General features: G+C 54.6%; 45 protein-coding genes and 1 other RNA gene (2 of these 46 running past the window's edge). 28 read left to right on the forward strand and 18 right to left on the reverse strand.

From position 1 onward, the window contains the following. On the reverse strand, positions 1-623 hold the beginning of the coding sequence (locus RDV48_09770) for an autotransporter (GenBank protein ID MDQ7823068.1). It extends 1,816 nt beyond the left edge of the window; only the first 623 of its 2,439 coding nucleotides appear in the window; it begins with the start codon at positions 621-623; its stop codon lies beyond the left edge, outside the window. A 239-nt stretch (positions 624-862) separates the two neighbouring features. On the opposite strand from RDV48_09770, the gene RDV48_09775 reads away from it, so the two are divergent. Next, entirely contained in the window at positions 863-2,101 is a 1,239-nt protein-coding gene (locus tag RDV48_09775) for a site-2 protease family protein (GenBank protein MDQ7823069.1), read from the forward strand. A gap of 15 nt (positions 2,102-2,116) precedes the next feature. On the opposite strand, the gene RDV48_09780 is transcribed toward RDV48_09775, so the two are convergent. The 4 genes from RDV48_09780 to RDV48_09795 all read right to left on the reverse strand — a co-directional run bounded on the left by RDV48_09780 (position 2,117) and on the right by RDV48_09795 (position 8,871). Then, complete coding sequence (locus RDV48_09780) at positions 2,117-3,151, reverse strand: hypothetical protein (protein MDQ7823070.1); 1,035 nt, start codon at positions 3,149-3,151, stop codon at positions 2,117-2,119. Positions 3,152-3,366: 215 nt separating this feature from the next. Beyond that, complete coding sequence (gene dnaK / locus RDV48_09785; protein MDQ7823071.1) at positions 3,367-5,256, reverse strand: molecular chaperone DnaK; 1,890 nt, start codon at positions 5,254-5,256, stop codon at positions 3,367-3,369. Between the two features lie 169 nt (positions 5,257-5,425). Then, a complete protein-coding gene (locus RDV48_09790; GenBank protein ID MDQ7823072.1) occupies positions 5,426-7,063 on the reverse strand; it encodes a radical SAM protein in 1,638 nt (545 codons plus the stop codon). Then, entirely contained in the window at positions 7,060-8,871 is a 1,812-nt protein-coding gene (locus RDV48_09795) for an NHL repeat-containing protein (GenBank protein MDQ7823073.1), read from the reverse strand. Before RDV48_09795 ends, RDV48_09790 begins: the two co-directional genes overlap by 4 nt. A gap of 307 nt (positions 8,872-9,178) precedes the next feature. Between RDV48_09795 and RDV48_09800 the strand changes: the two genes are divergently transcribed. The 6 genes from RDV48_09800 to RDV48_09825 all read left to right on the forward strand — a co-directional run bounded on the left by RDV48_09800 (position 9,179) and on the right by RDV48_09825 (position 16,131). Beyond that, the gene (locus RDV48_09800; GenBank protein ID MDQ7823074.1) at positions 9,179-11,176 is read left to right on the forward strand and encodes a hypothetical protein; all 1,998 of its coding nucleotides are present in this window, start codon (positions 9,179-9,181) and stop codon (positions 11,174-11,176) included. 316 nt (positions 11,177-11,492) lie between these two features. Continuing rightward, positions 11,493-12,866, forward strand: a complete 1,374-nt coding sequence (locus RDV48_09805; GenBank protein ID MDQ7823075.1) for a TldD/PmbA family protein — start codon at positions 11,493-11,495, stop codon at positions 12,864-12,866. A 1-nt stretch (position 12,867) separates the two neighbouring features. Beyond that, complete coding sequence (locus RDV48_09810; GenBank protein ID MDQ7823076.1) at positions 12,868-14,169, forward strand: TldD/PmbA family protein; 1,302 nt, start codon at positions 12,868-12,870, stop codon at positions 14,167-14,169. A 37-nt stretch (positions 14,170-14,206) separates the two neighbouring features. Next, the gene (locus RDV48_09815; protein MDQ7823077.1) at positions 14,207-14,668 is read left to right on the forward strand and encodes a thioredoxin domain-containing protein; all 462 of its coding nucleotides are present in this window, start codon (positions 14,207-14,209) and stop codon (positions 14,666-14,668) included. 30 nt (positions 14,669-14,698) lie between these two features. Then, complete coding sequence (locus tag RDV48_09820; protein ID MDQ7823078.1) at positions 14,699-15,190, forward strand: YkgJ family cysteine cluster protein; 492 nt, start codon at positions 14,699-14,701, stop codon at positions 15,188-15,190. Further along, entirely contained in the window at positions 15,187-16,131 is a 945-nt protein-coding gene (locus RDV48_09825; protein MDQ7823079.1) for a hypothetical protein, read from the forward strand. The genes RDV48_09820 and RDV48_09825 overlap by 4 nt, the downstream gene beginning before the upstream one ends. Here RDV48_09825 and RDV48_09830 read toward each other — a convergent pair. After that, positions 16,112-16,267: a hypothetical protein gene (locus tag RDV48_09830; protein MDQ7823080.1), complete on the reverse strand. Its 156-nt coding sequence runs from the start codon at positions 16,265-16,267 to the stop codon at positions 16,112-16,114. The genes RDV48_09825 and RDV48_09830 overlap by 20 nt on opposite strands. A 164-nt stretch (positions 16,268-16,431) precedes the next feature. Here RDV48_09830 and RDV48_09835 point away from each other — a divergent pair, with 164 nt between their 5' ends. Further along, a complete protein-coding gene (locus tag RDV48_09835) occupies positions 16,432-18,138 on the forward strand; it encodes a protein kinase (protein ID MDQ7823081.1) in 1,707 nt (568 codons plus the stop codon). A gap of 10 nt (positions 18,139-18,148) precedes the next feature. On the opposite strand, the gene xpt is transcribed toward RDV48_09835, so the two are convergent. From xpt to rtcA, 4 genes are read right to left on the reverse strand one after another with little or no spacing between them, the layout of a single operon-like run. Continuing rightward, the gene (gene xpt / locus RDV48_09840) at positions 18,149-18,718 is read right to left on the reverse strand and encodes a xanthine phosphoribosyltransferase (protein ID MDQ7823082.1); all 570 of its coding nucleotides are present in this window, start codon (positions 18,716-18,718) and stop codon (positions 18,149-18,151) included. Between the two features lie 16 nt (positions 18,719-18,734). Next, positions 18,735-20,165, reverse strand: coding sequence for a C1 family peptidase (locus tag RDV48_09845; protein ID MDQ7823083.1), 1,431 nt, complete (start codon positions 20,163-20,165; stop codon positions 18,735-18,737). Between the two features lie 41 nt (positions 20,166-20,206). Then, a complete protein-coding gene (locus RDV48_09850; protein ID MDQ7823084.1) occupies positions 20,207-21,457 on the reverse strand; it encodes an NAD(P)/FAD-dependent oxidoreductase in 1,251 nt (416 codons plus the stop codon). 38 nt (positions 21,458-21,495) lie between these two features. Beyond that, positions 21,496-22,548, reverse strand: coding sequence for an RNA 3'-terminal phosphate cyclase (rtcA, locus tag RDV48_09855; GenBank protein ID MDQ7823085.1), 1,053 nt, complete (start codon positions 22,546-22,548; stop codon positions 21,496-21,498). A gap of 87 nt (positions 22,549-22,635) precedes the next feature. Here rtcA and RDV48_09860 point away from each other — a divergent pair, with 87 nt between their 5' ends. The 7 genes from RDV48_09860 to RDV48_09890 all read left to right on the forward strand — a co-directional run bounded on the left by RDV48_09860 (position 22,636) and on the right by RDV48_09890 (position 32,013). Then, positions 22,636-24,648, forward strand: coding sequence for a U32 family peptidase (locus RDV48_09860; GenBank protein ID MDQ7823086.1), 2,013 nt, complete (start codon positions 22,636-22,638; stop codon positions 24,646-24,648). Positions 24,649-25,131: 483 nt separating this feature from the next. Beyond that, positions 25,132-25,620, forward strand: a complete 489-nt coding sequence (locus tag RDV48_09865) for a cyclic nucleotide-binding domain-containing protein (GenBank protein ID MDQ7823087.1) — start codon at positions 25,132-25,134, stop codon at positions 25,618-25,620. A 28-nt stretch (positions 25,621-25,648) separates the two neighbouring features. Next, on the forward strand, positions 25,649-27,838 hold the full coding sequence (locus RDV48_09870) for a HEAT repeat domain-containing protein (GenBank protein ID MDQ7823088.1): 2,190 nt from the start codon (positions 25,649-25,651) through the stop codon (positions 27,836-27,838). Positions 27,839-27,956: 118 nt separating this feature from the next. Further along, positions 27,957-29,465, forward strand: a complete 1,509-nt coding sequence (locus tag RDV48_09875) for a hypothetical protein (protein ID MDQ7823089.1) — start codon at positions 27,957-27,959, stop codon at positions 29,463-29,465. Between the two features lie 12 nt (positions 29,466-29,477). After that, a complete protein-coding gene (locus RDV48_09880) occupies positions 29,478-30,713 on the forward strand; it encodes a type II secretion system F family protein (GenBank protein MDQ7823090.1) in 1,236 nt (411 codons plus the stop codon). A 56-nt stretch (positions 30,714-30,769) separates the two neighbouring features. Further along, complete coding sequence (locus RDV48_09885; protein ID MDQ7823091.1) at positions 30,770-31,300, forward strand: hypothetical protein; 531 nt, start codon at positions 30,770-30,772, stop codon at positions 31,298-31,300. Further along, on the forward strand, positions 31,297-32,013 hold the full coding sequence (locus RDV48_09890) for a hypothetical protein (GenBank protein ID MDQ7823092.1): 717 nt from the start codon (positions 31,297-31,299) through the stop codon (positions 32,011-32,013). Before RDV48_09885 ends, RDV48_09890 begins: the two co-directional genes overlap by 4 nt. Here RDV48_09890 and RDV48_09895 read toward each other — a convergent pair. The 3 genes from RDV48_09895 to RDV48_09905 all read right to left on the reverse strand — a co-directional run bounded on the left by RDV48_09895 (position 32,010) and on the right by RDV48_09905 (position 35,559). Continuing rightward, entirely contained in the window at positions 32,010-33,287 is a 1,278-nt protein-coding gene (locus RDV48_09895) for a glycosyltransferase family 4 protein (protein MDQ7823093.1), read from the reverse strand. The two genes, RDV48_09890 and RDV48_09895, sit on opposite strands and share 4 nt — an antisense overlap. A 10-nt stretch (positions 33,288-33,297) precedes the next feature. Next, positions 33,298-34,389, reverse strand: a complete 1,092-nt coding sequence (locus RDV48_09900) for a tetratricopeptide repeat protein (protein ID MDQ7823094.1) — start codon at positions 34,387-34,389, stop codon at positions 33,298-33,300. 156 nt (positions 34,390-34,545) lie between these two features. Next, positions 34,546-35,559 (reverse strand): TerC family protein, encoded by a 1,014-nt coding sequence (locus RDV48_09905; protein MDQ7823095.1) that lies wholly within the window; start codon positions 35,557-35,559, stop codon positions 34,546-34,548. Positions 35,560-35,635: 76 nt separating this feature from the next. On the opposite strand from RDV48_09905, the gene RDV48_09910 reads away from it, so the two are divergent. Genes RDV48_09910 through RDV48_09920 form a run of 3 tightly spaced genes read left to right on the forward strand, consistent with a single transcriptional unit; the run spans position 35,636 to position 39,383 of the window. Beyond that, positions 35,636-35,836 (forward strand): hypothetical protein, encoded by a 201-nt coding sequence (locus RDV48_09910; GenBank protein ID MDQ7823096.1) that lies wholly within the window; start codon positions 35,636-35,638, stop codon positions 35,834-35,836. A gap of 29 nt (positions 35,837-35,865) precedes the next feature. Then, on the forward strand, positions 35,866-37,815 hold the full coding sequence (locus tag RDV48_09915) for a pyruvate carboxylase subunit B (GenBank protein MDQ7823097.1): 1,950 nt from the start codon (positions 35,866-35,868) through the stop codon (positions 37,813-37,815). Positions 37,816-37,844: 29 nt separating this feature from the next. After that, positions 37,845-39,383, forward strand: coding sequence for an acyl-CoA carboxylase subunit beta (locus RDV48_09920; GenBank protein ID MDQ7823098.1), 1,539 nt, complete (start codon positions 37,845-37,847; stop codon positions 39,381-39,383). 21 nt (positions 39,384-39,404) lie between these two features. On the opposite strand, the gene rnpB is transcribed toward RDV48_09920, so the two are convergent. Next, an RNA gene (rnpB, locus tag RDV48_09925) (RNase P RNA component class A) lies at positions 39,405-39,792 on the reverse strand. Positions 39,793-39,965: 173 nt separating this feature from the next. Between rnpB and RDV48_09930 the strand changes: the two genes are divergently transcribed. Together RDV48_09930 and RDV48_09935 are read left to right on the forward strand one after the other, a co-directional pair. After that, complete coding sequence (locus tag RDV48_09930) at positions 39,966-42,254, forward strand: CHASE2 domain-containing protein (protein MDQ7823099.1); 2,289 nt, start codon at positions 39,966-39,968, stop codon at positions 42,252-42,254. A gap of 82 nt (positions 42,255-42,336) precedes the next feature. Further along, positions 42,337-42,954: a prepilin-type N-terminal cleavage/methylation domain-containing protein gene (locus RDV48_09935; protein ID MDQ7823100.1), complete on the forward strand. Its 618-nt coding sequence runs from the start codon at positions 42,337-42,339 to the stop codon at positions 42,952-42,954. A 21-nt stretch (positions 42,955-42,975) separates the two neighbouring features. Here RDV48_09935 and RDV48_09940 read toward each other — a convergent pair whose 3' ends face one another. Continuing rightward, entirely contained in the window at positions 42,976-43,803 is an 828-nt protein-coding gene (locus RDV48_09940) for a hypothetical protein (GenBank protein ID MDQ7823101.1), read from the reverse strand. Positions 43,804-43,941: 138 nt separating this feature from the next. Between RDV48_09940 and htpG the strand changes: the two genes are divergently transcribed. Together htpG and RDV48_09950 are read left to right on the forward strand one after the other, a co-directional pair. After that, a complete protein-coding gene (htpG, locus tag RDV48_09945) occupies positions 43,942-45,822 on the forward strand; it encodes a molecular chaperone HtpG (GenBank protein ID MDQ7823102.1) in 1,881 nt (626 codons plus the stop codon). Between the two features lie 88 nt (positions 45,823-45,910). After that, positions 45,911-47,605, forward strand: coding sequence for a hypothetical protein (locus RDV48_09950; protein MDQ7823103.1), 1,695 nt, complete (start codon positions 45,911-45,913; stop codon positions 47,603-47,605). A gap of 9 nt (positions 47,606-47,614) precedes the next feature. On the opposite strand, the gene RDV48_09955 is transcribed toward RDV48_09950, so the two are convergent. Then, complete coding sequence (locus tag RDV48_09955; GenBank protein MDQ7823104.1) at positions 47,615-47,956, reverse strand: PilZ domain-containing protein; 342 nt, start codon at positions 47,954-47,956, stop codon at positions 47,615-47,617. A 220-nt stretch (positions 47,957-48,176) separates the two neighbouring features. Here RDV48_09955 and RDV48_09960 point away from each other — a divergent pair, with 220 nt between their 5' ends. Together RDV48_09960 and RDV48_09965 are read left to right on the forward strand one after the other, a co-directional pair. Next, positions 48,177-49,058, forward strand: a complete 882-nt coding sequence (locus RDV48_09960) for a hypothetical protein (protein MDQ7823105.1) — start codon at positions 48,177-48,179, stop codon at positions 49,056-49,058. A 60-nt stretch (positions 49,059-49,118) separates the two neighbouring features. Then, entirely contained in the window at positions 49,119-50,510 is a 1,392-nt protein-coding gene (locus RDV48_09965; protein MDQ7823106.1) for an MFS transporter, read from the forward strand. 8 nt (positions 50,511-50,518) lie between these two features. Here the strand turns inward: RDV48_09965 and RDV48_09970 are convergent, their stop codons facing one another. Further along, positions 50,519-51,868, reverse strand: coding sequence for a radical SAM protein (locus RDV48_09970; GenBank protein MDQ7823107.1), 1,350 nt, complete (start codon positions 51,866-51,868; stop codon positions 50,519-50,521). 310 nt (positions 51,869-52,178) lie between these two features. Here RDV48_09970 and RDV48_09975 point away from each other — a divergent pair, with 310 nt between their 5' ends. The 4 genes from RDV48_09975 (at position 52,179) to RDV48_09990 (ending at position 57,401) form a co-directional block, all read left to right on the forward strand. Further along, positions 52,179-53,573, forward strand: a complete 1,395-nt coding sequence (locus RDV48_09975) for a serine/threonine-protein kinase (GenBank protein MDQ7823108.1) — start codon at positions 52,179-52,181, stop codon at positions 53,571-53,573. Positions 53,574-53,608: 35 nt separating this feature from the next. Next, on the forward strand, positions 53,609-55,351 hold the full coding sequence (locus RDV48_09980; GenBank protein ID MDQ7823109.1) for a SpoIIE family protein phosphatase: 1,743 nt from the start codon (positions 53,609-53,611) through the stop codon (positions 55,349-55,351). 70 nt (positions 55,352-55,421) lie between these two features. Beyond that, on the forward strand, positions 55,422-56,687 hold the full coding sequence (locus RDV48_09985; GenBank protein MDQ7823110.1) for a VWA domain-containing protein: 1,266 nt from the start codon (positions 55,422-55,424) through the stop codon (positions 56,685-56,687). Between the two features lie 75 nt (positions 56,688-56,762). Next, a complete protein-coding gene (locus RDV48_09990) occupies positions 56,763-57,401 on the forward strand; it encodes an FHA domain-containing protein (protein MDQ7823111.1) in 639 nt (212 codons plus the stop codon). Between the two features lie 26 nt (positions 57,402-57,427). On the opposite strand, the gene RDV48_09995 is transcribed toward RDV48_09990, so the two are convergent. Next, positions 57,428-57,671, reverse strand: the 3' portion of a protein-coding gene (locus RDV48_09995; GenBank protein ID MDQ7823112.1) for a CbiX/SirB N-terminal domain-containing protein. 131 nt of this gene lie beyond the right edge of the window; only the last 244 of its 375 coding nucleotides appear in the window; its start codon lies off the right edge, out of view; it ends in the stop codon at positions 57,428-57,430.

The raw sequence follows: 57,671 nt of genomic DNA on the forward strand, positions 1-57,671 counted from the left end.
TCTTTGAAGACAAGGGCCCTCGAGTTGAGGATTCTCTGAAGGCTGCTCCCCTTTACGGCCGCCCAGATGGGGGTGCCGTCAACAGAGACAAGCACGGCCGGCTTCTGTGAAAAAATTACGGCTGGAGGACTGTTCTGAAGAGGCACGGCGTTGCCTGCCTGCTGCTGCCCCAGTATTGAAAGCGAAGCCTGGAGCTGGTCCAGAGGCATGGTGGCATTGCCGTTCGCAGCGGTGCTCTGGATGTCCTGGCGGTACTGTTCCGCCTTGTCGGGCGCTGAGGGGAACACGGCTTTTGTCACGTTGATATCATGAAAATAGACTGTACGGGACACTTTGTCGGTATAGGTTCCGGCGCTGATCTGAACGACGCCGAAGACAGGCTCCTTTGAGTCCTGGGAGAGGGCCGACACGGCGGCATGGGCCTCGAGGGTGAAGGTGTCCCAGCTGTCTAGCTGGGGCTGGTAAATGGTATAGGTTATGCCGTTTACCACGGCTGTCTTTGGCCATTTGTCAGGAGCGACATCGCTGGAAGAGGGCTGCTGCCCATAAACCGGGGGCACCGCCGCTGCCATAACCGCGAAAATAAGGACAAGAACAAGGGAAATGAAAAACCTGCCTGCCATACATGTCACCTTCCTTCTGAATAAATAGGACTTCCCGGGAGGCCTTCCCATTGATATATTTCTCAAAGGCCACCCTCACAATATTACCGCACTGAGGGCTCTTTTCCTCTCAAAATCCTCGCAGGGGCGGGAGAAATATTTCCCCGCCACGAAAGGAGAGGAATCTCCCTCCCCCGGGAATAAATTATCAGAGTGGCGCACCTGAAGATGCGTCCCTGTCACAGAGGAAGAGAGAATTGATGATGGACGGAACGAAAGAGCCTGTCAGCGCAGAGGGCCCCGGGCAGGGAGAAGGCTGGCTTTACTACTGCCCCCGGTGTGGCAGGGCATTCCCTACCGCCGGGGCCCTGAAGGGCATATGCCCCTGCGGTGCCGTGCCCCTCGAGCCCTCGGAGCTGAGGGACATGAGAGAGAGCCTTTTCCCTCTGATAAGCCGGTATTTACCCATTGAATGGATTGCTCTTGAGGGGGCTTCTTTTTACTTTCCCGTACCTGAGGGAGTGAAGCTCCCTGCAGAGCTGGTGCAGAAGCTTTCCGATGAAGGCTTCATACCCTTCATACGGAGGAGGGAGGGGATCCGCTTCTGCCGTCTCCTGAAAGTGGGCAGGAGGGGGAAGGGGCAGAATGTCATCCTTCACCTTGTGCTTCTGGTGCTCACCATTATCACCACCACTCTGACAGGCTACTTCATGAGCTATGATCTCTATGCGATGAAGCTCATCAAGAACATATGGGGGGGCGCCGCAGGGTTTTCCCTGGGGCTCCTCTTCATCCTGGGAAGCCACGAGCTGGCCCACTGGGTCACGGCAAGAAAAAATGGCATTCAGGCGAGCTTTCCTTATTTCATCCCCATGATCCCCGTGCTGTCCCTTGGGACTCTCGGCGCCGTCATCAATATCAGGACCCCTCCCCCCGACAGGGAGGCGATGGTAAAGCTTGGTGCGAGCGGTCCCCTTACGGGCGTATTGGCGTCAGTGATCGTGATAGCCGTTGGCCTCTCAATGTCGCCTCTTGTCGATATCACAGGCATAAAGCCCCCTTATATCTCCCTGGGCGATCCTCTCCTGTTTCATTATCTTGCCTATGGCTTCAGGGCGATACCCGAGGGGAAGGATATCATGCTGCATCCCCTGGCGCTCGCAGGGTGGTTTGCCCTCCTAATCAATGGCTTCAACCTTCTGCCTGTCGGCCAGCTTGACGGTGGTCATATTACAAGGGCCTTCATGCCTGCAAAAGCGCACCGTATTCTCTCTTTTCTGGTGGTGGCAGTGCTGATTCTGCTGGGATTGCTTTACTGGAAAGGCTGGATCACCCTGGCCGTCCTTGCCCTGGTTTTTGCCCTTGCCGGGAATCCCGGCTCAATAGATGATGACAGGCCGCCCGGCAGGACGGGAAAGATACTTGCCCTTGCGGCACTTCTGGTTTTTCTGGTGAGCGTGAATATTGAGCCGTTGAAAATGGTGATGCCGCCTCAATAGAGGCTTGGCTTCCTTTCAGCTTTCAGCCTCATCAAAGAAGCGTACTTCCTCATCCATTCTTGCCCCGTCCTCCTGGGCCTGCTTGTCAATGAGGGGATAAAACTGGCTTCCCTGCATCATTTTCCTGGAACCGTAAAGAAGCTCTGTCCATCCCTCCTGCATCCTGCCGAGGTCAAAAGTGAGGAGGCAGAGCCTTATCTTGTTCATGGAGATATTCACGATATTGAGGCCGTCCATGAGCGCCCAGCCAATCTGTATGATTCCTTCCCTCGCCTTGCCGATGGTCTCCTTGAAGAGCACCTTTTCTGTCTTGAGCTTGGTCCTGTGGAGGAGAGCAAGGAGCCAGTCCACCTCTCCGATAAACTCTCTCATGGAGATATCGCTCTTTGTCATCTTGAGAAAATTTTTCTGCAGGTTTGCCAGGTGTTTGGGGAAGAGGAGGCCACCAGTGGTGATCTCTATCTCCATGTCGATGGTGCTCATAAGATCGAACTCCTTGGAGATCTCCTCGGTGGCCATGGCGAAGACGTGCTTGCATTTCTTGCAGTACACTTCTCCGGGCACGTTTATGTAGCCGCAGTCAGGGCATTCCTTGCCTCCCATGGCAAGCTGGTAGCGCTGGAAGTTCTTGTTGGCCTGCGACATCTGCTTGAAGGCAGATACAAGAATATGGAGGCCCTGGGCAATGTGCTTGGTGTCGGAGTCCACAAAATAGAGGAGAAGCTCGGCGAGGGCCTTTTCCTGCTCCTCGAAGGCCTTGAGAATTTTCTGGGCCTCCTTGTCGATGACCTCGGGGAGCTGGGCCTCCGAGTAGATGGTGAGGAAGTTCCGGTATGATTCAAAAAAACGAAGCTGCAGGTTCTTGATCTTTTCCTCAAGGATGGCCTTCCCGAGCTTTTCCTCTCCTACGGCAATGGCCACGGCTATAAGCTCGTTGATGAAATAGGATTCAGTGACGTTGGGGATCTCGAGGCCTATAAGGCGTGAATCGGCATGGACCCCGTCACCGAACCATGACTCCTTGACAGATTTCGCGATGTTTCCTTCCATTGTGCCGGAAGCTTTCTCCTTACCTTGTGAGGTTCCGCAGGCTCACGTAATAAAAAAACCAGATGATCCCGTGGTTCATAATGAGCGTGAGTATATAAAGAATAATGACTTATTACACAAGGGGAGGCAATCTCCTTCAACGGCGTGGGAAGAGAGAAGCAAAAAAAAGAGGCACCGGCACGGTGCCGGCGCCTCGCCTGGAGCGGAGGGACCTGTTAATTTTTCACATGATATTCAGCATCAATTATGTCATCATCTCTCTGGCCTTCGCCCTGGCGCCCCTGTCCCTGGGGGCCGTGACCGTAAGCGCCATAAGATCCGCCGTCGCCGCCTGTGTTGCATGTGCCTGACGAGCAGCCCTGGTGGCTCTGCTGCTGGCCGTAAGCCTTTGACGAGAGCTCATAGACTGCCTGGGTGAGCTTCTCCATATCGGCCTTGATCCTGGTGGAGTCTTCCCCCCTGGCGCTTGACCTCAGGTCGCTTATGGCGCTCTCTATCTTTGAGCGCATTGAGCTGTCAAGGCTCGAGCCCAGATCTCTCATGGTCTTCTCCGTGGTGTAGATGAGGCTCTCAGCGTTATTCCTGAGCTCCACCATCTCACGGCGCTTCCTGTCCTGTGACTCGTATTGCTGGGCATCGTTTACCATGCGCTTCACATCCTGATCGCTCAGGTTTGTCGTGGCCTTGATCTGGATATTCTGCGTATTTCCCGTGGCCCTGTCCTTGGCCGTCACCTGGAGTATGCCGTTGGCGTCTATGTCGAAGGCCACCTCGATCTGCGGCATTCCCCGCGGAGCCGGCGGGATGTTGGACAGCACGAACTTCCCGAGGCTTTTATTGTCGGCGGCAAATTCCCGCTCGCCCTGGAGCACATGGATATCCACAGCAGGCTGGTTGTCAGCGGCAGTCGAGAAGATCTCCGACTTTGAGCACGGTATGGAAGTGTTTCTGGGAATGAGCTTTGTCATGACTCCTCCAAGCGTCTCAATGCCGAGAGTGAGGGGGGTGACATCGACGAGCACCACATCCTGCACTTCTCCGGAGAGCACTGCCCCCTGGATTGCCGCGCCAAGCGCCACGCATTCGTCAGGGTTGATGTCCTTATTAGGCTCTTTCCCAAACCGTGATCTCACATAATTCACTATCATGGGCATCCTTGTAGCGCCCCCTACCATAAGAACCCTGTCAATATCCTTTGGATCGAGCTTTGCGTCCGCCATAGCCTGGTTCACGGGCCCGGCGCACATCTGGACGAGATCTGCCGTGATTTCCTCAAATTTTGCCCTTGTGACGGTCATATCAAGGTGCTTCGGTCCATTCTGGTCAGCCGTGATGAAGGGAAGGTTCACCTGCGTCTGGAGCACCGTGGAAAGCTCTATTTTTGCCTTTTCCGCTGCTTCCTTGAGCCTCTGCAGTGCCATCCTGTCATGCTTCAGGTCTATGCCCTGCATTCTTCTGAACTCCTCAGTAAAATGGTTTATGAGCTTCTGATCCCAGTCATCACCGCCAAGGTTGGTGTTCCCCGACGTTGACTTCACCTCGAAGACACCGTTTCCTATCTCCAGGATTGACACGTCGAAGGTGCCGCCGCCCAGGTCAAATACAAGGACCGTGAGGAGCTCTTCCTGTTTGTCAAGGCCGTATGCAAGGGCGCTTGACGTGGGCTCATTGATAATTCTCAGGACCTCAAGCCCCGCTATCTGGCCGGCATTCTTGGTGGCCTGCCTCTGGGAGTCATTGAAATATGCGGGAACGGTGATGACCGCCTTGGTGACCTTCTCGCCAAGGTAGCGCTCGGCATCTTCCTTCAGCTTCTTCAGAATCATCGAGGATATCTCTTCAGGCGAGTAGCCTTTCCCGTCTATGGACACCCTGTAGTCGGTGCCCATTTTCCTCTTGATGGATACTATGGTCCTGTCCGGGTTGCTGATGGCCTGCCGCTTTGCAAGCTCTCCCACGAGCCTCTCTCCATTCTTGGAAAAGCCCACTGTCGAGGGGGTTGTTCTCCCACCCTCAGAATTGGCGATTACCTCGGGCTTCCCTCCCTCCATGACTGCCACGACGGAATTGGTTGTTCCCAGGTCTATTCCCACTATTCTAGCCATACTGAATCCCTCCTCATTGTTGAGCGTTATTGGCTCAACTAATTTGTAAAATTTGTTTCACATTTCATTAGATGTAATAGTAAGACAATAGATTCATGACATCAGGGAGGGAAAAAGAAGTGGTCGGGTGGTCGGGGGCTCATAGGGTAAAGGAATGAGAGCCTTGTCGTTACGGCACGGGCACTGCCGCTTTCTTCAGAAACATAAGGTGTGACTCGGTGACAAAGGGCTTGAGGAACTTTGAAAATGCGTTCCGCCTGCGGGTATTCTCAATCATTGCCGTTGCCGTGTCGGCGCTGATGCTCCCAGTGGCAAGGTACCTGAAGGTGGTGAGAAGATCATAGTCCATGGTCCGTTCCTCAACCTTTTCGATACCGTAAAGGGAGGGATTCCTGTATACATCGGTATTATCGGTGAGAATGAACTTTCCCGGCGCTATCATATCTATAAGGTCATTGTGCTCCGCGATGAATTCCAGTGTTGCCGCCGCCTCTTCAGGCTTTTCACCGGGAAATCCAAGGAACAGGAAAATCCAGTTGAGTATGCCGGCCCGGTGGGCCCGGGAGAGGATTTTCGCCGCCAGTCGGTGATCATACCCCTTGCGCATAAGATCAAGGACACGCTGGCACGATGATTCCATGCCGTAAAGAAGAAAGCGGCAGCCTGCCCCTGCGGCTTTCTCAAAGTCAAGCCTCTCCAGGGACTTGTCAAACCTTACCTCGCCACCCCAGTGAAACCTTGGAGGTGCGGAGGGAAGAAGTTCCGCCAGACCACTGATGATGGCCGGAGGAACGGCGTCATCGACAAAATAGAAGTGTGACGCCCCCGTGGCGGCCGCCATGCTCTCCATTTCCTTAATCAGCCTTGCAGCCTTTTTCATGCGGAATGACGAGAGGCTCATGGAATGATTGCAGAAGGCGCAGCGGTTCCAGTAACAGCCCCTCGAGGCCGACAGGGGAAGATAAATCTTGGGTGAGAAATAGCGCCCCAGAGGAAGGCCCTGGAAGTCAGGCGTGGGAAGGTCATTTACCGGCAGCGGCGCAGGGGGTGCCACGGTCCCCATGTGTTTCTTCCCTTCAGGAAATATGATGCCGGGCACCGTATGAAGGCTTTTCTTCTGCGCCACCGCGTCGGCAAGGGCCAGCAGTGGAACCTCGCCTTCATATACTATGAAAGAGTGGCAGCAGGAAAAAAGCTTTCTTTTATATGCAAGCATGGCGCCCAGGTGGGTTATCATACTCCCTCCCATGGTGACATGCACTGCGGGAAGGCGTGCCACGAGAAGCCTGCCCAGGGTGAAGGCCGGTATTATCTGCGAAGGCCAGCTCACCGAGATCCCTATAAGTTCCGGCTTCTCTTCGAGAATTGCGGGGAGGGCCTCTTTTTCGAAGAATTCAATATAGGGGTTCTTCTGATAGTCCCGCGTAGCTCTCAGCACCTGCTCCGATGAGGATGTCCTGTATTCCATCCGGAAGTCTTTCAGGTCAAGCGAGGTCCCCTCATGGCGCATCCCGATCTCTCTGAGCATATTGGTGAGGAGTGTGGTGCTCCAGTAATATTTGTCCTCCCTGAGGTATTCCTCCCCTGAGCGGAGGTGGCCCAGGGCCTCGCTTATCAGCGAGAAAACGGCGTCAGGCTTGTTGGAAAGGAATTCCGGGGAGAGGAAATACTCGTAGGAGGAGAGATTCAAGTCCATCAGGGAGACTTCATGGGTGCTCCCGGCCCTGAGGTATGCCGAAAGGGAGGGAAGGGCAAGGTGGGGGAGAAATGGCTGTGCCTGCGGGGGGAAGAGGAGAAGGACCTTCATCGCGCCTCCTTCGGGCACTCAGACCTCCCGGCCTGCCTTGCGAATATCCCTATCCTGTGGTCGTCAGAGACATAAAGCATGTCGTTTCTGATGCACAGGTACTTTGGGAGGAGCACCTGGCCGTTTCCCGCGCCGTAAGAAGCGATATCACCGAGACAGGTGCCGCCTGAGTCAAACATGCTGATCCTGTTTCCCGTGGCACTCGTCGCCCCGGCGAAGGAGACACAGACATTTCCGCTGCCGTCGGCGGCGATTCCCATGGGGGAAGCGCTATCGGAAGAGGTGACGGAGAATTTCAGGAGAAAATTGCCCGAGGAATCGAACTTCTGTATGCCGTTGCCGTCCGTCACATATATGTCACCCAGGGCGTCGCCGGTGATCCCCCGGGGGGCGATGAACTGGCCGCTTCCCGTGCCCGTGGCTCCGAATTTGAGGAGAAAGGCGCCCTGGGAGCTGAACTTCTGCACCCGGTCGTTGATCCTGTCAGTGACGAAAATATTTCCCGTGGAATCGGCATAGACGCCGCAGGGTGAGCTGAACTGCCCGTCGCCTGACCCGCTGCTTCCGAAGGTGATCAGGAAGTTTCCCGAGGAATCGAGCTTCTGCACCCTGTGGTTCCCCCCGTCAGCGACCAGTATATTGTCTGAAGCGTCCACGAAGATCCCCGCGGGGGCATTGAACCTGCCCGGCTGGGGACCGGGGCCGCCGAGAGCGGCGACATAATTTCCCGAGGAATCGAACTTCTGCACGTGATTTCTTTCTGTGGACACGAGGTAGCAGCTGCCTGAAGAGTCGGCTCCCACGCCGAAGGTATCAAGGAACGAATCAAAGGTCCCCCCGATCCGGGACTGAAAGGTGCCGGAGCCGTCGAACTTCTGGATCCTGTTGTTCCCCGTGTCGGCCGCGTAAATATTTCCCGTGGAATCGAGGCACAGTCCCGAGGGGAAGCTGAAGGCGCCGTCAGTCCCCCCGAGCTTGCCGAAGGACATCACGAAAGCTCTCTGGGGATCGAACCTGCAGATGCGGTTATTGTTCATGTCACAGACATATATGTTGCCCCCGGCATCGAGGGCAACGTCCGTGGGCGTATAAAACTGGCCGTCTCCCCGGCCGAAGGTGCCGAACTTTGCGATGAAAGTGCCTGCGGAATCAAAAATGCAGATCCTGTCATTTTTGCTGTCGGCGACATAGATGTTCCCCCCTCTGTCCACGTATATCCCTTCAGGTGAGGAGAGCTGCCCGTCGCCGGAGCCGGAGCTCCCGAAGGAGAGCAGTAACGCTCCCGTGGCGCTGAATTTCTTGACCCACGTGGAGCCCGTCACATAGAGACTGCCTGCCCCGTCAAGGGCGACGCCCGAGGGGGACGAGAGCCGGGAGCCGTTATCGGTAAACTCCATGAGGCAGGTGCCCTGGGAGTCGAATTTCTTCACCGATCCCCCGGCGTTGTCTGTCACATAAAGGTTGCCCGTGGAGTCCACGCATACTCCCCAGGGCGTGAGCATTGCCTGGGCGGAGCCCACAGGGAGCCCGAAGGTGAGAAGGAAGTTCCCTGCGGCGCCAAACTTCTGGATCCTGTGATTCAGAGTGTCGGCCACGTAGATATTCCCTGCGGAGTCCACGAATACCCCGTAGGGTTCGTAAAAGATGCCGTTGTCGTTTATCTGACGGGAGTAAGTGAATTCCGCCGGGCTCCCGCTAGGCTGACCCATCGATACCGAGGGATCACTGTTGCTGCCGCCGCAACCCGCCGCGAACATCATGCCTATGAGAAGGGCACATGGCGTCAGAGTGAGTGCTTTTTTCATCATGAGGGTTTCTCCTTTCTGATTCCGGGAGGCTCCTTGTCTTGTTTTTCGAAAGAAGGGAAAAATCCTCTCTCGCCATAAGCAAATGCATATTCACCGGCTGAAGCAATAATTTCATGGGGAGCACAAAGAGGGAGCTTTCGGGGATGCTCCATGTTCACTTCGGTCGCTTGACAACCCTTTGAAATGAATGGTACACTTTTTCATAAGGGACCTGGATGTGAATCCGCCTCCCCGCTCCTAAGATTCGGAGAATCCGCGGCATGGGCGCAGGAAGAGCAGGCGGGCAAACAACAAGGAGGGCGATTCAATGAAGAGAAGAACAGTCACCGCGGCGCTGTGCCTGTGCATGCTCATCCTGAGCACTTTCGGCGGAGGGTGCGGCTCAGGAGGCGCCACGGGCGGCTCTTTCCATGCCGGAGGAGGCACCGCCTTAGACACACAGCCCGTTAATCCCGCGATTGTGCTCCAGGGCGTGGGCGATTCCCGGGAGAACCCCCTTTCATCGCTCGCCGTGGACTGCACCACCACCACCATCGCGGTCTCCGTGGAAGGAGCGGGCGGGACGGCGGGAGCGGCTCCCGAGGTCATGGCAAGATCGAACAGATCATCAGTCGCGGGGGTCGCCGTCACCGGCGGGAACCGTCTCGTCATCACGCCCCTCCGCGCCGGGAGAGCGGGGCTCACCCTTGAGGTCCCCCAGCTCGGGCTGAAAAGAAGCATCGGCCTCATCGTGAAAGATGAGACAGGGAGCGTCGCCGCCCTCCCCGTTTACCTTGCCATCGGCTCCATGGACAAGGACTTCCGCACCAGCAAGCCTCTCTGGGAAGAGGCTCCCATGGACATGCGCTATATCTACCTGCAGGGCGGCTTCGAAACAGGCGGCTGGTACAAAGGATGGAACGGGACTCAGCAGGGGGAGATGCTGACCACCTATATCGCCGACAGTGCGAGCGTCGGAATGATCCCCGTCTTTGTCTACTACCAGATACCTGGAGGGGGCGGCGACAGCGCCGAGGTAGCCTACAATAACGTGAACAACCCCGCCTACATGGCCCTTTACTTTCAGGATTACGTGATGGCCCTTGAGCTCCAGAACAAAAGTTCAGGAAAGTCCTTCTCGCTCATGATCCTTGAGCCCGACTTCATCGGCTACATGATGCAGAACTACAGCGGCAATAACCTGGAAAAAAAGCCCGATCAGATCTCAGCAGAGGGCATCTCGGCGGTGTACACGGTAAAAGACTCGAATGACCAGTATCTTGCGAAGCCGGGAGAGATCACCGGTGTTGACGACTCCACCATCAACACCGTCAGGGGCTATGTGCTCACCATGAACTGGCTTGCCCGGAAGTATGCGCCAAAGACACAGTTCGGCTGGAAGATGAACATATGGTGCACCTCATACCCCGGCAACCCGGACCCGCCTCCCGGAAACGGCATCGTGCACTTCACCGACGGGCTCACGGGAGAGAAGTTCACCGAGGCGCGCGCCAAGGTGGCCTCAAACTCCGCCGCGGCGGGCAGGTTCTATAAGGAAGCGGGAGTCACCGCACATGGAGCCGCTTATCTCTTCTTTGACCGCTATGGGATAGACGCCGGGAGCTGCTCTCCCTGGACCAGCGCTCAGGCAATCGGCTGGCAGAATCCATCGAAGTCGAGCTGGTTCTGGAACCTTATCCACTGCAACAACTATGCCCTCTTCGTGAAGACGGCACAGAAAGAAATCGGGCTTCCCGCGGGGTTGTGGCAGATACCCGTGGGCCACATCAACAGCAGCCAGACCAAGAACAACCTTGCCTGGAACAAGGTGGTCAAAGAGGGAGAGCTCTTCCCTGATCTCTGTGACATCGCTTATGCTGAAAGTGACTGGAAGGAAACCCTGAAAAAGTGGCAGGCGATCATGGGAGGCAACTGGCAGGGAGATACCGCATACGGCGCATGGGAAGACACCATGGCGACCTATATTTTCGGCGACACCTTTTCCGTCTCCACTTCCTGCGGGGGGGGCGGCACGCTTAAGGACGGCCTCACCCAGGAGCAGGTCACTGACAGAATCGCCTATTTCGGCCTCGAGGATCCCGACGATCCCGGGGGCGTAACGGTGAGCGGGAGCATGATCACCTACAGGAGCCATATGGCAGCGCTTAAAGATTCCGGCGTGGTCATGATCATGTTCGGACCGGGCGTGGGCACCGCCTCCACCATGGGCACGGGCTGGAACGACACTACCGACTCGGGGCAGATGCATCCCCAGGACTGGTACTGGTGGATAAACAAGGTTTATGAATATTATGGCACGCTGTGACGCCCATCGGCCTCTCAATAAGTCCGCTCTCAGAGTCTGCGACAGGATATTTAAGGTAGTTCTCTACGGTACAAGTGATGTCAGGTTTTGTGGCAGGTTGACCTGGTAACCTGACAGGGCTCATCGATATCAGTCAGTCTGCACGGGGGCGTTTCTATGCAGGGCGCCCCCCGGGGGGGAGAGGGTTTTTCAAGATTTGTGCGAACTTATTCATGTTTCGAAAGATATACCATAACAGTGCTTGCAATTGCCAAGTAATTTTGCCCGGAGGAACAGGCCCCGGCTACGCGGGACCGCCCCCGCAAGGAGGGAAGCCATGAAGGAAAAGCTGGAAGAGGCTATGAAGACGCTCCGTGTGGACTACATGGATGTGCGGATAGAAGACAGGAAAGAGACGAGGATCCAGTATAACGGGAAGAACCTTGAGCAGATCGGTGAGATGCACGGCTTCGGCGGCTGCATAAGGGTAAAAGACAAGGGCCGCTGGGGAGTCGTGTCATTCACCGCGATGGACGATCTCAACAAGAGCATATTCCTGGCGGCCCGCGAGGCAAAAGTGGGAAAAAGCGGCGTCACGGAGCTTGCCGCTGTTCCCCACGTGGAAGACAAGGTGAAAAAGCGCCTCCCCTCAAAGGACGACCCAAGGGAGATCTCCCTCTCGGAGAAGGAAAAGCTCGTCCACCACTATAACGATCTGATACTCAGCGCGCCAAGGATAAGCACGTCAACGGTCTTTTACAAGGACGTGGGCATTAAGAAGCACTTTATTAACTCGGAAGGCACCTACATCGAGGAGGAAAGAGTTGAGTGCGGCATGTCGGTGCAGGCCATTGCCCGTGAAGGAGCAAACGTGCAGAGGGCCTATGACTCCATAGGAGGCATCACGGGCTTTGCCGTGGTGCGCGACATGGACGAGAGAATAAAGGAGCTCACCGAGAGCGCCGCGTCGCTCCTTGACGCCAAGCCTGCAAAGGGAGGCAAATTCGACTGCATCATCGATCCCAGGCTCGCAGGGACTTTTATCCACGAGGCCTTCGGCCACATGAGCGAATCAGATCATATCTCTGAAAACGAGAAGATCAGGGACCTCATGGAAATGGGCAAGCCCCTTGGCGCATCGGATCTCACCGTGATCGACGACGGGACCCTCGCCGACTGCTCGGGCACCAACAAGTATGATGACGAGGGAGTGGCCGCCAGGAAAAATCACCTTATCAAGGAAGGAAAAATTGTGGGACGCCTGCACTCCAGGGAGACGGCGGGAAAGATGAAGGAGAATGTCTCAGGGAATGCAAGGGCCCTGGACTTCAGGTATGATCCCATAGTGAGGATGACCAACACCTACATTGAGCCCCGGAGCTGGAAATTTGACGAGATGGTGAAGCAGATAGAGAAGGGCTATTATGTGAAAGGCTCCCAGGGAGGAATGACCAATCTCGACATGTTCACCTTCAGTGCCGGTGAAGCTTACGAGATTGTGAAGGGAAAAGTAAAGGACAAGGTGAGGGACCTCACCCTCACGGGAAACATCTTCGAGACAATGAAGAACATCGAGTGCATTGGCAATGACCTGCAGATGTTCAACAGCGGCGGCTCGGGGGGGTGCGGCAAGGGGGGGCAGGTTCCCCTTCCCATCGGGCGGGGCGGCCCCCATGTGCTCATCAGAAACGTCATTGTAGGAGGACGCTGATATGGCCGAGAAAATACTCTCCATGGCACTTGAATCATGCAAGGATGCGGAGCTTTTCATATCGAAGGTCGAAGAGTACCCCGTCGTTTTTGAAGCCAACAAGCTTCAGTCAGTGAAATCAAAGCTCCTCCAAGGCTATTCCCTGAGAGTCATCAAGGACGGCAAGGTGGGCTTCGCTTCTGACACGATGAGGGACAGGCCCGGGGAACTGGTGGAGCGCGCCGTTGAGGCATCGAAATTCGGTCCCAGGGCAAAATTCGCCTTCTGGAAGGGGAAGCGCTTTCCCAATGCCGTGATCTTCCACCCAGGGATCGTGAGCTTTGAGATGGAGGAGGCTGAAGCCCTCGGGCACAGGATCGTGAGCCGCCTCCGCGACATCATCCCCGAAGTCTATGTGGATGTGAAGCTCAACAGGATCTTCAAAGAGACCTCTCTTTTCACGAAGGGTGTGGACAAGATTTATTACAAGTCCATCTTTTCCATTCTCATATCAGCCCTTATCGTGCACGAAGGCGAGTTTCTCTATATCAACGAGTACAAGAGCGGATGCAAGCTTCCCGAGAACCCTTTCGCGCTCATTGCCGATATCGCCTGGAAAGAGAAGCTATGCAAGCGCTCCGTCGATCTGCCGTCGAAAAAGATACCGGTGATCTTCACCCCCAAGACGGTGCCTGACCTGGTCGTGGCCCTCACCACGGGCCTGAACGGGAGGACGATCACGGCGAAATCATCACCCCTTACAGACCGCCTTGGCGAGCAGGTTCTCGACGATCGCTTTTCGCTCTACGATGATGCCCTTATGGAATCAGGCCTTCTTTCATCACCCTTTGACGACGAAGGCGTTCCCAGCCAGCGCTTCCCCCTTTATGAGCACGGCATCCTCAAAAACTACCTGCTCGATCTCTCGACGGCGGCCATACTGCAAAGCGAATCAACAGCTTCGGCAAGCAGGGCGCTCCTCATGCCGCCCTCGCCGGGGCCTTCGAATCTCCAGGTACAGCCGGGAGAGATGACTTATGAAGAGATGGTGGAGGGCATGGATGAGGGCCTCATTGTTGACCAGGTTATCGGGGGAGGGCAGTCGAACCTGCTCGGAGGGGAATTCTCAATGAACGTGGAGCTGGGATTCCTTGTGAAGAAGGGAAAGATAGCAGGGCGCGTGAGAAATACCATGGTGGCCGGGAATGTTTACGATCTGCTTAAGAACAACATTCTTGGCATTGGAAAGGAAGCTTCATACGAGGGCGGCGTTCTTTCACCCCATCTCTATTTCAAGGATGTGAGCGTGTCGGGGAAAAACTGAGACCGCTGAAATCAGGGAAGCCCGGAGGTGATGACTAATGGCCGGGGATTCAATGATAATCAGGTGCACGAAGTGCGGCGCGGGAAACAGGGTCCAGTTCGAGAGGCTTCACCAGGAGCCTCTCTGCGGCCGGTGCAAGTCCCCGCTTCCCCCGCCCTGGGTGACACCTATAGCCGTCACCGATGAGAGCTTCGGTGACGAGGTATCGCGCTCGCCTCTCCCTGTGCTTGTGGATTTCTGGTCGCCGCGCTGCGGCCCCTGCCAGGCGCTTGCACCGGTGCTTGAACAGCTCGCATATGAGATGGCGGGAAAACTGAAAATATGCAAGGTGAACGTTGACATGAGCAGGGCTTCGGCGGCCCGCTTCGGTATAGAGGCGGTGCCCACGCTCCTCTTCTTTCGCGGCGGAGTGCTGCTGGAGACCATGAGGGGCGCTCTTCCCAGGGAAGCCATACTGGGGAGAATCGGGCGGTTCCTGGATCCGGGCGCCAGGGCCTAGGCCAAAATCTTACTGCAAAGGAGCAGAGCTATGAACGATCAATGGTATGACAGGATGAAGAGCCTCTATCGCTCTGTCGATGAACAGCTCAAGAAAAATGAGAAGGAATGCGGGTCCTGTGTGAGCTGCTGCCCGTTCGCAAAGATCCCTTACCGGGAGATTGAGTATGATTTTATCCTTGAATACCTGATGAGGACAGGACGGACAGAGCTCTACGAGGAGCTTATCAAACTCGGCCCCACCTGGGGGCAGACGGGGAAAACCTGTATGTTTCTCAAGAGAGAGGGAAAAAACTGCTCCATCCATGAGGTGAGGCCATATAACTGCAGGGTCTTTGGCCCTTACAGCGACGAGGAGATAGGTCTCCCCGCGAAGTGCGTTTATGAAGGCGCCACCATAAAAATGCCCAGGGACAAGGTCACGGAACTGCTTCCCCTCTTCAAGGAATACCATAAGCTTGCCTCGGAGTATTCGAGCTTCTGGAAAGATACGGGCAAGGAAAAGGAAAACGCGCCGTCATGAGACAGCCTTGCGAAATAACGGGAGAGCTGCTATGGGAACAGCCCGGCATATACAGGGAGCTCCCTGATCTCGCGGTCTGCAGTGGAGTAAGGGCCATAATCGCAGATTTTATAGGCTCTCTTGCAGAAACGTATGATTCCAAGCTCACTGTTTTCTCTCTCGGCGCGGGCAGAGCCGAGCTCTACCGGCAGAACCTGTGCACCAAGCTCAGGGATGACAAGATACGCCTCCTTGGTATTGAATCTGATGGTGAGCTCGCGGGAAGAGCCGCAGAAGAATTCCCCGGGAAATACATGGTGGCCCTTACTTTCAGAAATGTCATGGACGGCTTCTCCTCCATCGTCACCAGGAGCATCACCAAGACCTTTGATATCAATGAAAACACTGTTGATTTCGCCGAGGCCCGCTTTTTTCTCTCATCGGTGCTGATGAAAGCCGAGCTTGTCTCCATCATGGAAAGGGTCTTCAGGCTCATCAAGCCTGGCGGAAGCTTCATCCTCGCCGAAATAGACAGCTCCATCGGCTCCTATATCGAGAAAAAGATCATGACCATGCGGAAATTTTTCAAGGAGATGAGAGTTGACGTGGCCCAGGGAATCCTGGTCGGGAAAAAGCACCGGAGCTTCGAGCTCCCCATACTCGACAGGCAGCTGCTTGATGATGCAGAGATCCTGAGAGACCATGAAAAGGCAAGTCTTCAGGGCCTGAGGGAAGAGACTGAAAAGCTTGGCATGCCTGGATGGAGTGATATCTTTGAACTGGAGCGCGAAGATGTCTATTCAGGGCGCAAGTGGTACAGGCCGAAAGAGGAATGGGAGGAGATAATCCGCCAGGGCTGCCGAACCCCCCTGAGCCTCCAGGTCATTCCTTCTCATGAGATAAAAAAGCTCTATCCCGATGTGAAAGATAACCCCTTCATCATCACCGCGAAGAAGCTCTGAGAGCCTGCTTTTCTTCATTGGTAAGCTTCCCGTTGTTCTCTCTCAGAATGGCTTCGAGCTCACGCCCCAGCCTTTCGCGAAATGCTCCGTCCCGGGCTGCGCGGCCCAGGATCTCGGTGAGGACTTCCTGGCTCATGTTCATTCCCCTTTCGAAAGGTATCATTGAAGGTATCGTGTAATATTCTATAACAAGGCATGGATGCTATCAAACGCCCTGTCGGGAACCCTGCAGTGCCTGCCATCCTCTCCCGGGCACCCGGGAAGAAATTTGGAGAGATCTCACATCGGAGTCCCTTACTTATGAAGTATGCAAATATCGAAGACTATCTCTCGATTCAGGAGATAATCAGTGAAACCGAGATAGACAGGCTCAAGGTGGAGTTCAACCTCCTCAAGGAGGAGAAGAGCTTCTCGGAGTTCCTCCTCGAAAGAAGCCTCATCACGAAGGAGCAGTTCCATGAGATAAACGAGCTCAGGCTCATCGAGCCGGAAAAGATAAAGATCCGGGTCTTTAAAAGCACTCCCCAGAAAGATAAGGGAAAGCCCGCTGCCCCTGTCGTATCGGAGCAGGTCATTGATACCCAGAAGATCCTTGTTGAGCTTTTTGAACATTACGAGATACTGGAAGTCGCAGGCCGCGGCGCCATGAGCTTCGTCTACAAGATACAGGAGAAGGAGACAGGGGAGATAAGGGCTCTCAAGATGCTCAAATATGCCGAGTTTGCCGACGATGACCAGATCAAGCGCTTCACCAGGGAGGCCAAGGTCGTGGGAAGCCTCCGCCATCCGAATATCATAAAGCTGTACGATTTCGGCTCGGCAATGGGCATGCCTTATTACACCATGGATTACATCGAGGGATCAACCCTTGAGGACTATCTCCCCAAGGGCCCCGTTACCCAGGGAAAGATCCTTGATCTGATGGAAAAAGTGATAAGAGCCGTCCATGCCGCCCATGTGGAAGGAATCATCCACCGTGACCTCAAGCCTTCCAATATCATGATAGATGCCAATGGAGAGCCTCTCCTCGTGGATTTTGGAATCGCCAAGTTCATGGGATGGGAAGCCTCGAATCTCACGAGGACCGGCGAGACCCTCGGGACGCCGGCCTATATGTCACCAGAGCAGGCAATGGGGAGGTTCACCGATCACCGCAGCGACATTTTCTCCCTGGGCACAATCCTTTACGAGTGCCTTACCCACTTCAATCCCTTTATCGGCGAGACGGCCATCGTGACTTTCACCAATATAGTGGGCACCGATCCCGAGCCTCCCAGCAAACTCTCTCCCGGCATAGGCCCTGCCCTTGATTCCATCATAATGAAGTGCCTCAAGAAGGATGCCACGGAGCGCTATGAAACGGCAGAGGCGCTTGCCGATGACATAGCGAAATACCGCCTGGGCAAAACACCTGTCACCACGAAGCTGAAAACCGGCTTTTCCAAGCGGTTCAGGCGCTTCAGAAGGAAATATGCGAAGCTGATAAGAGTCGTGACGGCAGTGCTCGTTATCGCCGTGCTTCTCATCGCGGCGCGCGAAGGCGTCATCCAGGCATCGCGGTACCTCGCGTCAGCAGATATGAAAGGGAAAAAATATGAAAAAGCCCTGGGAGAATACCACGTGATGGTGACTCTGGCGCCGGGGAGGAGGAGTTATTTCATAGAGAGGGCCGTCTGTTACAGGATGCTGGGGAAATACCAGAAAGCCCTGGAGGACCTTGGAAAGATTCCCGAGTCCGATAAGAAGCTTTACCCCGTCGCTCTGATGCACCGGGGCTACGTCTATATGCTTATGAAGAAAAATGACCGCGCTCTTGAATGCCTTACGCTCTCCCTCGAGGGAAGCACTCAGAAGGACCTTGTGTACCTTCTCATGGCCCGCGTTTATATAAGCAAGGGAGACAGCGCACAGGCGCATAAAATGGTGGCCAAGGCTCTTTCTGCCAATCCCGGAAACAGGGAGGCCCAGGCCCTCGACGAGGCTCTCGCGAAAGGGCAGAAGAGATAGGCTCTCTGCCTCATGCGAAGAGTATTCCCTCATCGCTCATCTCTTTTATCGCCACCACGGATTCAATGGGCACGCCGTAAGGTGCAAGGACGGAACGGCCCTTATCAAAAGTTTTTTCAATGATCACGCCAATCCCTGTAATCATTGAGCCGCTTTCAATAACGATATCAGCCAGGGCTTTCAGTGTCTGGCCCGAGGCGAGAAAATCGTCAATGATGAGGACACGCTCTCTCTTTTCCAGGAACTCTGAAGAGACCATGAGATCGACAAACTGGCCCTTGGTATGGGAAGGGGCCCTCTGCAGGTAAAATTTTTCAGGCATGGTGACAGGCCTTATCTTTCTTGCAAATATCAACGGTATCTTTAAAATTGCAGCAGTGGCGATGGCCGGCGCTATACCAGAGACCTCGGCGGTGAGGACCTTGGTGGGCGCAGTGGGGGCGAATTTCAAGGCCAGATCCTTTCCGATTAGAGCCATGAGAAGGGGATCAATCTGGTGGTTGATAAAGCTGTCCACCTTGAGGATCTTCCCCCCGAGGACCTTTCCCTCACGGAGTATTCTCTCTTTAAGTTCCTGCACGTGTGCCTCCTTTCTGTCACCTTAACGGATCATCTTCCGGCAACGCTACGGGCTCAGTCTTGAACAGGTTCAGGACCGGGACGCTGAGGAATCTCCTTTGGATAATCACCTGGAACACGTTCTCGTCAAACCAGTCATCATAGATGGTAAAGAAGCCCTCATTTCCCCTGTCCTTGCCCCAGCTGTTCTCCACAAGCCATTTCACCGGCTTCCCGTTCACGATATCCACGCCGGCAAAGACCATGGCATGGCCCACGGTGGCTTCACCGTAAAGAATCCTCTCTTCCTTGGAGAAGGAGAAATCAACGCCAAAAAGGTCGCTGTAATCGTAAAGATTCTTTGCCATGATGCCTGTGGCCCTGTCCACGTCCTTGTCCACGTCTGCTCCGAACCATACAGGCTCATTTCCAAGCAGCGAAGCAAGCGTCACTGCCTTGAAGTCCTGCATCTGGAGGTTGACAAATGATATATTGGGCTTGTCCACCATGTTCCTGTCCATGTCAATCATATAGTGGCAGTTGTATTTCCAGGTCGGCGAGCTGTAGAGGCAGAAGTAATCGTCAAGATTGACGGCGACCTCCTTCTCGTAAAACTCCAGAGGCGTGAACGGCCGGGGCGCGCTGGCTTTCTTGTTCTTGTCCTCGTATCTCAGCTCGAATCTGGAAGGGGGCACTCCCAGGCATATGGCGAGCATGCGGTAGATATCACGCAGCATGGCTTCTTTCATGGCCCGGAGGTCCTGGACGCTTTTCCCGTCAGTGTGGTGCTTTCTTAAAGCAGCCGCATCCTTCCTGAGGATCGTGGAAATGGCTGAATCCATGACAGAGCTGTCGGAGGTGTTGGCTGTCTCCTCCATCACCTGCCTTGGCACGAGGCCGTATTTCTTGATGAGGGCCACGGCGTAGTTCCACTGACCCCCGTCGGCGAAGGGATCAGAGAGAAAGAAGCGCAGCTTCTTGTCCTTTATGTTCAGGTCCCGTGTCGCAATGATGGTCTCAAGAAAAAGGTTCGCCTTCTCCATCTTGTCCCAGAAAAAAAGATAGTTCTGAGAGAACTCAAAGTTATCCACGTGGTATTTTTTCATCATCCTGGGCCTGAGCAGGTTGAGGGCGGCGAAGAGCCAGCAGCGGCCACTTTTGTTCTGGCTTGTGATTTTTCCCGTCTCTATCTTGTGGGAGAAGACATTGTTGTGTTCCGCCACGATGGACCTGTTGTAAGAGAGAGAGCGGATATTGTTGTTGGAAACGGCGTTGATGGCCGACCTTGCAGGCGCATCAAGCGTGAAGGAGCCTCTCAGATTGTCGATAAGGGGTCTGGTGAGGGCTCCTTCGGGCACCACCGGGAGGGGCTTGTGGGGCTTCTGCTCCTCTGCAGGGAGAGGCTGTGCAAGAACCAGGGTGAGAAAGGCAGTGAGAAAGATGAAAAGAAGCGGCAGGGATTTATTCATGAAACCTCCTTATATGGCAGCGGGGATTGCTCTCGCGGCTCTCAGAGCGAGGCATTCCTGCCTGCGACGTACCCTGTAGAGAACGCGGCCTGCAGGTTGAAACCTCCAATATACCCGTCAATGTCCAGGACTTCCCCGGCGAAGTAAAGCCCATGGATGAGCTTTGACTCCATGGTCTTGGGGTCAACTTCCTTGAGCTCCACGCCTCCCTGCGTCACCTCGGCTTCCGACATTCCCCGTGCCTTGGTGATGGTGAAGGAGAAGTTTTTCAGCATGTCGATGACCCTGTCCCTGTCCTTGGAGCCGATCTGCGCGCATTGCCGCGAGGGGTGAATGCCTGATTCCTGGATGAAGACGGGGATCATCTTCTGGGGGAGAAGCTCTTCAATAGCGTTCTTGAAATACTTTTTCCTGTTCTTTTCAAAGTCGCTCTCAAGGCGCGCCTGGAGCTTGTCCTTGGAGAGCGCGGGCTTCAGGTCAAATGAAAGGCTCACCGTGTGTTTCTTATCGGCGAGGAGAAGCACGATTTTCCTGCTCAGGTAGAGTATGATGGGGCCTGAAAGGCCATAGGAGGTGAAGACCATCTCGCCAAATTTCTGGTCCACCACCTTGTTCCCCGACTTGACAATGGCCTTGATGTTCTTGAGCGACAGCCCTTCAAGGTTGTGTGAGATAGAGCTTTCTGCAACCTCGAGCGGCACAAGGCTTGGACGGGGAGTGACAAGGCTGTGCCCGAGCCTTCTGGCGAACTGATATCCGTCGCCCGTCGAGCCTGTCCAGGGATAGGTCATTCCTCCCGTGGCGATGATCACCTTGTCGGCACCGAAGGATTCGCCCGTGGAAGCCCTGACCCCCATGACCCTCTTATTATCCACTAGGATCTCTATTACCGGGATGCTGACCCTTGTTTCCACCCCCGCCTTTTTCAGCTCCTTTTCAAGAACGGCAAGCACATCCTTTGCGCTGTCGGTGACGGGGAAGACTCTCCGGCCCTTTTCCACCTTGGTGTCCAGGCCCCTGGATTTAAAGAATTTTATCAGCTCCGAGGGGGGGAACTGGTTGAAGGCGGAGTGGAGAAAATTGCCGCCGCCGGGAAATGACTCGATAAGCTCCTCGTGGCGGTCCACCTGGTGGGTGAGGTTGCAGCGACCTTTGCCGGTTATGGCGAGCTTTGTGCCCAGACCTTCCATCTTGTCGAGGAGAATGACCTTATGATTCTTCCCCGAGGCCTGAAGTGCCGCCATGAGCCCTGAAGGGCCGCCGCCTATGACAATAATGGTTCTTCTGGAAATTTTGCCCGCCTCCCTTTGTGGGGTATTCCCGTTCCATGTTAAATTTTCACCGTGACTTTTCCTTCTTCGTGCTCTTTTCCCTCGATTTCAATGCTGACAGGGAGAAATTTCATGATAATCTCCCTGTTGGTGAGAAGGTGGGATGTCACGTGGGTCGTGGTGTACACCGAGGTACCGCGGGGCACAAGGCAGAGAGGAAGGAGGATCTGGTCGGCCATGTGAAGGTCAAGGGCACCTCTCCTCTCGAGGTATGAGAGGAAGTCCCTGCAGGCATTTTCCGCTACTTCCTCTGAGGGCTTCCCCCTCTCTCCCACGTCGGTGAAACTGGCAGAAGTATGGTCAAATTTCGCGGTGATGCAGATAAAAGCGTTGGGACTCTCAGCCTGCGGGGTGATCTCGATGAATCTTGCCAGTGAGAGTCTGGCGCCCAGCACTTTTTTCACCGTGGCTTTCATCCGTCTCCTCACGTGATCGGGAAGGTGTGATGACCCGATGATGATGGAGAGCCCGGTCAGGACGCCGCGGGAGAGCTTTCTCACAGGCGGCAGGGACGCGCTGTCCCTGTATGCTCCGACAGTGCAGGAAATCTCGCCCCGGCCCCTGGGGAAATAGCCGGTCTTCACAAGGTCCAGCCCCGCCCTGAAGCCTGCCGACTTTATATGGAAAGCCCAGTTAGTCGAGAGGTAGTCAAAGGTGGGGCTCCAGAAGACATGGGTGCCTCCCTTGATAGAGAGCTGCGAAGGCCTGTCGAGGAGGGCCAGGGGATAGAAGATGCTGTGAAGGACAAGGGACGCCGAACCCGCCGTTTCCACGGCAAAGTGGTATGAGCCGGCCCGGGGTTTGCCGGGAAAGAAGGAGAGGGCCGGAGAGCGGGCTGTGTTGCCGGTTACTGAGGCCTGGGAGATTGCCCGGGCTGCCTCTATGCAGGTGAGATGCTGCTCCTTGAGTCCCGGCTCACGCCTTCCGGCCCTTATGGCGGTTATGGAAAAGGGCTTCCCGGTGATCACCGAGAGTGCCAGGGCCGTCCTTATTATCTGGCCGCCGCCTTCACCAGTGGAGCCGTCGATGGAAATTACCTGGTCTTCGGGCATTGGGCACCTCGAGTGACCCCTCACTAGGATTCAGAGCCCGGGGAAACGAACTCTTTTCTTGAAATGTCACGTTCAGATACTTCTCCTGTGGAACTTCTTGCTCCTGCCGGATCGAGGGAAGCCCTTCTCGCTGCTCTTGATGCCGGCGCCGATGCAGTCTACATGGGCCTCTCTTCCCTCAATGCCAGGCAGAGGGCAAAGAACTTCAGCCTCCACGACCTTTCGGTGCTCTGCGATTATCTTCACAGGAGGGGGAAGAAGGCTTACCTGGCGCTCAATGTGCTTGTCAAAGAGAGTGAGCTGCCCGAAGTGCGGCATATCCTGAAAAACGCCGCCGCACTTGAGATAGATGGAGTGATTATCCAGGATCTCGGCGTCCTCTCGATTCTCAGGCAGCATTTTCCCGGGATTCCCATCCATGGGAGCACCCAGATGGCGGTGCACAATCACGGGGGAGTGTCCCTGCTTGAGCGCCTTGGCCTTTCCAGGGTGATACTGGCACGGGAGCTTTCGCTTCAAGAAATAAGGTCAATAAAGGGCCGCACAAAGCTCCCGCTTGAGGTTTTCGTCCATGGAGCCATGTGTTTCTCCGTTTCGGGCCTCTGCTTCGCGAGCAGTGTAATTGGCGGCTGCAGCGGCAACAGGGGCCTTTGCACCCAGCCATGCCGGAGGCTCTGGCACGGCGCACACAGGAGGGAATACCTCTTTTCCATGCTCGATCTCCAGGCTCTGGGCTTTATCAATGCGCTGAAAGAGATTGGCATTGCCTCGGTGAAGATCGAGGGGAGAATGAAAGGCCCCGACTACGTGAAAAAGGTGGTCGGGGCTTACCGGCAGGCGATAGACGGCATGGAGAGAGCGGGGGAGGCCATCGAGGACTTCGCCAGGGAAAAGACGGACTATTTCCTCACGGGGCGCCAGGGCGACGCGATAAAACCCGGTGCTTCCGGTATGGCAGGGATAAGGGCCGGCGTGGTGAAGGAGTCCGATGGCGAGACCATAAGGCTCATGACGGAAGAGACCATTCATTCAGGCGATATGGCGCGGATAGCAGCCGGTGATGACTGTGAAGCGGATCTTTTCCAGATTAAGGCCCTTGCGGTACAAAATGTTCCCGTGGAGAAAGCAGGGCCCCGGACTCTCTGCACAATTCAATGCAGGGGAAAGGTTCCGGCCGGCAGCGTGCTCTACCTGGCGGGAAGATGCGTTCCAGCCGGCTACGACAAAAGGCTCAAGGAGATTTATGACTCCTCCAGGAAGCGCCAGGGCAGGGCCGCTCCTCCCCGGGGCGGAAAAGGACCGGGCGCGGCAGGGCGGCATGCCCACGCCTCCCGCAGGGCCAAGGCGCCTCCGCTCTTCCTTGTGAAGATCGACAGCAGCGGCTGGCTTCCTTACGTGAAGGATTACGACAGGCTTGTGGTAGCTCTCGATGCTCTTTCTCCGGAAGCCATGGGAGCCGTTGCCGGGAAGCCTCCGGGCCCTGAGAGGATTATCGTGGACCTCCCGCCCTTCATCAGCGAGGGGCAGATATCCGCGGTGAAAAGAAGAGTGGAAGAGCTTTTCAGGCTCGGGTTCCGCAGGTTCATGCTGGAGAACCTCGGGCATTTCGGCCTTCTGCCCCGCCGTGGCACTGAGCTTTACGGCGGGCCTTTCCTCTATGGCCTGAACTCGGAGGCGCTGGCGGTGCTCTCGCGTCTTGGCATTTCAGCGCAGTGCGCCTCCTATGAGGATGATTACCTCAATATCAAAAACAGGGCCAGAAGCGCCGGCCTTCAGGAAATTATAGCCCTCTTCGCACGGCCTCCCTGCTTTCTCACAAGGGTGGAACAAGATACGCCTCCGGGCGCCATTGTCCGGAGCGGCCCCCTGGAGGCCGCACTCCACCGCCGCGGTGAAATCTTTGTCGTTGTTGGCGTAAAGCCTTTCAGCATCATGCAGCACAGGGAGAAACTTGCGCTGCTCTCACCTTACGGCTTTCTTGTGGACCTCTCGTTTTATGAGCCTTCCCGGGATCTCTGGAATTCCGTGAGGAAGGCCTACCTGGAAGGATTGCCCTTCCCGGGCTCAATGAAATATAATTTCAAGAGGGAGCTCAGGTAATCAGGTGGCCAGTTCTATTTTACCGGCGCCTGAGTCAGGCGATTCAATGATTATTATTATCTCAACACCGCGGCGTCAAGCATCTGAGAGCGCCTCACTATGGTAGGTACCCGAGAGGCTACAAAGCTCACAATGAGCAATTTTCACCGGGCGGATTGTATCAGTTCGATATGTGCCTGATCCGTTCTTCTTGTTCTGCCGAAAAGTGACGAGAATATCAGAAGAGATGGAAAAACGAAAGTGGATAATTCCAGTCACCAGCAGGAGGTCGGGGGAAATTCTCTTAGCGGGCCTTGATTTTGTCCCTGCACTTGCAGAGGTCACACAGGCAAAATCTCGACCGCCGGGAGATTTTCCCCTGGCCTCACGATGCAGAGTCTCTTTAAAAGGGCAATACCTGTAAAAGGGATTCGCCAGATTGGAGAGAAACACATGAATGAGGGCACCGGGAGGGAGCCTTCGGGGGGAGGGGAGCGAGAGGCTATGGAAACAGAGAAACTGGATGAATTGAAGGGGCTTCTCCGGAAAGTGGCCTTCGGCCACCTGCTGCCGGAAAAACTCTTCGGCGACCTGCTGCCCAAGTTTTATCCCATCTCCTTTGCCGACGGCGAGCGTGTCCTGCAGCAGGGGACCACGGCAGGCGCTTTCATTATAATCAGCAGGGGGGCCCTTGAAGTGAAGGTGATGAGTGAGAGCCACCAGGAAGTCACCGTCAAGACACTCAAGAGAGGCGATTACGTGGGCGAGATGGCCCTCATCTCAGGTACTACCCGCAATGCCACCGTGATAGCCCACGGGCCCGTCGAAGCTTTTCTTCTCAGCAAGTCAGCATTTGCCTTCATGGTGAAAGAAGCTCCCCCGGTGCATGAGTTCCTGAAGAAGTCCGCGGAGAAGAGGGAAAAGGACACGAAGAAAAAGGCCGGGCTGGAAAAGGGAGAAAAACCATTGAAGGGGCTCAGGAGTTCACTTTAAAGGGAACACATCCTCAGGGAGGATTATAATGGCAAAAAAAATAGGTCTCTTTGATTCTCTTTTCAAGAAGATCGGTATGAAAATCTATGATTTCGACGCTCCTGAGGAGTGCATGAGGGCCCTCGATGACAAGGAGCCGGAGATGAGAATAAAGGCCCTTGAGACAATCGGCACAAGGCATAGCGAGGCCATAACCGATATCTCCAAGATAGTGAGGATAATGAAGACCGATGAGAATTTCCAGGTCCAGGAAACGGCAATGACCACCCTGGGGGATCTCAAGAGGCAGGAGGCCGTGGGCCCCATCATTGATATGCTGCAGTCACAGGACCAATGGATGAGGGTAAAAGCCGCGATGATCCTGGGCCAGATAGGAGACACATCGGCCCTTGAAGCGATTAAGAAGGCATACCAGAGCGTGAAAGGTGAATATCAGGCCACCATAATGAGGGTAATCACCAAGTTGGAGGCGAAACAGCAGGAAGAGAAGGGGGGCGGTGCCCCTCCAAAGCCTGAGCCGGTGCCGGTTCCCGAAGCTCCGCCTTTCAAGCAGGCTCCTTTGCAGGCCGAAACAGCTCTGCTGAGGAAAGCCGAACCGAAGGCAGCTCCTGAGCCCCAGGCACCTTTTGAGGCGATACTTCAGGAAAGGCAGGCTGTCCGATCTCTCGGACAGGAGCAGAGAACCTCCTATGCAACGGCTCCCCTGGAAAAGGAATCGTATAGAGAGAAGAGGAGCAAGGATGACAAGCTTCTGGAGAACCTTAGGTTTCAGCTCACGAGGGCCAGCGGATCCCAGGCAGACGAGCAGGTCGTGGATTATTATTACAAAGCCCTTTCCAAGGGAGACATGGAGTCAGAGCAGTCGCTCTGCGCCCTGCTGTGGGCTCCCACGGAGAACATGAGGCTCCAGGCCCTCCAGGCCCTTACAGGCATTGAAAGAAGGCCGCACATCGTGAGGGCCCTTCTTGAAGCACTTGATGAATGCTCGCTCCAGATGTGCTGGCGGCTTATAGTGGCTCTCTGCAGCGTTGAAGATGTCAAGATAGGGGAGCGCCTTGTTGAGTTTCTCATGGATTCCGATGAAAAGATCAGGAGATATGCCCAGAACTATTTTCTCCTCTATGGGAGCGCCGATATGATCGAGGTGCTCATGAAGGAATTCGACAAGTGCGATGAAAGGGTAAAAATCGAAAGGGCTTCCCTCATCGCCCGCATGGATATTGACGATATCAAGCCAGCGCTCCACTACATACTCCAGGATAAAAGCCAGCCCGAGCGCGTGGTCCTGAGCCTTCTGGACAAGCTGCCACCCCGCCATGAGGATGTCATCGCCTATTCGCTTCCCGAGCTCCTGGCCAGGAAAGAGGAGTCCATCATCGATGCCCTGCAGAGAAAAATAAGGACCAAGAGCAACCTTCTTCTCCTTGAATACCTCAGGCAGAACCTGGCCTCGCCGTCAGAGGTGATGAGAGGGCGGGCAGCAACGCTCCTGGGGTATCTTGATGACGCCTCTTCTGCCCCTGTTATAGCGAAGCTTCTCCAGGACAAGGCGGACTTTGTGAGGGTAAGGGCCGCCAGGGCACTTCTCTCACTGAAAGCTCTGGATTACCACAAGGTGCTCTTCATGCTGGCCAGGAAGGATCCAAACCTCAGGAACAGGCTTGAGTTCGTGCAGATCATCGACCAGATGTACCAGGAGAAAGCGCTCCCCGTATTCCTTGAGCTCATCTCCGATGAGTCGATTGAAATGCGATGCCTGGTTCTGGAGTGCCTGGGGAAAAAGGAATGGGGTGCCTCAGAAAAGGAGCGCCTGATAGAGATCGCTCAGCCATTGCTGCTGGAAGGCGACCTGAGGGTGGTATTTTATGGTATCGCTCTGCTGGCAAGGCTGGGATCGAGAAAATTCGCCGTTGACAAGCAGAGAATTCTCACGGTGCTCTGGACCATCGTGAAGGAGCCCCGCAACCCCCCGAAAATCAGGAAGGAAGCCCTCTTTGCGCTCTTTTACGTGAGCAAGGAGGATACCAAGGAAGTGCTGAAAAGCATCGTGAAGAAGGACCCTGACGATGACCTGAGAATCCAGGCTGTCAACTATCTGGGGAGTTACACCGGCAAGGATGTTGAGGACGCTCTGAGCCAGGCCTGCCGTGCACAGAACAGGAGCCTGGCAAAGGCCGCCGGCGAGAGCCTTGAAAAAATAAGGACGGCAGCGCCCTGACAGGAAGCAGTTCCCGATTTCCCCTTAACAATTGAAAATTTGGCGTGATATAACCATATATGGATTTTTTTTGCCTTACAGTGCACAGCCGGGCATTCAGTTTATTGGAGGGAAAACAATGAACAGGAAGTCTTGCCGGAAAGGCATGGTGCTGGCTCTTGTTCTTGTCATCTCAGTGATAGTCTTTCTCCTGGGCGTCTCAATAGCGGGACTTGTCACCATGGAAGGCCGTGCCTCCCTGAAAAGAAGCAATGAGATAGTGACAAGGCAGACCGCCCTGGCGGCCATTAAATATGGCCAGAACCTTCTCACCATCGACTGGAACCATCCAAGCCTCGCCGCCGGGAGCAAGATTTTTGAAGGGGCTTATTACAGTGAGAATGACTGCTACTATGATCTTTCGGTAAAGAGCCACACCAATGATGAATGCGTCTTCATAGCCCAGGCCTATTTCAAGGAGTCCAGGGAAGGTGCGAAAAGGCTGTGGGCGAGAGGCGTCGAGGCTGCTTACAGCAGGGCGGCCTTTACTTACGCCCTTATGGGGATCGGCACGCCGAAATGTGTCCTGAAGAGCTCAGGCTATTATGACGCATACGGCTATTATTATCCCCCCACCTATGAATATGTCTATCCCAGGAGCCTCGATATCAACGGGGCTTCCATTGACGGGAAAATAGGCACCGCCCAGAAACAAGGGGAGATAGTGGTAAATGCAAAGCCCATTGAAGAGAAAGTGCCTATCTTCCACCCCGGGAGGCCGCCGGCTCATCATCCTCCCACGGTGGAACCGTCTCCCGGTTCTGAAGAACCACCCGGACAGGAGGGCTATTATGAGGAAGAGACCAGGACCAAGGAGCTGAAGGTCTCAATCCAGCACGACGCCCTTCTCACCGTGACGGAACAGCCCGATTTTGTCAAGCTGGAGCGCAAGGACACTCCCATAGAGTTTCCTTTCAACGTGCCGGATCCCTATTTCCCCTATAATGGATCGAAGGAGGATTATGACCTCAGCTCCGAAGCGACAGCAAATCCCGGGAGCTATCACAGTCTGGATGCCGTAATAGGCGGCGACACCACCGAAGTGGGCGGTGAAGGCACCTATTGCATAAAGAACTGCAGGATCACCGGCAACGGCGACGGCAAAGTGGTATTTAAAAAGGGCACCTATTACATAGAAAACCTGGAAATCAGCGGCAGCGGCGTCATTGGTTTTACAAGCGGCACCTATTACATAAAGAATCTCAAGGTAAACGGCGATGATCGCTCGAGCAGAGCCGACAAGCTCACCTTAAAGGTGTACGTGGTAGACAATAAGCCGGCTAACCTCTATGTGACGGAGAGCGCAGTGATAAAGAATGCAGCGGTAAATCCCCCGGAGGTAAAGGAGGAGCCGAATCCCCAGGACTTTTTCATCTTTGCGACAAGCCAGTGCAAGACCAATGAGCTCGCTTATTCCCTGGGGTATTTCGCTTACTGGAACAAAAATAACTCTGTCACGGTGAACAACTGTTCCGTTGACGGGACTATAGCGGCTGACTCCCTCAAGGTGGAAGGCGAAGGCAGATTTTCCTGCCACAAGGAGATAATAGGAGATCAGGTCATGCTTACGAAATGGGAGGAATTATAGAAGGGGTTCTTAATGGTAAATGGAAGAGCAAAAAGCGCCCCGGGACAAGGCAAGGCATACTCTTACAAGATAAAGGATGAGAAGGGAAAGCTGATTAAGGGCGAGCTTCATGCCCAGTCCCTCAACGAGGCTATACGCTTACTGGAGAAGAGCTCCTGCAGCATCTTATACCTTGAAAAGATTCCTACCCTGCCACCACACCTCTCCAGGGAATTTACCGTAGAGGAGGTGATGCATTTTTTCAGGGAGCTTTCGGTGATGCTGGGATGCGGGATATCTCTTCAGAAAGCCCTCGCGATTCTCACGGAGCATCAGAGCACCACCCGTGATTTCTTCCTGGAGCTCGCAGCCTCCATCAGCAGGGGAAACAGCTTCTCCGACTCCATGAAGGCCTGTGCCGACGTGTTTTCACGTTATCATGTGAGCCTTGTAAGGGCGGGCGAGGCAGGGGGATTCCTGGATAAAAGCCTTGAAACCCTCACCTCCGTCATCGAGAAGGAGATAGCCCTGAGAAAGCAGATGCAGGCAGCCCTCACCTATCCTTTCATGATCTTTTTTTTCGGGATTGCCATCACCCTTGGTGCCTTTTATTTCGTATTTCCCTACCTCAAGATTCTCGTCAGCGACCTGGGAGTGAAGCTCCCTTTCTCCTCAAAGATAATCATGACCATCACAGACTGGATCGGAAGGCCCTATGTGGCTCTTCCCCTCATCGGGGCCATCATCTATGGCATCGTGGTGGCAAGGAAAGCTTTCTTATATAATGTCTCCGGGAGCGTTGAGAGGGAAAAACTGCTGCTTTCAGTTCCCGTCATCAGCGAGATAGTAAAGAAAGCCATCATCATAAGGACCTTCAGCGTGATGGAAGCACTGCTCAATTCGGGGGTGAATATAATCCATACGCTTGAGCATGCCGCCGACGGGAGCGGGAGCATCGTTGTGGAGGATGTCTTTCTGGCCGTGGCAGATAGGGTGAAGTATGGCGAGGGCCTGTCAAAAAGCTTTGCGGAGTACCCCAGCCTTTTCCCGCGGGCTGTGGTGAACATGGTGGCCGCAGGCGAGGAGAGTGGCGAGCTCCCTGAGATGCTCAGGAAAATAGTGAGCCTCTACAGTGTCGAGCTCACTTCGGCCATCGAGAGCTTCATGAAGCTCCTGGAGCCGCTTGCCATCCTGTCAATGGGAATATTTATCGGGGCCATCATCCTCTCATTCTTTGTCCCGGTATATATGTCACTCAGCAGGATATGAAGGAGAGCGCCATGGTATAATGAGGAGAGAGCCTTCGGGCAGAGGAGAGAGCCTGGATGAGAAGAGCCGGCAAGAAAGGCATAAGTCTCCTTGAAATCATAATAGCCATGGGAATCCTGGCATTTATGATATTTTCAATCGGCGTGCTTATCCCCCTTTCACAGACCCGTTCCTTTAACTACAGCAACAGGGAGACGGCCCTCTCCCTTGCCGAGAACATGCTGGAGAAGATCAAGGCTCTCAACTTTTCGGATATTGTCAACGATGCCACCTATGACGGGGAGCTGGGCATGGATCCTGCCAACAAGGGAACTTATTACCAGTACCCGCCGGCACCTTATCCTTCCACATCGGTTGATATCTATTATCCCGGCCCCCAGTCAAGCGGGGTGCTCTGCCATACCATAAGATACTATCTCAAAGTGAATTCCTGTTTCGATACCGATGCAAACGGGATCCCTCTTGAAACGCTGAAAAAGGTGACTGTCAAGGTGACCTGGAACCAGCCCGCCTTCTCGGGAGGGAGCGAGGGCGGGAAGCTGCAGAATCGTTCCATAACGCTTTCCTCAAAGGTGCTGGAGAGATGAAAAAGGCTTCTGTCAGAATGAAATCCGGGGGCATTTCCTTTGTTGAGCTCCTGATAGGGATGACGCTCATGGCGATCCTCATGGCCCTCTGTGCCAGGCTCTTCACCTCCTCATGGCAGAGATATCATGTGATAAACATTATACAGGAGGTGAAACTGAGCGGCATAAGGGGCATCGAACGCTTCTCCAGGGATTTCAACGAGACTTCGATGACCTATATTTTTTCAAAGGAGAACGCCCAGGGCCTCATCACCTATATCTATTTCCCCTCGCGCCGCCAGGTGAACGGGACTTTTGACGAGAGCGGGGCCCCATCACCCTCTGTCTGGAAGACATGGATTCTCTACTACCTCATTGCCGAGAAATCGGTCTCTCCAGGAAGCGCCGGCGAGACCTATGACAGAAAGCCTCTTTACTGCCTCGTGAGAAAGGTGAAGGACCTGGTGCCCAAGGGGGGGACCGACATCTCCCTTGATGCGGATGCAGAGGTGATCCCCGAGCTCTCGACACTTCGTCCGGTGAAAGTGGATCCAGCCACGGGGGTGACGAGAGCAGGGGAGGTCTGTGCGAGGGGTGTCACTTTTTTCGGGATGGAACAAGAGTCGAACGGTGCCCAGGATACCTACCGGGCTGTCCTGGAGACCTGGGGAGGCTACCTGGGAAAGCCCTGCAGCGCCAAGGCTGAGAGGGTGTACCTGCTGCGAAACCTCTAGGTAATAGACGTGGCCGGCTTTTTTTCATCATGGGGCCTGGCCCGGTATTTCTTCTTCCTGTATGAGGGGGCTCTCCCCAGGCTGAGCCTCTCATACTCGCTCTGGAAGAGCCTCATGGTGCTCATTATATCAAGGTTCGCAAAGGCAAATTCCCTGTTCGCCTGCCCTATCCGGCGCCTGAGCTCTTCATCGGACGCAAGCTCCATCAGGCAGGCCACCATCTTTTCCACGTCTTTTGTGGGCACAAGGAAGCCGTTATGCCCATCGATGATTGTTTCGGTCGGCGCCTTGGTGTCAAAGCCGACTATGGGATTCCCGTAGGCCGAGGCGGCATAGTTGGATAGATTTCCCCCCTCTATAAGATAGGTGCGGAGATAAATATCAGTGAGAGAGTAAAAATAATTGAGATCCCTCCGGTAGCCGGGGAGGATGATGGTATCGGAAAGGCCCCGCTCACAGACCAGAGACCTGAACGTGTTCATCTCCCATCCCTCGCCCAGAATAAAAAGCTTCATCGCCGGGTAGTGCACCTTGAGGCGCTCGGCAACATCAATGGCATATTTATGCCCCTTTTCAGGGACAAACCTCCCGATGGAGAGAAGGATGGGGAAGGCTCCCTGGAGGCCGAACTCCTTCACCAGGGGGTTCTCATCCCGCTTTACAGGCCTGATATCATTGAGATCAACAACTCCCTTGAAGTAGATGATTTTCTCAGGGGACACACCGGAATATTTGATGAGCTCCTCAGCGGAGATGTTGGTGAAGAAGCTGGAGACGCAGTTTTTCAGGAGCCTGTAGGCCAGGAAGCTCCATGAGGCAGTCTTGAGAGTCTGGGACCTCATCTGGGGTATCTGGCATATCACGGGGATGTTTAAGAACCTGCCCACAATTGAGCCCGTGATGAACGAGTAATGAAGATGGGTGTGGATTACCTCGATGCGCTCTTTTACCGCGAGCCTGCAGAGACTTTTTATCAGGGTGAGGCAATAGGGAATATAGCCGTAACGGGCAATTGACCTGAAGAACGGGTTGTCGCTCAGGGTGGGACTTGAGAGAATGGACTTGGAGATCTTCTTGGGAAGGCCGATGTAAGTAACTTTTGTGCCCAGTGAGGTGAGCTCTTCAATGTACACGCGCTGATGGCTCTCCAGGAGGTAGCAGAGCTTCATTTCGAACTTTTCTCTGGGCATGAGGCGGGAGATCTCTTTGACCCATTCCTCGACACCTCCGCCCTTGAGAATATCGATGAGGTGCAGGACTCTGATTCTGCGCATTTTTTCCTGTCTATTTTGTTTCCAATTCCTTCAGCAGGGTATCAACAGTATTCGTGAGCGAAGTGTCGAGCTCCTTGGCTTTTTTCAGGTCTGCCTTGGCCCGCTCGGCATCGTTCATCTGCTTGAGGACAGAGCCGCGCCTGAAATAGTTCTTGGCGTCGTCAGGCTTCAATTCTATCGCCTTTGAATAGTCTCCCACGGCCTGGGAATACTCCTTGTTCGTTTCATAAAGGCTGCCCCTGCTCACATAGGCATTCAGGTGCTTCGGGTTGATCTTGATGGCGGCTGAATACTCGGCAAGGGCAAAGCGGTAGTTGCCCTTCTGGTCGTATCCCTGTGCTCTCTCGTAATGAATGTCGGCATCCTTGCTCGTGATGGTGGGGACGCCGCTGTTGCCGGTGAGGTCAGGGGGTGCAAGCTGGGTCGCCTGGGGTGTCGGAGGGGCCGACGGCGCCGTTGAGGGCTTCACTGAAGCCGCAGGGGACTTTGCTGCCTCGGGGGTCACCTTCGCCACCACTGTCGCCTCCCTGTGCTTCACATCCTCGAAGTACTTGTTGATATTTTCCCTTATATTCTTATCGGGCTTCAGGGAGAGAACGGTCTTTGCCTCGCGGTGAGCATTTGATTTCCTGGACCAGGCGTTTTCCTCGACCTGCACATAGGAGAGGAAAAGATAATAATGGGCCTCGAGGTTGCCCGGTGTCTTCTTTGTCAGTGCATTGAACTCTCCAATTGCCTTGTCATAATCCATGGCATTGTAATACTTGAGTCCTTTGGCATAATCACCGTCTTTCCTGGTGCCTTCCGCAGGCGAAGCCGATGGAGAAGGCAGGGCAGGGGAAGGTGATGAGGGAGTCTCCAGCGGAGAAGAAGTCACTGAAGGCAGGGCAGTGGGGGTGGCTGCAGGGCTTTCGAGCGTCGCAGCGGGTGAGGAACTTGAGGCAGGAAAGGGGAAAGGGAGGCTCGGCACAGGGGCGCCGCTCTGGTGGGCCATGGGCCCCTTCGTCGGAGTGACAGTCTGCTTTTTGTTTTTGAAATGGATGATAATGACGAATAACTCGATGATTACAAGCAGCACGATGAGAATCTTCAGATACTTCATGATGAATCTTCCCCTTTTCTGCGCTCTCAACCGCAGTCAGCGCAAGCTCGCTCTCCCTTCATGAGTCGCAGTATCAGGCATAATATTCTGGGTTGAGATAAAAAGTTCCTACCGGTTTTACCCTGCTGCAGGTGCCCCTCAGGGAGCCCGGATAATTTACTGTTTTTTTTCAGGTATCCTGTCATGAGATGGTCTCTCCGGCGGGCTGTCACTGTAAAGTTCGGAGCTCACGCGCTTGATTTTCCTGATCCTGGCCTTTCTCGTCAGTTCAAGAAAGTCGTGCTGAATGAGATACCTGAGGAAATCTGAAGAGAACTGGTTATCTTCAGCAAAAAGGTCTTCCACCTCGATGCGGCCGGTCTTGATACCCTCAATGAACTCCTCACTGTTCGCCGTGATGAGAACAGATGTTGTCTTCTCCACTTTGCGGCCGCTCTTGTATATTACGGAAATCCCGATGAGCACAATGAAGGCGATAACCATCCAGAACATCTTTTCGTCCATCTCGAAATGGAAGCACTCGAGGGAGAGCTTCACTCCGATGAAAAATATGATCTGATAGGCAATATCGTCAAGTCCGGGGTATTTTTCCAAGAGCTTTATGAACACCATGGCGACAAAACGCATCGCGAGAATGCCTACTATACCCCCCAGTATGATGACGCTCACCTTGGGGGTCATTGCCACGGCAGTGGTGATGCTGTCTATTGAGAAAACTATGTCAGTGAGCTCTACCAGCAGCACTACCTTCCAGAATGATGCGGTTAAAGGCTTTTTTGAATTATTTTCCTTTGAAATATTGCTATAATGAGGAAACATGTTTTTGAAGGCGAGATATATGAGGTACAGTCCTCCAATAAGCTTGATTTCCCTGATCTGGATGAGCTGTGCAGCCAGTATTACTGCGATTATTCTGAAGATGATGGCACCCCATACCCCAAGGGTGAGAGCATGGCGCTGCCTGTTCCTGGGGAGCTGCCTGACGAGGGCGGCGAGCACGAGGGCGTTGTCAACGGAGAGAAGCCCTTCAAGAATTATAAGCGTCGCAATGGTAAGAGCATCATAGGGCGTATAGGTGGCGATTTCATGCAATATCTGGCTCATATTGCCCGTGCTTTTCTGGTATCCTTCAATGATTCTGGTCTTCTGTTTTCTGCTTTCCCTCTCCATACTCCTCTCTCTGCGGAAGGAAAAAGGTTGCTTAAGGCGAAATAATGAGGATTTTCCAGACAATGGGGAGAGACACGTGAAAGAGAAAAAACCCGAAAAAATCATTGCTGCGATTACCGCTGCCCTAAGCCTCTATCTCGAAGAGCAGATAAAGGCGCCGCCCTTCATCATCCTTCCCGGGGAGCTCCGCTCGGCACCGAGCCTCTGGAGGTTCATAGGAAGAAAAGAAGTCATGGACAGCAGGACCCTTGTCCAGATGAACTGCATGAAATGGTAATATAATCTTGAGCGGGGAGAGAGGGAACCATGAGCACAAAAAATTCAAAAGGCAACGTATCAGAAAAGCCGGTGCTGATATCGGACACGACGCTGAGGGACAGCCACCAGTCCTCGTTCGCGACGCGCATGCGCATCGAGGACATGCTGGAAGTGGCAAAGGAGATGAACCGGGTTGGATTTTACTCGATGGAAGTCTGGGGGGGGGCCACTTTTGATGTGGCAACCAGGTTTCTGAACGAGGATCCATGGGAGCGCTGCAAGACCCTGAGGAAACACATGCCAGACGTGAAGCTCACGATGCTGCTGAGAGGCCAGAATCTCGTGGGTTACCGCCATTATGCCGATGACGTCGCGGAGGCTTTCATTGACGAGGCTGCCGACGTGGGCGTCGATATATTCAGGGTCTTCGATGCCCTCAACGACGAGCGGAATTTCATCACGGCCTTCAAGGCCATAAAAAGAAACAGGCGTCACATCCAGGCGGCCATCAGCTATTCCCTCACGGAGAGGAGGCTTGGCGGGCCCATCTACAATATCCCTTACTATGTGAACAAGGCGAAGATCCTTGCGGACATGGGCGCCGACAGCATATGCATCAAGGACATGGCGGGAATCCTGTCACCTTATGATGCCTATGATCTCGTCTCGGCCCTCAAAGCTGAAATGGAGCTTCCAATCCAGCTTCATACCCATTACACGAGCGGGATGGCTTCGATGACGCTTCTCAAGGCCATTGAGGCCGGCGTTGATATAGTCGATACATGCCTGGCACCTTTCGCGCTCAGGTCCTCCCAGCCGGCCATAGAGCCCATTGTGGCTTCGCTTCTGAACACCTCCCGCGATACAGGTCTTGATCTGGAGCGCCTCTTCAGGATAGGGGAGAAGCTTGAGACGATTGCCCCGAAATACCGTCAGTACCTCGACACCTCAAGGATGGCCGTGATTGATACGGCGGTGCTCATGCACCAGATACCGGGCGGGATGACCACCAATCTGGTGTCGCAGCTGAAAGAGGCAAATGCCCTGGATAAGCTGAGGGATGTCTTCGAGGAGCTCCCCAGGACCAGGAAGGACCTGGGCTACCCGCCCCTGGTGACGCCCACCAGCCAGATTGTGGGCATACAGTCGGTGCAGAACGTGCTTTTTGGCAGGTACAAGATAATCTCCACCCAGGTGAAGGACTACGTGTACGGCCTTTACGGCAAGCCCCCGGCGCCTATTGACCCCGAGGTGCAGAGAAAAGTGCTTGCAGGCTATGACAAGGGAGAAACTCCGATCACATGCAGGGCTGCCGACATCATAGAACCTGAGCTTGAAAAGGCCAAGAAGGCCACCAAGGGCCTTGCAAAGGACATGAAGGATGTCCTGACCTATGCCCTCTATCCCATCACCGGCATGAAGTTCCTTAAATGGAAGTATGGTCTTGAAGAGCCCCCGCCCGAGGTGAAGCCCCTGACGATTGATGAAGTGAAAAAACAGAATGAGCTTGTCGAGAAGGCGCTCAAGGGTCTCCTTGTCGAGAAGCCGGACAAGGATGCCCCTGACAAGGGCCCCGGGCTTCGGACCTTCAATGTCTTCGTCGATGAAGACCATTACAAGGTCGAGGTTGAAGAAGTAGGAGGGATCCCGAGCGTGACCTCGGTGAGCAGGATGGCGCCGCCCCCCGAGCCTGTTGTTGAAAAACCGAAGCCGGCCCCCGCGCCGAAGCCCGCCGCACCGGCGCCAAAGGCGAAGAAGACTCCGGGAGTGGAGCTGAAGGAGGGCGAGACGGCTGTTCAGTCGCCCATGCCGGGCCTCCTGATAAAATATGAGAAGAAGGTGGGCGATGAGGTCCACGAGGAGGAGAACGTGGTGACCATCGAGGCAATGAAGATGCAGATGGCTATCACCGCCCCTGTCTCCGGGGTGATACGGGCGATCAACTTCAAGTCCGGTGACTCCGTCGAGAAAAATGCAGTCCTTGCGGTTATTGGCTAGAGAATCATGATTGGAGCAAGACTATGAGCATGGAAGAAAAGCTGAAACAACTTGAGAGGATGAACCTTGAGGCCGAGGAGGGCGGCGGCGCCGACAGGATAGAGAAGCAGCACAAGAGCCGCAAGCTCACGGCCCGGGAGCGGATCCTGGAGCTTCTGGATGAAGACACTTTCATGGAGATAGACAAGTTCGTGGTCCATCAATGCCAGAACTACGAGATAGAAAAGGTCCTCGGAGACGGCGTCGTAACGGGCTACGGCAAGATAAATGACAGGCTTGTCTATGTCTATGCGCAGGATTTCACCGTCATGGGAGGCTCTCTCAGCGGGGCTCACAGCAGGAAGATATGCAAGATCATGGATCTTGCCACGAAAAACGGGGCACCCGTAATAGGACTCAATGATTCAGGCGGCGCCAGGATCCAGGAGGGTGTCGCAAGCCTTGCCGGCTACGGCGAGATTTTTAACCGCAATGTCCTTGCCTCCGGTGTGGTTCCGCAGATATCGGTAATCATGGGACCCTGCGCCGGCGGCGCGGTCTATTCTCCCGCCATCACCGACTTCATCATCATGGTAAAAGACACGAGCTACATGTTTATCACGGGGCCTGAAGTAATCAAAGCCGTCATGGGCGAAGAGGTGACCCAGGAGCAGCTTGGAGGCGCCATGACTCACAACGCCGTGAGCGGCGTGGCGCACTTCGCCTCCCATAACGATGAGGATGCCCTCATGCTTGTAAGGGAGCTTCTCAAGTTCATTCCCCAGAATAACCTGGAGGACCCTCCGCCGGCGCTCTGCAAGGACAATCCCAACAGGATAGAGCCGGTGCTGCGGACTGTCATCCCCGATGATCCCACAAAGCCTTACGACATGCTCCAGATAATCAATGCCGTCGTGGATGACCACTATTTCCTGGAAGTCCACCCTTCTTTTGCCAGGAACATCATTGTCGGCTTCGCGCGCCTTGCCGGGTACTCGGTGGGCATCGTGGCGAGCCAGCCCGCCGTGCTTGCGGGCTGCCTCGATATCAAGGCGTCGCTGAAGGCAGCCCGCTTCGTCAGGTTCTGCGACTCTTTCAATATTCCCCTCATCTCCTTTGTTGACGTCCCCGGCTTCCTGCCCGGAACGGAGCAGGAGCTCGCCGGCATCATCACCCATGGCGCAAAGCTTCTCTATGCCTTTGCCGAAGCCACTGTCCCCAAGGTCACCGTAATCACGAGGAAAGCTTACGGCGGGGCCTATATCGTGATGGCAAGCAAGCACATAAGGTCTGATATCAATTTCGCCTATCCCACGGGCGAGATTGCGGTGATGGGATCAGAGGGCGCGGTGAAAATTATCTTCCGCAAGCAGATCAAGGAATCGAGCGATCCCTGGAAGACACAGGTTGAGCTTGTGGACGATTACAAGGACAAGTTCGCGAATCCTTACCGTGCCGCGGAGCTTGGCTATATCGACGAGGTGATTGACCCCCAGCACACGAGGCCCAAGCTCATCATCGCCCTCGACAGCCTCAGAAACAAGAGAGAGCAGATGCCCCCGAAAAAGCACGGGAATATCCCTCTCTAAATGGCTTTCCCCTCCTGGAAGAAGACGGGCAGGCCTGTAAGCCGGGTTCTGTCTGCGCCTTGACGGCGCAGGATGGCCATTTATCTTGGATGCATGTTGCCATGCACCTCGTGCGGCCTAACCCGGGGACACCTGGCGGGCAGCCAGGAGACTGCCGCTTTCGCCGCAGCCACTCCCCCTATTTGGCCTTGCACCGGATGGGGTTTACCTAGCCAGGATGTCACCACCCTGCTGGTGAGCTCTTACCTCGCCGTTGCACCCTTGCCTCCGTGAAGCACGGAGGCGGTCTCCATTTCTGTGGCACTTTCCTGAGAGTTGCCTCTCCTGGGCGTTACCCAGCATCCTGCCCTTCGGAGCCCGGACTTTCCTCAGGAGGCTTTAAGCCTCCCGCGGCCATCCGGCCTGCTCGCCTTCTCCTCTCATGATAGCAGAAAAGGGGCGCCGGATCAATGGACGGCCGAAGGCTGAAAGGGAGGCGGATCTTGTGGAGCGCGGTGATTTCTGCTATACTCCAGAACATACCGTTGTAGTGATACTGAATTTCAGAATGATGCACAAATCATTGGGAAGACAGGCCCGGAGATGAAAGAGCGCCTTTCCCGCGCGGTAAGAAAGCTTGCCACGCCGAAGAACGTCAAGGTCTTGGCGGCGGCTTTATTTTCTATTGCCCTTACCGTTTTTCTTTTTCTCTCACATTACCTGAGGGCGCTTGATTACAAATGGCTTGACAGCCTGATCATCGCCTATTCAGGCATGAAAAAGCTGCCGCCGGTCTCGGTAAGGCTCGTAGAGATAGACGAGGCAACTTACAGGCATATGGGATATCCTCTCTCAAGAGATTCTTATGCCGAATACATCAAGAGAATCAATGATTTCGACGCCAGGGTGCAGGCAATTGATGTAACGCTCATCACAAGCTCTGACACTGCGGGCGACAGCCGGATCAGGGATGAGGCCCTCAAGGGGGGGAATGTCATATTTATCGTGAACAAGAAGGCAACGACCGAGTCAGTCATCGAGCCTCTCAGGAATGAAGGCGAGCCCCAGCGTCTCACCGTGACCTCTCCGGAGATCTGCTATGAGGAGAACGTGATCCGCTTCGTCAACGCTTATGTGCCCGGCTCGGGAGTCATAGAGAAGAAGAGCTCGGGAATGCCAGGCACCCTTATGGAGAAGAGCAGGATCTATCCCGCCCTCTCGGTGAAAGCCGTTTCCCTCTTTGAAGGCGATCCCGTGGAATTCTATTACGGTGATCCCCCGGGCAGCAGGAGGCCATGGTATCTCCCGCCGGGCAATTCAATGAAAATAGGGGAACGCGTGATCTATCTGGAAGGCAGCAGGCTCTTTGTCAACTACCACCAGTCATCGTCCCTTATCGGCGAGGCAAAGTCCTTCGAGGAGGTTCTGTCTGGAAAGGCGGGAGCGTCTGATTTCCGGGGCAGGGCGGTTATCCTCGGCAACAGCTCTTATATCTATCATGATCGCCATCGAACCCCCCTTGGTGAGAGAACCGGCATAGAGATTCACGGCATCCTCTTTGAGAACCTGCTCCATGGTGATATCTTCCATCAGATAAATCCCTTCATTGTCGTAGTGCTTGTGATATTTTCCGGCCTGGCAAGCGCCTTTGTCTTTTCCCGGATGAGCCATATTGCCTCTCTCTGCTTCTCGCTGGTCGCCATAGGGGTCGCACTGGGCGCAAGCCTGGCCCTCTATCTCTTCGCGCGGCTTTTTCTCCCCGTGGTGCCGGTGGCGCTGGTAATCCTTCTGCTTTACCCGCTCATCTTCATTTTCAGGACCAGGGATGCTGAAGCAGGGATGAATGTGAGCCTTCATCTGATAGAAAAAATGAATGTGATGCACAGGACTGGCAAGGAGACCTCGCAGTGGCTCGATGCCATGCTGGGCCTTACCTGTGAGAGCGTGCATGCCGTAAAAGGCTGGGTGCAGATTCTGGATGAGAGCCTTTATTTCAGGATATCGGCGGCATATAATTGCCCTGATACGGCAAACCCTGAAAAACTTGATGGAGGAGCGTGCAGAAAGGCCCAACTCTCAGGAAATGTCTTATTTATAAACGATATTTCGCTTGAAACAGGGCTTTCGTCTTTTGAGCAGGGCCTTGGAGTCTATTCCCTGCTCTGCCTTCCTCTCAGGGGAAGCGAAAAAGTCTTCGGAGTGCTGGCCCTGGGAAAGACTTTTCTCCACGACTTCACCGGGGAACAGGTACGGCAGGTGGCAGGCACCGCCACTCTTATAAGCGCCTTTTTGGAAAATGTGGAGCTGAACATGAGACTTCACAGAGCTTTTGTCAATGCCATCACCTCTCTTGCCCAGGCCGTTGATGCCCGGGATCCCTATACTCACGAGCATTCCACCAGAGTTGCAGAATACAGCAGGGAGATCGCCTTCCGCTTGAACCTCCCTCCCGAGGAGATTAACAGGATAGAGATGGCTGCAATGCTCCACGACATAGGAAAGATAGGGGTGCCTGAAGCGGTGCTCAACAAGCCCGGCAAACTCACCGACGAGGAATTTGGCAGGATGAAGAAGCATCCGGTGATAGCCATCCAGATCCTTGAGCCTCTTGAAGAACTTTATTCTCTATTGCCGCTTATTTCCAGCCACCACGAAAAGCTGAGCGGTAAAGGCTATCCCTCGGGCCTCAGGGGCGGCGAGATACCTGTAGGAGCCAGGATAATAGCCGTCGCAGATGTCTTTGACGCCCTGACTTCGAAGCGCGTGTACCGCAATGAGTCAACTCCCGCTGACGCCCTGAATGTCATTGAATCCCATTTTGCCGGCGACCTGGACTTTTCAATAGTGGAAGTGCTTAAGGGATACCTGAGGGAGAAAAAGAAGCTTTCATGAAAATGCCTCTTGCGGGAGGGGTGAAAAGAGCCGGCAAATCTGCTATAATATGCGCAGAAGTATTGATCGGGAGGGAGAGCATATGACAGAAAAGCCGCGCGGACTCACACTTACAGAAGTGATAGTGGCCATCGCCGTGATAGGAATCATCGCAGCAATCGCGGTGCCCCAGTACATCAATTACAAGTCCAACCTGATCCTGAAGTCCGAGGCCCAGAAATTCGAGGCTTTCCTCGCTGAGACAAAAGCCACGGCAAAGAAATTCTGCGTCAATATAGAGATTAAAGGCCTGCAGGGCTCATCGGGCAGCAACACCGGCCATCTTTTCCCTTCACCGGGCGCCTGCTGGATTTCCCCCGCCTATGCAGACGATCGGCCCGGGCGCGCGAGGGAACAGACTGCACCTGATGGTGGAGCCATCGCTGACTTTATTGAGGCGCGGTGCGCCGCGAATAATTTTTACCGTGTGCTGAAGTTCCCCTCCGGTGTCGGGGTGAGCAGCAATTACACAGTGACTCAGAAGCTCATTGTGACGTCAACAGAGACAAAGCTCGAAGACGGCTCAAAGGTGACAAACCTCCAGTTTGTCGTTCAGAGCAAGGGCACTCCCCGGCAGTACTATGTCTTTCTCAATGATTCGGGGCAGACGAGGGTCTGTGAGGCCGAAGCCTACACTTCCGGCGGCGGCGGCGATCTCTGAGGCATAAAGAGGGGACTGCAGTTATTGAGGCTCTCCGGCAGGCCCCTGCTGAGGCGTCTGGCTGTTTTTCTCGTGACGGGACGCTATGGCGCAGCGGACTTTTTCCGAGCCGAAGGCGACAAGCTCTGCAATCGAGAGGGCACCAAGGACGAGGGCCGGTCCCACACCGCCAACCGTGGAGAGTACCGCCGCGGCAGCGCCTATTCCAAGGTTGATGCCTCCGAGAATAAGCTTTATCTTGTTGTGATATTTGAGTCCCTGGTGCACAAGGTGGCCTCCCTGTACAAGCTCCGAGGCGCTGTACGCGAGGCCGAGCGCGGTCCCCGCCGCTCCCATGGCCGGGGAGTTCAGCATTGACGCCATCTGGCTGCCAATTACCTTCTGGACGGCGGGGAGGCTCGAAGCGACGGCCGCCGACCTGATGGCAGAGTCGCCGGCGAGGGCCAGTAATCCGGAAGCCTCCACGATGCCCACCTTGTCGCCTTTTTTAATGGCTTTATGGAGGTCGGCTGCCCCTTTCGCGCCGAAATACATCCCCGATACAAAGCTTGCCCCGTGGGAAAACTTCAGCAGGTTTCCCTTGAGGCCCGCCTCGATGATTATGTCAGAGCTGGACATGAGGGCCACTGAGGCGACTTCAGAGATATGGTGAATCATCTCCACTACTTCGGGAAGGGTTTCCAGGTCTTCAATGCTTTTTGTGTCAACACCCTGTGCGTTGATATGAGAGTTATTCGGAGATTTCTGCTTTTCCCTGAGGGCCTGTGGAGATTCTTCCAGGCCTTTTGATGAAGGCTGGGGCTTGTCTTTCTGAGGCTGGATAATGTGCCTGCTTAAAGGGTTCAGCATAAATATTCCTGCGAAGAGTGGAGATTGCATCATGTATCCCAAATATATTATAATGCATCATAAATAAAATTGAGAGGGTTATTTTGTAAACAGAATGTAAAAAAATAACCCTATTTTAAGACATAAGGAGGAATGGATATGGCAGGTCACACAAAGCCGGACAATATCGTGGAAAAGGGCACCATATCGGTGCAGATGGAAAATATCTTCCCCATCATCAAGAAGTGGCTTTATTCAGAGAAGGACATATTCCTGAGGGAGCTCATCACCAATTCCCTTGACGCCATCAGCAAGCTGAAGCAGCTTGCCGTCTTAGGGGAGTTCAAGGCTCCGGAAAAGGAAGAGGAGTTCTCTATCAATGTAGCCATAGACAAGGAGAAGGGCACGCTCACGGTGAGCGACAACGGCATAGGCATGACGGCCGACGAGGTGAAAAAGTATATCAATGAAGTGGCTTTCTCGAGCGCTCAGGATTTTCTCGAGAAATACAAGACAGCCGACGAGAAGAACATGATTATAGGCCATTTCGGCCTGGGGTTTTACAGCTCTTTCATGGTGGCCGATCTGGTGGAGATCCAGACCCTGTCGTGGCAGGAGGGGGCAGAGCCGGTAAAATGGTCCTGTAACGGGAGCCCCGAGTATGAGCTTTCGGAGGGGTCCATGAACAGGAGGGGCACAGAAGTGACTCTCATTGTCTCGGCCGACGAGAAGGAGTTCCTGGACGAGGTGAGGGTAAAGAACGTCATCCAGAAATACTGCGGCTTCCTGCCCGTTCCCGTGAGGCTCAACGGCTCGCCGGTGAACGAGAGGAAGCCCCTCTGGCTTGAGAAGCCGGGCGACCTCAAGGATGAGGATTACCGCGATTTCTTCAGGTATCTCTACCCCTTTGAGCAAGATCCCATCTTCTGGATTCACCTCAACGTGGAATACCCCGTGAGAGCCAAGGGAATTCTCTATTTTCCCACTCTCAAGCATGATCTTGACCCCTCCAGGGGCAGGATCAAATTCTACTATAATCAGGTCTATGTGAGCGACAACCTGAAGGACCTCATCCCGGAGTTCCTTATGAACCTGAGAGGGGTCATCGACTGCCCCGACATGCCTCTCAATGTCTCCAGGAGCTACCTGCAGAGTGATCCCACCATGAGAAAGCTCTCGACGCACATCACCAAGAAAGTGGCCGACGAGCTCAACGATCTTTACCGCGACCGCCGCGAGACTTACGAGAAGTACTGGGATGACATCAGCCCCTTCATAAAGATAGGGATGATGGACAACGAAAAGTTTTATGATGCCGTGAAGGAGATCCTGATCTACAAGTCTACGCAGGGCGGCTACACCACTCTCAAGGAATACATGGAACGGGCAGGGGAGTCATCGGGAGGGAAGATCTATTACGCCACCGATGAGACCCTCCAGTCCTCGTACCTGAGCCTCTTCAAGGAGCAGTCCATAGAGGTCCTCATGATGAGCTCCCTGATTGACACCCATTTCATCCAGTTCCTGGAGTTCCGGGACCCTCACTTGAAATTTGCCCGTGTCGATTCCGACATAAGCGACAGGATCAAGGACAGCGACGGGGCCTCAAAGATTGTGGACCCCAAGACCAACAAGACACACAACGAGATCGTGGAGGATATATTCCGCAAGAACCTGGATATCAAGGGCCTCACCATCAAGGTGGAGAACCTCAGGAGTGAAGAAGTGCCGGCAATGATCATCATAAGCGAGCAGCAGAGGCGCATGAGGGAGATGACAGCCATGCTCCAGAGGAAGCCCCTGGAGAGCCTTGAAGAGCATACCCTCGTGGTGAACGCGAACAACGCCATCGTGAAGAACCTCAGGAAAATGCTCGACATGCTGAGCCCCCCCCTTGATGAGATAAAGCTCCTCTCCATGCAGATCTATGATCTGGCCCTCCTTACCCAGAAGACCATGCCCCTTGAGAGGGCTGACAGGTTCGTGGAGAATTCCCTTGAGCTTCTCAGGATAATGACTGAGGCCAGGGTAGGGCAATAGCAGGCAGTTCAGAGGAATTAAGGCAGGCCCGCTCGAATCACTTAGTGACCTTGCGAGGCCTGTATTTTTTTAGAAAGAAGGCATACCGATGAAACGCTTCCCCGCACTGTTCCTGCTGGTGCTTCTCACTTTCGCAGCGCTCCCTGCCGGGGCAAGGACGATTCCCCTGGAGAAGCGCGAGGACTTCCAGAAAGAAGTGACAACCCGCACAAAGGAGACGAGCAATGAGAAGATCACCTCTTATTACTACCGGGATATTCTTATCGAGGAGGTTTTTGAGGCAAAAGGTGTCACGCCTCCCGCGCCGGGCACGGTAAAGACTTCCTGGGAGGACAAGGCGGCGCGCTGGGAAAAAACCGAGAGAGAGGGCGCTACTGTCATAAAGAGAACGGTGATATACAAAAGGGAGATGAACCAGGCGGGGAACATGGCGGGCAAGAAGCTTGATGATTTATTCTCCCAGGATTTCATCTTCGATTACGGGTGGGATTTCGGCTCCAGGAGGGTCCTGGCCCGCATAATAGGAGGGAGACATTTTCTCCAGCTGCTGGTTATCTCTTCAACGCAGCGCGTAATTGAGAAGGAGTTTGTTCTCTCTGAGCAGGAGCTGGATGTGCACGGCATCAATGCCATTGAGGCTCTGAGCGGCGGGAAGAAGCTCTGTGTCCATATGCAGAATGCCGATAGAGGAGCGCCTTGGGGGTCACTCTTCATCCTCGATCCTGAGGGCGGGAAAGTCTTCTGTGCCGGCAAAGGGGTGACAGAGTACTTTATCTCGCCGAAACAGGCCTTTATGGCGATGGTTTCCACGAAGACGCCTTCATCGCAGGGCAGGGGCACCGTCCAGCTTCTTGATGTGCTTGATGAGAGAATCACCACGCCTGGCGAAGTGGAAGCCCCGAATGGCATCAAATCCCTCTGGACGCCCGAGGAGCGGTTCCTTTACCTCGTCCTGGAGAAGGACAGTGCCAGGAGCCTTGCGAGAGTCAATACCTTCAAGAAGAGCCTCGAGGTGCTCTGCGGGGGCGTCCAGGCAATAACCCTGTCGCCCTCGGGCAGACGTGCGGTCATTGCGAGACCGTCGGAGAAATATGCCGGGTGGAAGCTGAAAGGAATAGACCGCGGGGAGGGAAAGCTGCTTTTTATCACGGAAACAGGCGGCGACGAGGCGCGGACCCTCTTTGACGCAAAGGATTTCACAACCCTCTCCCTGCTGGATACCGACAGGAAGACCGAATCTTCCCTCTGCAAGGCTGCCTGTCCCGATCTTCAGAATGCCCTCTGGTCAGAGAAGGGCGACAGCATCATATTTTTTGATGTGAACGGTCTTTTTTCCATAGATACGGGGAGGAAAAATACCTCCAAAACCGCCCTCGCAGGGCCTTTTGAATACCGTATGAGCCTTCCGGAAGGCTCATACTACCCCCTGGGGCGGGGCAACTTCCTGCTGCTCTGGGACTCCAGGCTTTACTTCCAGAAGGGCATGAAGGGCAGGGATATCCTCATTGACAAGGTGGACTCCTTCGCCATGAATGAGTCGGGAACGCTGCTCGCGTATCTCTCGAAGGCTGATAATGGCTTCAGGCTCACCGTATATGATCTGAAAAACAGGGAGCAGATCCCTCTCTTCCATGGCGAAAGAAAAGTGCAGTCGTACCGGTGGCATGGTCAGACGATTGACATCCTCAGGATAGTCCTGAACCCGGGGGCGATCACCTCTGATGAGCCCGTGGTGATCCAGTTCGATGAGAAGGGCGATGCGGTCCCCCTCTCTGAGGAGTGATGCTATCCGCTATTCGTGCTGCCCGATTGCGCCCTGGATGTCCTTGATGTGGTCTTCAAGCAGCAGCTTCCGCTCTTTGGGCACATTGATGAATTCGGCGCCATGCTCGTATGTCCCGTCAGAGCGCTTCTTGGACCATACCACATGGGCTTTCTGCATGAAATTTATGGGGTTGTAATTTATATTGACATCAACAACGATCCTCTTGGGAATCTCCCTGTCGGAGCAGAAGCGGATTCCCGTGAGGCTGATGTCATGGACCGATCCTTTTATGGTGCCTTCGCTGTCAGATACATAAGTGACATCGACAAACTGAAGCCTGGGAGCTTTCCTTTTCTCATCATCAGTCATAGGTAAAACCTTCCTTCTTAGCCGAATCTGTCAAGGCGGTCCAGACATATGAAAATACCCGGTTTTTTCTATACTTTCGATGAAAAGATGCCAATTCCTCTCATCGCCTGTCAGTCGAGAGAGGCCCGGGAACCTCTTCCCGGGGGATTGAAAAGAGCCCGGTAATAGTATAGAATGAGGCTATCCTGCCTTAACGGGTGAGTTCAGGGATCGTGAGCCTATGAAAAAGAAATGGCTTCTCTTAAGCCAGTATGTGGCATTTCTGCTGCTGCTGCCCCTGGCAGTCTTCATGGCCTGCGATCTTTTCTCCAGCAGGAGCGCCACTTCACTGCCTTACAGCGGGAAAAGGGCTTACCGCCATGCGGCAGCCCTCTCATACAGGACCTGCACCTCCCCTGACGGCAGCTCTTTTGCGCCTTCCGCTTCATATATAAGGCGGCACCTCGTGGAATGCGGATTGAAGATCGCCCAGATTCAGTGCGATGGAGGAAGGATCAACCATATTTCAGGTATATTGCCGGGAGCTTCAGATCACATTATTATCCTTGCCACCTCCTATAATAAGGCCGGTGAGGGGAGAGGAAGCCATGAAGCTTTTCCGGCAGCAGCAGGAGTGCTGCTGGAGCTGGCCAGGTCCTCCTCGGTGAAAAAACAGGGCCTGACCGTCTGGTTTACCTTTCTTGACGGGGCATCTGACGGTGGAAAGGGCAATAAAAAGGCCCTGGAATTCATCAGGAGCCTTGCAGCCCAGGATGAGCTCTCAAGGGTAAAGGCTTTCATATATATTGATCCTGCCTGCCAGGGAGTTGATGGCACTTTTGTTGAGAAGGATTCAACTCAATGGCTCTCTGATTCTCTCAGGAAATCGGCAGGGCGCCTCGGGTGCGGGAGCAGTCTGGACAGTGCTCCCATAAGCAGGAAAGAAGTGCATGCCCTCTTTATCGAAAAGGGCATTCCGGCCCTGGCTCTCCTCGACAGCGGCCGAATTCCTGGTGAGGTGGGCCCGCCTGACGAGAGGATGGCCGCAGAGAAGCTCCACATGCTGGGAAGAATCATTGAGAACCTCGTGGTGACTATTGATCCGGCGGGCCGCGGAAGATGACCGGCGAGGCATAAAGAGGGAGGGGGGAGAATATATTAGGAAGGAGAGCATTGAATAACCATGATGCAGAAATTCCTTGAGATGTTCAAGCCGGTGCCCGATGCCGGGGAGATGCTCACCGATGCCGGGGAGATCAAGAAAAAGTACCGCTACTGGCGTATAAGAATGATGTATTCCACCTTCATCGGGTACGCCGTTTTTTATTTCGTGAGGCAGAACATGTCCATTGCCATGCCCCTGATGGAGAAAGCAATGGGAATAGGAAAAGACAGCCTCGGCCTCTTTCTCACCCTTCACAAACTCCTGTACGGCGTGTCCAAGTTCCTGAACGGCATCCTGGGAGACAGGGCGAACCCCCGGTATTTCATGGCCATAGGGCTTCTGATGTCAGCCCTTATGAACATCTTTTTCGGTTTTTCAAGCTCCGTGATTGCCTTCGGAATATTCTGGATGCTGAACGGGTGGTTCCAGGGGATGGGATTCCCCCCCTGCGCGAGAACCCTCAGCCACTGGTTCAGTCCCAAGGAGCGCGGCACCAAGTGGGCCATGTGGAATTCCTCCCACCAGGTGGGAGCCGGCCTCATCCTTGTCCTGGCGGGCTATCTGGCCGGCAGAGAGCTGAATCTCCCGATTCCCTCCTTCCTGGGCAGAGGCCCGGTCTTTCACCTGGCGGGATGGCAGCTCTGCTTCATCGTGCCGGCCCTTATTGCCATGGCGACGGCTTTCTTCGCCATCAACAGGCTTCGCGACACGCCGGGCTCCCTTGGCCTTCCCCCCGTGGAACAGTATATGAATGATGAAGGGGCGGCAGTCACCAAGGACTCCTTTGACAATGAGTCCTTTAAAAAATTCCTCCGCCGCCATGTCTTCGGCAACAAATACATATGGTACATAAGCTTTGCGAATTTCTTCGTCTATATCCTCCGTTACGGCTTCCTGGACTGGGCGCCGTCATGCCTCAAGGAGATGAAGGGAATACCTCTCGCGCATGGGGGCTGGATCACGGCGGGGTTCGAGCTCTTCGGCCTTGTGGGCTCTGTGCTGGCAGGATGGCTTACCGACAAGTATCTCAAGAGCAGGCGCGCACCTGTGTGCGTGGCCTACATGGCGGTAACGCTCGTCCTTGTAATGGCTTTCTGGAAGCTCCCTCCCGGAAACACCTTGAATGCCACTCTGCTTCTCTTTGCCCTCGGCTTTTTCATCTACGGGCCCCAGTTCCTTGTCGGCGTCACCACCGCGGACCTGGCCTCAAAGCATGCAGCAGCCACGGCAATCGGGCTCACGGGCTTTTTCGGGTACCTGAGCGGCATAGTGTCAGGGTATGGTATGGGGCTCACGGTGAAATTGTATGGATGGGACGGAGGATTCTATATCATGATAGTCTCTGCGGTCCTCGCCGCGCTCCTTTTCACCCTCTGCTGGAATGCCCGCCCCATGCATGAGCAGGTCTGACTCCTCCCTCACGCCAGCTTCCTGTTCAGGGCCAGGCAGAGCTGCCTGAGCTCTTCGAACTCCCCGAAGGGGAGGACCGTTCCCCTGTAGGTATGGAATGTGTTGTTGTGGAAAAGGGGGTCCCAGGCCTCGGGAGATCCTGTGCCGGGAAAGTCGTTCCAGAGGCCCGTGCCCGGTATGGGTGAGTATTCCACGAGCTTTCCCAGGGCTCCCCATCGGTGAACGGCAAGGAGAGCCTCCCTGATCTCCGCGCTCATTACCCCGGGAACACCGGCCATCACATAAACCCCGATATCCCTCGGGCTGAATCCGGCCTCATTGAGGCACCTGATGGCTTTTTCCATCGCGTGGGCGGAGACTTTCCCCCCCGTGGAATGTTGCATTTCTCTTGAGAGAAATTCAAGACCGAGACGGATGGTCTTAAAGCCCGCTTTTTTCAATGTCGAGGCCACCGGCCCGTCAATGAAGCACCCGTGGAGGGCGTTGGGGGTATGAATTTTCCATTTCTGGCCTTCCTGTGTCATCCTCGAGAGGAGGGGACCTGCATGGCGCTTATAACGGTAGAGGAAGGCATCGTCATAGAGCACGAGGTGGTCCAGGGACCTCTCGGATGAGATCTTCTCAAGCATGGAGAGGATCTCGCCACTGTCTCTGGAGTGGTAATGGGGATAAAGCAGCGATGAAGCGCAGTAGGAGCAGCGCCAGGGACATCCCGTCGAGGTGAGGAGGGGCAGATATTCCATGTGCTCAATCATCTCATAGGCGGGCATTGGCAGGTCGGCATATGAATCATAACGGTGCACCCTTTCTTTTCCTGTGAGAGACGAGAGAATATCCAGCAGGGAACCGGCCTCGCCGCTGGATATGACGTGGTGGGCTCCGGAGTGAATTCTGGCATGGTCAGGGGCGAGCCTGCAGTATAATCCCCCGAGAATTACCGGCGCTCCAGGAAAAGACTCCCGGACTTCCGCTATTGCCTCGTGGGCGCCGCCGTACCAGTAGGTCATGCCTGAGCCGACGAGAACCGCATCGGGTTGACTCATGGAGGCAAGCATTGCCTTGAATGACTTGAGGGGGATGCCGTAACGCTTGTATCTCCTGGGGATATCCCTGAAAAGGAAGGGCTTTTCCAGCTCCTCCCAGTAATATTTACCGCACCCCGAGGGTCCCGAAGGCGGGCGCTCATGGGAGGGTATGCCTTCATGATTGCGGTTCAGGCAGTCAAGGTAATGTACTTCATAGCCTTCTCTCTTCAGGAGCGCAATGACGGTGAGAAGGCCAAGGGGGCTCATCCAGAGGTCATAGGCCTTGAAATCGTGAATCCAGGGATTGATGACAAGAAGCTTTTTCGCTGCCATTGGGTTTCCTTATGCTTCTCCCTTTTCTGTAAAGGTCCTCTCCCCTTTTATACTCCAGAGCATAACGGACGTCAGCATGATACGTGCAGAATTGCTCATCAGTTCTGCATTTTCCCTCAGAGGGATCGTGTAATATGTAATGCGCGTCAGTATACCCGTAAATAAGCGATTACACAGGATTTTATATGGAAAGCGAGAATAGTGAATGACGGGAAATTATGCCCACAGAGAGACAGGGGTGCGCGGTGGGGAAAACCTATTGCAGGCTCCGGACAAGTCTATCCGTTATGATGCAGGAGGAGACAGGCCTGTGGCGGATTTGTTATCGGTAGGCGCGGTGCTCTCGGAACGCTACGAGATAAAAAAGGTCATAGGCCAGGGCGGCATGGGTGCTGTCTATCTGGCCTCAGACAAGCGCCTTCCGGTGAAACAGTGGGCAGTGAAGGAGATGGTGCACCAGTCGGCCGATACGGCTGAAAAGCTGGAGATAGAGAAGCTTTTCACCGAAGAAGCCCATCACCTCGCCACGCTTGATCATCCCAACCTCCCCAGGGTCGCCGATTTCCTCCCTGAAGGTGACAGGAAATATCTCATCATGGAATATATCGAGGGGGAGACCCTGGAAGATATGATTGTCTCGGCCAGGGGCCCCCTGCCCCTTGAAAAGGTTATCAACTATGCAATGCAGCTTGCCGACGTGCTCTCCTATCTTCATAACCAGAAGCCCCATCCCCTGATTTTCAGGGATCTCAAGCCTTCAAACATCATGATTACGGGAAACGGGAGGGTCAAGCTGATTGATTTCGGCATAGCCCGCATATTTGTCTCGGGCAAGCAGAAGGATACCATAGTGCTGGGAACCCCTGGATTTGCGCCGCCCGAGCAGTACGGCAAATCCCAGACGGATCAGCGCTCTGACATCTTCAGCTACGGCGCCACCGTATACTATGCTCTTTCCGGTGAGGATCCGGCAAAATCGCCCTTCCATTTCCCCCCTCTCAGGAACTTTAATCCCAATATCCCTCCCTCCATAGAGGAGGTTATCATGAAATGCGTGAACCTGGCGCCAGAGAGCAGGTTCCAGTCGATGGACGAGGTGGTGGAAGGATTTACAAAGCTTCCTCCGGCTCTTCCCAGGGCCGTGACGACATCGCTTCTCGCTCTGCAGCAGGGTGCCGATCCTTATTTCGACCCCCAGAGCCTTGACTTTGGCATCCTGAAAAGGGGCAGCATGCGCCAGATGAGCGTGAAGATAATCGGCGAGGTGAAAGGGAGCCTTACCTCTAACAAGAAGTGGCTTAAAATAAAGCCCTCCTCGGTAAAAGGAACAAGCCCCGTCATCGATATACTCATAGACACGACGCGCCTGGCCCATGGGGGAAGCTATATGGCCGATATCACCTTTTCCGGGAAGGGCGTAAAGCTCTCCCTCCCCGTAAATGTCTCCCTGGAGACTCAGGCCGTCAGCGTATGGAAATACGCAATAGCGGTGATTCTCACCATGCTTACTGTCATCCCGGCACTGGGCTTTCTCTCTTACGTGATCCTTCTGAGCATGTATTATTCGCATCCCGGCGAGGAAAGGGGGCCTCTCGGGGTGCTCATGATGATAGCCTCCATAATATCACTGCTCTGGCTGCTCCTCATTCTTGGAGCCGTCACTTATTTTATGGTACTACCCAGGTTCAGGCAGGGAAGCATATGAAGACGCTTTGTTGAGTCGAGACAGGAGGAAACACTATGATTTGTCCTAATTGCAAAAGGCCAAGCAGCGAAGGGGAGGAGTACTGCGACGATTGCGGCGCCCAGCTTGTGGCAGAAACGCCATCACTGTCAAGTGAGCCGGAAAGCAGCGGCCACCTGAAAGCCGGTGACGAGCTGAACGGCCGCTACAGGATCTCGGCATCTTTCCCCCTGCTCAAAGGCTTCCGGTACGAAGCCAGGGACAGCCAGGGCGACAAGGAAGTGGTGGTATACGAGAAGCCCCTCGCGGGGGCCGGGCAGTCAAACGTGCTCAAGCTCCAGTGGGATGTCCTCAAAGAGCTCAATGAGCCCCGCTTTCCCGTTGTTCTTGAATACTTTGAAAACGGTGAAAAGGCCTTCCTCGTGAGCGAGGTGATCCCCGGAGAGTCCCTTGAAGATGTTCTCAAGCGTGACAAGGCGGCATTTCCTCCCCTGAAGGTCATGGAATGGGGGATCTCCCTCTGCGAAGCCGTTGGGAAGCTCCATGCGAAAAATCTCCTGCACAGGGGGCTTCAGCCCTCAAATATCATAAGGCAGGAGAATGATTCCCTGATACTGAGCGGCTTTGAAAGGCTCTGCCCCCTGGGGGAGGTGCCTGACGAGTGCGCCGTCACCCCGGGATTTTCTGCCCCTGAAGCTTATGGAATAGGCGATGGGAAAGTTGACGTGCGATCTGATGTTTACAGTATCGGCGCAAGCCTTTACTGCCTCATCTCCGGAAAGACTCCCCACCTGGAGCAGAGGGAGACCTTTTTTGCCTTCCCTCCCTTCAATGAGTATAAGGTGAAGGTGAGCCCTGACGTGGAAAATGTCATTCTCACTGCGGTGAACAAGAAGCTCGATGAGCGTTTCCAGTCAGTGACCGCCCTGATGGACGCCCTGAAGAAGGTCTATGACGAGGAAGCCACACGGGCAAAGCTTCCCGAGGCGGTAAGCCTCTCCTTTAAAAGCGGGATGATTACCAATATAGGCTGTGTGCGCTCCATTAACCAGGACAGCTGCCTTTATATGATCTTCCAGGCTTATGAAAAGTCAGAGCCGAAGGACTGTGCGCTGTTTGTCGTGGCAGACGGTATGGGAGGCGAGGCTGAAGGGGAAAAGGCAAGCTCCCTTGCCATCAGGGCCATCGCGCACTTCATGGTTGAGAGCAGGATCCCCGTTGAGGCAGGGCAGGGCACCAGGATGCTCCTTCCCGAGGAGGTAATGGAGAGGAATAAAATACTTGCCTCAGAGGCCCTCAAGCAGGCAAATTCCATTGTCTTTGAGTATTCACAGAAGGAGAGCTACAGGAAAGGCATGGGATCGACAATCTCTGCTGCCCTCATAGAGGGCGACACTCTTGTGGTGGGCCATGCGGGCGATACGAGAGTATACCTCATAAGGGACACCATAGAGCAGATTTCGGAAGACCACTCGCTTGTGGGACGCCTTGTGAAAATGGGGCAGATGAAAAAGGAGGAGGCCCTCAGGTCTCCCCAGAGAAGCATGGTGTACCGTGCCCTGGGGACGAGTCCCCAGCTTGATGTGGACGTCTACGAGAGAAAGCTCCAGAGCGGCGATACTCTCCTCATATGCTCCGACGGGGTGTGGGAGTATTACCTTGATGACGAGCTCCTGAATTTGGTGCAGGAGTATAAGGAGCCCCAGAAGATATGCAACAGGCTCGTGGAGCTCTGCCTGGAGCGCGGCGCTGATGACAACTGCACCGCCATCGTCGTGACAATGACTGACAGCACGTAGGAAGCGCAGGCCCCATAAGGAGGAGATCACCTGATTTTATTGAAAAGAGTTAAAAAAGGAGGCGAGAATCGTGGCAGGTGAAGTGTTACTTGATGCAAAGCTCAGTTACCAGAACGTGCTGGTGACAAGTGAAAACAAGATGGTATATATGCTCATCGATCTGAAGGCCGGGAAAGAGGTTTCGTACGGCCCCGCCCCTCTCAACCTTTCCATCGTAATCGACAAGAGCGGTTCGATGTACCAGGCGGAGAAGCTTGAATATGTAATCGATGCCGTGCAGTACGTGATAGATCAGCTCAGGCCCGGCGATATCATATCGATCGTTCCTTTCGCTGACAAGTCGAGGGTCCTCATCCCTGCGGGGCAGATCTTTGACAAGGAATCTGCCAAGAAGATGATACGCAACATAGACCAGGTTGACGTGGGCTCGGGCACCGAGATGCTCAAGGGCATCAACGCCGCCATCTCTGAGGTGAAGAAGAATTTCTCCAGGGACAGAACCAACCATATCATCCTCCTCACCGACGGCCTGACCCTCCATGAGAATAAATGCAAGGATGAGTGCCGGAGAACGACGGAGTTCGGCATCTCATTCAGCACCATCGGCGTGGGCGATGATTTCAACGAAAAGCTCCTCATTGACATTGCCAACTCATGCCGCGGCAAATCCTATTACATCGACATTCCCAGGGACATCCCCAACATCTTCGCCCAGGAGCTCCAGGGAGTCCAGAGCGTCATGGTGATGAGCCCCACTCTCAAGGTGAAGCTCATGAAGGACATTGAGGCCCGGAGGGTCTTCAAGGTGAAGCCTCTCATCACCGATATGGGAACACTTCCCGCCGTCGATAAGACCATCACGGTCACCCTGAGCGACCTGCAGAAAAATGAGCCCCAGAGTGTTCTTTTCGAGCTGGTGCTGCCTTCACGGCAGGCCGGCACCTATCGCGTAGGGAGGGTCGAGGCGATATACAGTGTCCCCCAGGCAGGCAGCGAGGTCATAGGGCAGGATATCCTGATAAATTATACTCTGGACCAGGCGCTTGCCTCGGTGGTGAACCCCCAGGTGATGAACGTGATTGACCTTGTGAGCGTTTTCCGGCAGCAGACCCGGGCTCTCGAGTTCGCCAAGAGCGGCGACAAAGCCAAGGCCACAAAGCTGCTTCGCTCGGCGGCAACGACGCTCCTTGATCATGGCCATAAGGAGCTTGCCGATCAGGCGCTTGCGGAAGCCCAGCGAATCGAAAAAGGGACGGGCGCCACATCGGCAGGAACCAAAAAGCTTGAATACGGTACGAGGAAGCTCACGCAGCTTCTCGACCAGCTTCCCATGTAACGGCGACGGCCCAGTGCTCAAGGCCGATTGAATCTGTACCAATAAATACTCTGTGAAGATAAAGGAGGAACTACAATGAAATGTCCTGAATGCGGTGCTGAAAATCTTGAAGGTGCGGCCTATTGCGAAGACTGCGGATCGAAACTCCCTGTGGGCTCCGCGGCGCCTCCTCCCGCTGCCGGTATTCCCCCTGTGCAGCCTCCTGTCGTCGAGCAGGCTCCGCCTGTCGTCACTGCAGGCGGTATGATGAAGTGCGGTTCCTGCGGGGCAGAGAACCCTGCAGGTGAAGCCTATTGCGAGGACTGCGGCGCAGGATTGGGTGCGCCGGCAGCAGTGCCGGCAGGCGGGGACGCGCCTCAGCAGGTGATATCAGCGCCTCCTCCCGTTGCGACCGCGAAGGCGAAGATCACAGTCCTGGCAAACAGCAAAGAGTTTCTTCTGAACAAGGATGTCATCACTATCGGACGGAGGAGCCCCGCTGACGGGATCTATCCCGACGTGGACCTTACCGATGATGACCCTGAATCCTACATATCCCGGAGGCATGCCCAGATAATAAAGCAGAATGACCAGTTTATCTTTGAGGACGTGGGAAGCGCCAACGGGAGCTTTGTGAATGGCAACAAGGCTGTCAAGGGCGCCCAGGAGATCCTCAAGAACGATGACAAGCTGAGGCTGGGAAAGACAGAGGCCGTGTTCACCATAATGTCATAGCCGCTGGAAGGGGAGGGCGGAGGCTGTCATGCCCCCGAGAGCATGGATTGTATCGCCAGCACAAAGGCGTCCTGGACCTCGGGCCTGGAGCCCAGGATATCGGTGAAGACAAGAGAAAGAGAGGGAAAAGCCTCAATGGCTTTTCTCTTTATTTCGGGGAGATCGTGCCTCATGTGCCCCCCTGCCGACAGGAAAAGGGGGATGACGAGGACCTCCCCGGCGCCCCGGCTCTTCAGGGCGGAAAGGGCATCAGCAAGGGCTGGCGGGGAA

The sequence above is a fragment of the Candidatus Eremiobacterota bacterium genome (assembly GCA_031082125.1).
In the GTDB taxonomy this organism is placed as follows: domain Bacteria; phylum Vulcanimicrobiota; class CADAWZ01; order CADAWZ01; family Ess09-12; genus Ess09-12.

Coding starts and splice junctions, on each gene's coding strand:
- RDV48_09775 (MDQ7823069.1), top strand. CDS start 863: ATGATGGACGGAACGAAAGAGCCTGTCAGCGCAGAGGGCCCCGGGCAG.
- RDV48_09780 (MDQ7823070.1), bottom strand. CDS start 3,151: ATGGAAGGAAACATCGCGAAATCTGTCAAGGAGTCATGGTTCGGTGAC.
- dnaK (MDQ7823071.1), bottom strand. CDS start 5,256: ATGGCTAGAATAGTGGGAATAGACCTGGGAACAACCAATTCCGTCGTG.
- RDV48_09790 (MDQ7823072.1), bottom strand. CDS start 7,063: ATGAAGGTCCTTCTCCTCTTCCCCCCGCAGGCACAGCCATTTCTCCCC.
- RDV48_09795 (MDQ7823073.1), bottom strand. CDS start 8,871: ATGATGAAAAAAGCACTCACTCTGACGCCATGTGCCCTTCTCATAGGC.
- RDV48_09800 (MDQ7823074.1), top strand. CDS start 9,179: ATGAAGAGAAGAACAGTCACCGCGGCGCTGTGCCTGTGCATGCTCATC.
- RDV48_09805 (MDQ7823075.1), top strand. CDS start 11,493: ATGAAGGAAAAGCTGGAAGAGGCTATGAAGACGCTCCGTGTGGACTAC.
- RDV48_09810 (MDQ7823076.1), top strand. CDS start 12,868: ATGGCCGAGAAAATACTCTCCATGGCACTTGAATCATGCAAGGATGCG.
- RDV48_09815 (MDQ7823077.1), top strand. CDS start 14,207: ATGGCCGGGGATTCAATGATAATCAGGTGCACGAAGTGCGGCGCGGGA.
- RDV48_09820 (MDQ7823078.1), top strand. CDS start 14,699: ATGAACGATCAATGGTATGACAGGATGAAGAGCCTCTATCGCTCTGTC.
- RDV48_09825 (MDQ7823079.1), top strand. CDS start 15,187: ATGAGACAGCCTTGCGAAATAACGGGAGAGCTGCTATGGGAACAGCCC.
- RDV48_09830 (MDQ7823080.1), bottom strand. CDS start 16,267: ATGAGCCAGGAAGTCCTCACCGAGATCCTGGGCCGCGCAGCCCGGGAC.
- RDV48_09835 (MDQ7823081.1), top strand. CDS start 16,432: ATGAAGTATGCAAATATCGAAGACTATCTCTCGATTCAGGAGATAATC.
- RDV48_09845 (MDQ7823083.1), bottom strand. CDS start 20,165: ATGAATAAATCCCTGCCGCTTCTTTTCATCTTTCTCACTGCCTTTCTC.
- rtcA (MDQ7823085.1), bottom strand. CDS start 22,548: ATGCCCGAAGACCAGGTAATTTCCATCGACGGCTCCACTGGTGAAGGC.
- RDV48_09865 (MDQ7823087.1), top strand. CDS start 25,132: ATGGAAACAGAGAAACTGGATGAATTGAAGGGGCTTCTCCGGAAAGTG.
- RDV48_09870 (MDQ7823088.1), top strand. CDS start 25,649: ATGGCAAAAAAAATAGGTCTCTTTGATTCTCTTTTCAAGAAGATCGGT.
- RDV48_09875 (MDQ7823089.1), top strand. CDS start 27,957: ATGAACAGGAAGTCTTGCCGGAAAGGCATGGTGCTGGCTCTTGTTCTT.
- RDV48_09880 (MDQ7823090.1), top strand. CDS start 29,478: ATGGTAAATGGAAGAGCAAAAAGCGCCCCGGGACAAGGCAAGGCATAC.
- RDV48_09885 (MDQ7823091.1), top strand. CDS start 30,770: ATGAGAAGAGCCGGCAAGAAAGGCATAAGTCTCCTTGAAATCATAATA.
- RDV48_09890 (MDQ7823092.1), top strand. CDS start 31,297: ATGAAAAAGGCTTCTGTCAGAATGAAATCCGGGGGCATTTCCTTTGTT.
- RDV48_09895 (MDQ7823093.1), bottom strand. CDS start 33,287: ATGCGCAGAATCAGAGTCCTGCACCTCATCGATATTCTCAAGGGCGGA.
- RDV48_09900 (MDQ7823094.1), bottom strand. CDS start 34,389: ATGAAGTATCTGAAGATTCTCATCGTGCTGCTTGTAATCATCGAGTTA.
- RDV48_09905 (MDQ7823095.1), bottom strand. CDS start 35,559: ATGGAGAGGGAAAGCAGAAAACAGAAGACCAGAATCATTGAAGGATAC.
- RDV48_09915 (MDQ7823097.1), top strand. CDS start 35,866: ATGAGCACAAAAAATTCAAAAGGCAACGTATCAGAAAAGCCGGTGCTG.
- RDV48_09920 (MDQ7823098.1), top strand. CDS start 37,845: ATGGAAGAAAAGCTGAAACAACTTGAGAGGATGAACCTTGAGGCCGAG.
- RDV48_09930 (MDQ7823099.1), top strand. CDS start 39,966: ATGAAAGAGCGCCTTTCCCGCGCGGTAAGAAAGCTTGCCACGCCGAAG.
- RDV48_09935 (MDQ7823100.1), top strand. CDS start 42,337: ATGACAGAAAAGCCGCGCGGACTCACACTTACAGAAGTGATAGTGGCC.
- RDV48_09940 (MDQ7823101.1), bottom strand. CDS start 43,803: ATGCTGAACCCTTTAAGCAGGCACATTATCCAGCCTCAGAAAGACAAG.
- htpG (MDQ7823102.1), top strand. CDS start 43,942: ATGGCAGGTCACACAAAGCCGGACAATATCGTGGAAAAGGGCACCATA.
- RDV48_09950 (MDQ7823103.1), top strand. CDS start 45,911: ATGAAACGCTTCCCCGCACTGTTCCTGCTGGTGCTTCTCACTTTCGCA.
- RDV48_09955 (MDQ7823104.1), bottom strand. CDS start 47,956: ATGACTGATGATGAGAAAAGGAAAGCTCCCAGGCTTCAGTTTGTCGAT.
- RDV48_09960 (MDQ7823105.1), top strand. CDS start 48,177: ATGAAAAAGAAATGGCTTCTCTTAAGCCAGTATGTGGCATTTCTGCTG.
- RDV48_09965 (MDQ7823106.1), top strand. CDS start 49,119: ATGATGCAGAAATTCCTTGAGATGTTCAAGCCGGTGCCCGATGCCGGG.
- RDV48_09970 (MDQ7823107.1), bottom strand. CDS start 51,868: ATGGCAGCGAAAAAGCTTCTTGTCATCAATCCCTGGATTCACGATTTC.
- RDV48_09980 (MDQ7823109.1), top strand. CDS start 53,609: ATGATTTGTCCTAATTGCAAAAGGCCAAGCAGCGAAGGGGAGGAGTAC.
- RDV48_09990 (MDQ7823111.1), top strand. CDS start 56,763: ATGAAATGTCCTGAATGCGGTGCTGAAAATCTTGAAGGTGCGGCCTAT.